Origin of the sequence: Gallibacterium faecale (assembly GCF_027920745.1) — a bacterium.
GTDB classification, from domain to species: Bacteria; Pseudomonadota; Gammaproteobacteria; order Enterobacterales; family Pasteurellaceae; genus Gallibacterium; species Gallibacterium faecale.
Genome location: NZ_JAQIBB010000123.1, coordinates 1 through 57,033, shown reverse-complemented (window position 1 = coordinate 57,033; position 57,033 = coordinate 1). Strand labels below are relative to the sequence as shown.

45 protein-coding genes and 1 riboswitch are annotated in these 57,033 nt (G+C 38.2%); of the genes, 23 read left to right on the top strand and 22 right to left on the bottom strand.

Annotated features, from left to right (window positions below):
• Positions 1 to 189: 189 nt before the first annotated feature.
• The 5 genes from PF272_RS12540 to napF all read left to right on the top strand — a co-directional run bounded on the left by PF272_RS12540 (position 190) and on the right by napF (position 5,292).
• The gene (locus tag PF272_RS12540; protein ID WP_271143021.1) at positions 190 to 2,625 is read left to right on the top strand and encodes a DMSO/selenate family reductase complex A subunit; all 2,436 of its coding nucleotides are present in this window, start codon (positions 190 to 192) and stop codon (positions 2,623 to 2,625) included.
• 10 nt (positions 2,626 to 2,635) lie between these two features.
• Positions 2,636 to 3,253, top strand: coding sequence for a DMSO/selenate family reductase complex B subunit (locus PF272_RS12535; RefSeq protein ID WP_271143020.1), 618 nt, complete (start codon positions 2,636 to 2,638; stop codon positions 3,251 to 3,253).
• 1 nt (position 3,254) lies between these two features.
• Entirely contained in the window at positions 3,255 to 4,076 is an 822-nt protein-coding gene (locus PF272_RS12530; protein ID WP_271143019.1) for a DmsC/YnfH family molybdoenzyme membrane anchor subunit, read from the top strand.
• A gap of 61 nt (positions 4,077 to 4,137) precedes the next feature.
• On the top strand, positions 4,138 to 4,749 hold the full coding sequence (gene dmsD / locus PF272_RS12525; protein WP_271143018.1) for a Tat proofreading chaperone DmsD: 612 nt from the start codon (positions 4,138 to 4,140) through the stop codon (positions 4,747 to 4,749).
• Positions 4,750 to 4,752: 3 nt separating this feature from the next.
• Positions 4,753 to 5,292: a ferredoxin-type protein NapF gene (gene napF, locus PF272_RS12520; RefSeq protein WP_271143017.1), complete on the top strand. Its 540-nt coding sequence runs from the start codon at positions 4,753 to 4,755 to the stop codon at positions 5,290 to 5,292.
• Between the two features lie 65 nt (positions 5,293 to 5,357).
• Here napF and PF272_RS12515 read toward each other — a convergent pair whose 3' ends face one another.
• The 3 genes from PF272_RS12515 to ttrB are packed head-to-tail and all read right to left on the bottom strand — an operon-like array spanning position 5,358 to position 10,202.
• Positions 5,358 to 8,447: a tetrathionate reductase subunit A gene (locus PF272_RS12515; RefSeq protein WP_271143016.1), complete on the bottom strand. Its 3,090-nt coding sequence runs from the start codon at positions 8,445 to 8,447 to the stop codon at positions 5,358 to 5,360.
• Positions 8,440 to 9,477: an NrfD/PsrC family molybdoenzyme membrane anchor subunit gene (gene nrfD / locus PF272_RS12510; RefSeq protein WP_271143015.1), complete on the bottom strand. Its 1,038-nt coding sequence runs from the start codon at positions 9,475 to 9,477 to the stop codon at positions 8,440 to 8,442. The genes PF272_RS12515 and nrfD overlap by 8 nt, the downstream gene beginning before the upstream one ends.
• Positions 9,474 to 10,202, bottom strand: a complete 729-nt coding sequence (gene ttrB / locus PF272_RS12505) for a tetrathionate reductase subunit TtrB (protein WP_065236933.1) — start codon at positions 10,200 to 10,202, stop codon at positions 9,474 to 9,476. Before ttrB ends, nrfD begins: the two co-directional genes overlap by 4 nt.
• Positions 10,203 to 10,334: 132 nt before the next feature.
• Here ttrB and PF272_RS12500 point away from each other — a divergent pair, with 132 nt between their 5' ends.
• Positions 10,335 to 12,041: a sensor histidine kinase gene (locus tag PF272_RS12500; RefSeq protein ID WP_271143014.1), complete on the top strand. Its 1,707-nt coding sequence runs from the start codon at positions 10,335 to 10,337 to the stop codon at positions 12,039 to 12,041.
• Positions 12,041 to 12,622, top strand: a complete 582-nt coding sequence (locus PF272_RS12495; RefSeq protein WP_271143013.1) for a response regulator — start codon at positions 12,041 to 12,043, stop codon at positions 12,620 to 12,622. Before PF272_RS12500 ends, PF272_RS12495 begins: the two co-directional genes overlap by 1 nt.
• Before the next feature lie 144 nt (positions 12,623 to 12,766).
• On the opposite strand, the gene phoR is transcribed toward PF272_RS12495, so the two are convergent.
• The 8 genes from phoR to uvrD all read right to left on the bottom strand — a co-directional run bounded on the left by phoR (position 12,767) and on the right by uvrD (position 21,830).
• Positions 12,767 to 14,068: a phosphate regulon sensor histidine kinase PhoR gene (gene phoR, locus PF272_RS12490; RefSeq protein ID WP_271143012.1), complete on the bottom strand. Its 1,302-nt coding sequence runs from the start codon at positions 14,066 to 14,068 to the stop codon at positions 12,767 to 12,769.
• A 3-nt stretch (positions 14,069 to 14,071) separates the two neighbouring features.
• Entirely contained in the window at positions 14,072 to 14,761 is a 690-nt protein-coding gene (gene phoB, locus PF272_RS12485; RefSeq protein ID WP_065235169.1) for a phosphate regulon transcriptional regulator PhoB, read from the bottom strand.
• A 57-nt stretch (positions 14,762 to 14,818) separates the two neighbouring features.
• Positions 14,819 to 15,595: a phosphate ABC transporter ATP-binding protein PstB gene (pstB, locus tag PF272_RS12480; protein ID WP_271143011.1), complete on the bottom strand. Its 777-nt coding sequence runs from the start codon at positions 15,593 to 15,595 to the stop codon at positions 14,819 to 14,821.
• A 6-nt stretch (positions 15,596 to 15,601) separates the two neighbouring features.
• Positions 15,602 to 16,459: a phosphate ABC transporter permease PstA gene (gene pstA / locus PF272_RS12475; RefSeq protein ID WP_271143010.1), complete on the bottom strand. Its 858-nt coding sequence runs from the start codon at positions 16,457 to 16,459 to the stop codon at positions 15,602 to 15,604.
• Positions 16,459 to 17,409, bottom strand: a complete 951-nt coding sequence (gene pstC, locus PF272_RS12470) for a phosphate ABC transporter permease subunit PstC (protein ID WP_065235172.1) — start codon at positions 17,407 to 17,409, stop codon at positions 16,459 to 16,461. The genes pstA and pstC overlap by 1 nt, the downstream gene beginning before the upstream one ends.
• A 72-nt stretch (positions 17,410 to 17,481) precedes the next feature.
• Positions 17,482 to 18,522, bottom strand: a complete 1,041-nt coding sequence (gene pstS / locus PF272_RS12465; RefSeq protein ID WP_271143009.1) for a phosphate ABC transporter substrate-binding protein PstS — start codon at positions 18,520 to 18,522, stop codon at positions 17,482 to 17,484.
• Between the two features lie 164 nt (positions 18,523 to 18,686).
• A complete protein-coding gene (rpoH, locus tag PF272_RS12460) occupies positions 18,687 to 19,532 on the bottom strand; it encodes an RNA polymerase sigma factor RpoH (protein ID WP_271143008.1) in 846 nt (281 codons plus the stop codon).
• Between the two features lie 129 nt (positions 19,533 to 19,661).
• Complete coding sequence (gene uvrD / locus PF272_RS12455; protein ID WP_271143007.1) at positions 19,662 to 21,830, bottom strand: DNA helicase II; 2,169 nt, start codon at positions 21,828 to 21,830, stop codon at positions 19,662 to 19,664.
• A 180-nt stretch (positions 21,831 to 22,010) separates the two neighbouring features.
• On the opposite strand from uvrD, the gene PF272_RS12450 reads away from it, so the two are divergent.
• On the top strand, positions 22,011 to 22,823 hold the full coding sequence (locus PF272_RS12450) for a shikimate 5-dehydrogenase (protein ID WP_271143006.1): 813 nt from the start codon (positions 22,011 to 22,013) through the stop codon (positions 22,821 to 22,823).
• A 56-nt stretch (positions 22,824 to 22,879) separates the two neighbouring features.
• Here the strand turns inward: PF272_RS12450 and PF272_RS12445 are convergent, their stop codons facing one another.
• Positions 22,880 to 23,881 carry a LacI family DNA-binding transcriptional regulator gene (locus tag PF272_RS12445; RefSeq protein WP_065238976.1) on the bottom strand — a complete coding sequence of 334 codons (1,002 nt, stop codon included), beginning with the start codon at positions 23,879 to 23,881 and terminating at the stop codon, positions 22,880 to 22,882.
• A 165-nt stretch (positions 23,882 to 24,046) separates the two neighbouring features.
• Between PF272_RS12445 and idnD the strand changes: the two genes are divergently transcribed.
• A complete protein-coding gene (gene idnD / locus PF272_RS12440) occupies positions 24,047 to 25,069 on the top strand; it encodes an L-idonate 5-dehydrogenase (RefSeq protein ID WP_271143005.1) in 1,023 nt (340 codons plus the stop codon).
• 2 nt (positions 25,070 to 25,071) lie between these two features.
• Positions 25,072 to 25,836 carry a gluconate 5-dehydrogenase gene (idnO, locus tag PF272_RS12435; RefSeq protein ID WP_271143004.1) on the top strand — a complete coding sequence of 255 codons (765 nt, stop codon included), beginning with the start codon at positions 25,072 to 25,074 and terminating at the stop codon, positions 25,834 to 25,836.
• 54 nt (positions 25,837 to 25,890) lie between these two features.
• Here the strand turns inward: idnO and PF272_RS12430 are convergent, their stop codons facing one another.
• Positions 25,891 to 27,309, bottom strand: a complete 1,419-nt coding sequence (locus PF272_RS12430; RefSeq protein ID WP_271143003.1) for a basic amino acid/polyamine antiporter — start codon at positions 27,307 to 27,309, stop codon at positions 25,891 to 25,893.
• Between the two features lie 10 nt (positions 27,310 to 27,319).
• On the bottom strand, positions 27,320 to 28,213 hold the full coding sequence (locus tag PF272_RS12425) for a homocysteine S-methyltransferase family protein (RefSeq protein WP_271143002.1): 894 nt from the start codon (positions 28,211 to 28,213) through the stop codon (positions 27,320 to 27,322).
• Between the two features lie 150 nt (positions 28,214 to 28,363).
• A riboswitch (TPP riboswitch) is annotated at positions 28,364 to 28,455 on the top strand.
• An 88-nt stretch (positions 28,456 to 28,543) separates the two neighbouring features.
• On the opposite strand from PF272_RS12425, the gene PF272_RS12420 reads away from it, so the two are divergent.
• From PF272_RS12420 to PF272_RS12365, 12 genes are all read left to right on the top strand, one after another.
• On the top strand, positions 28,544 to 29,272 hold the full coding sequence (locus tag PF272_RS12420; protein WP_271143001.1) for an ABC transporter ATP-binding protein: 729 nt from the start codon (positions 28,544 to 28,546) through the stop codon (positions 29,270 to 29,272).
• 3 nt (positions 29,273 to 29,275) lie between these two features.
• On the top strand, positions 29,276 to 30,031 hold the full coding sequence (locus tag PF272_RS12415) for an ABC transporter permease (RefSeq protein WP_271143000.1): 756 nt from the start codon (positions 29,276 to 29,278) through the stop codon (positions 30,029 to 30,031).
• A gap of 16 nt (positions 30,032 to 30,047) precedes the next feature.
• A complete protein-coding gene (gene tenA / locus PF272_RS12410) occupies positions 30,048 to 30,701 on the top strand; it encodes a thiaminase II (RefSeq protein WP_271142999.1) in 654 nt (217 codons plus the stop codon).
• Between the two features lie 20 nt (positions 30,702 to 30,721).
• A complete protein-coding gene (locus PF272_RS12405) occupies positions 30,722 to 31,681 on the top strand; it encodes an ABC transporter substrate-binding protein (RefSeq protein WP_271143022.1) in 960 nt (319 codons plus the stop codon).
• Positions 31,682 to 31,690: 9 nt separating this feature from the next.
• A complete protein-coding gene (gene thiM / locus PF272_RS12400; protein ID WP_271142998.1) occupies positions 31,691 to 32,494 on the top strand; it encodes a hydroxyethylthiazole kinase in 804 nt (267 codons plus the stop codon).
• Between the two features lies 1 nt (position 32,495).
• A complete protein-coding gene (gene thiD / locus PF272_RS12395) occupies positions 32,496 to 33,317 on the top strand; it encodes a bifunctional hydroxymethylpyrimidine kinase/phosphomethylpyrimidine kinase (protein ID WP_271142997.1) in 822 nt (273 codons plus the stop codon).
• Positions 33,310 to 33,972: a thiamine phosphate synthase gene (thiE, locus tag PF272_RS12390; RefSeq protein ID WP_271142996.1), complete on the top strand. Its 663-nt coding sequence runs from the start codon at positions 33,310 to 33,312 to the stop codon at positions 33,970 to 33,972. The genes thiD and thiE overlap by 8 nt, the downstream gene beginning before the upstream one ends.
• Positions 33,973 to 33,974: 2 nt before the next feature.
• Positions 33,975 to 35,195 (top strand): NRAMP family divalent metal transporter, encoded by a 1,221-nt coding sequence (locus tag PF272_RS12385; RefSeq protein ID WP_271142995.1) that lies wholly within the window; start codon positions 33,975 to 33,977, stop codon positions 35,193 to 35,195.
• Positions 35,196 to 35,416: 221 nt separating this feature from the next.
• Positions 35,417 to 36,958, top strand: coding sequence for a type I restriction-modification system subunit M (locus PF272_RS12380; protein WP_271142994.1), 1,542 nt, complete (start codon positions 35,417 to 35,419; stop codon positions 36,956 to 36,958).
• Between the two features lie 30 nt (positions 36,959 to 36,988).
• Complete coding sequence (locus PF272_RS12375) at positions 36,989 to 38,575, top strand: Fic family protein (RefSeq protein ID WP_271142993.1); 1,587 nt, start codon at positions 36,989 to 36,991, stop codon at positions 38,573 to 38,575.
• Positions 38,576 to 38,581: 6 nt separating this feature from the next.
• A complete protein-coding gene (locus tag PF272_RS12370) occupies positions 38,582 to 39,703 on the top strand; it encodes a restriction endonuclease subunit S (RefSeq protein ID WP_271142992.1) in 1,122 nt (373 codons plus the stop codon).
• A gap of 44 nt (positions 39,704 to 39,747) precedes the next feature.
• Complete coding sequence (locus PF272_RS12365) at positions 39,748 to 42,849, top strand: type I restriction endonuclease subunit R (RefSeq protein WP_271142991.1); 3,102 nt, start codon at positions 39,748 to 39,750, stop codon at positions 42,847 to 42,849.
• A 64-nt stretch (positions 42,850 to 42,913) separates the two neighbouring features.
• Here PF272_RS12365 and PF272_RS12360 read toward each other — a convergent pair whose 3' ends face one another.
• The 8 genes from PF272_RS12360 to mltF form a co-directional block, all read right to left on the bottom strand.
• The gene (locus PF272_RS12360) at positions 42,914 to 43,690 is read right to left on the bottom strand and encodes a peptidylprolyl isomerase (protein WP_271142990.1); all 777 of its coding nucleotides are present in this window, start codon (positions 43,688 to 43,690) and stop codon (positions 42,914 to 42,916) included.
• A gap of 188 nt (positions 43,691 to 43,878) precedes the next feature.
• Positions 43,879 to 44,532, bottom strand: coding sequence for a bifunctional tRNA pseudouridine(32) synthase/23S rRNA pseudouridine(746) synthase RluA (rluA, locus tag PF272_RS12355; protein WP_271142989.1), 654 nt, complete (start codon positions 44,530 to 44,532; stop codon positions 43,879 to 43,881).
• A gap of 3 nt (positions 44,533 to 44,535) precedes the next feature.
• A complete protein-coding gene (rapA, locus tag PF272_RS12350) occupies positions 44,536 to 47,454 on the bottom strand; it encodes an RNA polymerase-associated protein RapA (RefSeq protein ID WP_271142988.1) in 2,919 nt (972 codons plus the stop codon).
• 259 nt (positions 47,455 to 47,713) lie between these two features.
• Positions 47,714 to 48,613, bottom strand: a complete 900-nt coding sequence (hslO, locus tag PF272_RS12345) for an Hsp33 family molecular chaperone HslO (RefSeq protein WP_271142987.1) — start codon at positions 48,611 to 48,613, stop codon at positions 47,714 to 47,716.
• Positions 48,614 to 48,693: 80 nt separating this feature from the next.
• The gene (gene nhaA, locus PF272_RS12340) at positions 48,694 to 49,869 is read right to left on the bottom strand and encodes a Na+/H+ antiporter NhaA (protein ID WP_271142986.1); all 1,176 of its coding nucleotides are present in this window, start codon (positions 49,867 to 49,869) and stop codon (positions 48,694 to 48,696) included.
• 167 nt (positions 49,870 to 50,036) lie between these two features.
• The gene (pyrE, locus tag PF272_RS12335; RefSeq protein ID WP_271142985.1) at positions 50,037 to 50,678 is read right to left on the bottom strand and encodes an orotate phosphoribosyltransferase; all 642 of its coding nucleotides are present in this window, start codon (positions 50,676 to 50,678) and stop codon (positions 50,037 to 50,039) included.
• A gap of 11 nt (positions 50,679 to 50,689) precedes the next feature.
• On the bottom strand, positions 50,690 to 51,409 hold the full coding sequence (gene rph, locus PF272_RS12330; protein WP_065234667.1) for a ribonuclease PH: 720 nt from the start codon (positions 51,407 to 51,409) through the stop codon (positions 50,690 to 50,692).
• Positions 51,410 to 51,453: 44 nt separating this feature from the next.
• On the bottom strand, positions 51,454 to 52,893 hold the full coding sequence (mltF, locus tag PF272_RS12325) for a membrane-bound lytic murein transglycosylase MltF (RefSeq protein ID WP_271142984.1): 1,440 nt from the start codon (positions 52,891 to 52,893) through the stop codon (positions 51,454 to 51,456).
• Between the two features lie 155 nt (positions 52,894 to 53,048).
• On the opposite strand from mltF, the gene purL reads away from it, so the two are divergent.
• Positions 53,049 to 56,957, top strand: coding sequence for a phosphoribosylformylglycinamidine synthase (gene purL / locus PF272_RS12320; RefSeq protein WP_271142983.1), 3,909 nt, complete (start codon positions 53,049 to 53,051; stop codon positions 56,955 to 56,957).
• Positions 56,958 to 57,033 lie beyond the last annotated feature (76 nt).

The window sequence follows — 57,033 nt, the reverse complement described above, 5'->3', positions numbered from 1 at the left end:
ATACAAATTGTACAAAAATCTTACCAAAAGAGCTGAAAATAATTCTCATTAATTATAACGTATTGATTTATATCATATTTATTACGCTATTTTCTCTTATATAAAAACTAACTCTATATAATTACCTCGTTGTAAGTATAAAAATAAGTTTAATTTTATTAAGCATATTTTATAAATAATGGAGTTTATATGGAGAAGTCGATTATCAATCCTACTGTTAACAGACGGAGTTTTCTTAAAGCTTCATCTGGGGTTGCAGCAGCATTAGCCGCAACAGAACTCACTTTGCCTTTTAGCGCAGTTGCAGCGGATCAAAAAACAGCTGAAACCAGTAAAAATGAAGAAAAAATCGTTTGGAGTGCATGTACAGTAAACTGTGGTAGCCGTTGTGCGTTAAGAATGCATGTTAAAGACGATAAGATTACATATGTTGAAACAGATAACACAGGAACAGAAACCTATAATCTTGATCATCAAGTAAGGGCTTGTTTGCGTGGGCGCTCAATGCGTCGTCGTGTATATAATCCAGATCGTTTGAAATATCCAATGAAACGTGTTGGTAAACGTGGTGAAGGTAAATTTAAACGAATTAGTTGGGATGAAGCGTTAACTGAAATAGCACAATCATTACAAAAGAATATTCAACAATATGGTAATGAGTCTATTTATCTTAATTACGGTACAGGAACATTAGGTGGAACAGTAACAAAATCTTGGCCACCAGGATCTACTCTTGTTGCACGGTTAATGAATTGTATTGGTGGCTATTTAAACCATTACGGTGATTATAGTACAGCACAAATTACTGTTGGTTTAGATTACACCTATGGTGGTGGTTGGGCTTATGGGAATGGTATTGCAGATGTTGAAAATACCAAACTTATCGTACTATTTGGTAATAACCCAGCTGAAACCAGAATGAGTGGTGGTGGCTTAACTTATAGTATTCAGCAAGCAAAAGAAAAATCGAATGCCAGAATGATCATTATTGATCCTCGTTATAACGATACTGGTGTAGGTCGTGAAGATGAATGGATCCCGATTCGTCCAGGTACAGATGCAGCTTTAGTGTCTGCGTTAGCCTATGTGATGATTACAGAAGATTTAGTTGATCAGGCTTTCTTAGATAAATATTGTGTTGGTTATGATGAGAAAACCTTACCAGCATCAGCACCAAAAAATGGGCATTATAAAGCGTATATCTTAGGTCAAGGCGAAGATGGTTTTGCGAAAACACCTGAATGGGCATCTAAAATTACCGGTATCCCAGCGACTCGTATTATCAAGTTAGCAAGAGAAATTGCACAAATTAAGCCTGCTTTCATCGCACAAGGATGGGGACCGCAACGTCGTAGTAATGGGGAATTAATTTCTCGTGCGATTGCGACGTTACCAATTTTAACAGGAAATGTTGGTATTAATGGAGGTAATACTGGGGCTAGAGAAAGTGCTTATAGTATTCCGTTTGTGCGGATGCCAACCTTAACTAATCCAGTTGAAGCAAGTATTCCAATGTTCTTATGGACAGATGCGATTGTTCGTGGTCCAGAAATGACAGCAACTGCAGATGGGATTCGTGGTGTAGAAAAATTAAAAGCACCGATTAAATTTATTTGGAACTATGCGAGTAACTGTTTGATTAACCAACATGCAGAGATCAATCGTACTCATGATATTTTGCAAGATGAATCGAAATGCGAAATGATCGTAACTATCGATAACCATATGACATCAACAGCAAAATATAGCGATATTTTATTGCCTGACTGCACCACATCAGAACAAATGGATTTCTGTTTAGATGCTTATGTTTCAAATATGGCATATATCATTTTTGCTGACCAAGCGGTTAAACCACCGTTTGAATGTAAAAATATTTATGACATGATGTCAGCATTAGCAGAAAAACTCGGGGTTAAGGAACAATTTACCGAAGGACGTACACAAGAAGAATGGTTACGTCACCTCTATGAACAATCTAGAGCTAATTTACCAGAATTACCAACCTTTGAAGAATTTAGAAAACAAGGTATTTTCAAAAAAGTTGATCCAAAAGGATTCTATGTTGCTTACAAAGAATTCCGTGAAGATCCAGAAAAAAATCCACTACAAACACCATCAGGCAAAATTGAAATCTATTCTGAACGTTTAGCAGAAATTGCGAAAACCTGGGAATTAGACAAAGATGAAGTGATTCATCCATTACCAATCCATGTTGATAGCTTTGAACATTATGGTGATCCATTAATGGAAAAATATCCATTACAACTTAGTGGTTTCCATTACAAAGCACGTACTCACTCAACTTATGGTAATGTGGATGTGATTAAGGAAGCAAATCCGCAAGAAATGTGGATTAATCCAATTGATGCTGAACCACGAGGAATTAAAAATGGTGATCTAATTCGCGTATTTAATGATCGTGGTGAAGTTCAAATCCATGCCAAAGTTACACCAAGAATTATTCCGGGGGTTGTTGCTTTAGGAGAAGGAGCTTGGTACGCACCAGATAGCAATCGTGTTGATCATTCTGGTTGTATCAATGTTTTGACGACTCAAAGACCATCACCATTGGCAAAAGGAAATCCACAACATTCTAATTTAGTACAAGTTGAGAAAGCCTAAGGAGTAATTTATGGAACAATATGGATTTTATTTTGATTCAGAACGTTGTACAGGCTGTAAAACTTGCGAGTTAGCTTGTAAAGATTACAAAGACCTTGGTACAGACGTTAATTTCCGCCGTATTTATGAATATGCTGGAGGAAACTGGAATGTGCAGCCAGATGGCACATTCCAACAAGATGTTTTTGCTTATTATCTCTCTATCTCTTGTAATCATTGCGAAAATCCTGCATGTACAAAAGTTTGTCCAACAGGGGCAATGCACAAAAATGAAGATGGTTTTGTGATTGTAAATGAAGAGATTTGCATTGGTTGCCGTTATTGCCATATGGCGTGTCCATATGATGCACCGCAATATGATGCGAAAAAAGGACATATGACGAAATGTGATGGTTGTTACTCACGGGTAAAAGCGGGGCAAAAACCAATTTGTGTTGAAGCTTGTCCATTAAGAGCTTTAGATTTTGCACCAATCAAAGAGTTACGTGAAAAATATGGTGAAGAAGCTTCGATTGCACCTTTACCACCAGCAGAATTTACGCAGCCAAACTTGGTGGTAAAACCAAATAAAAATGCTCGTCCGAGCGGTGATACAACTGGTTTCCTAGCAAATCCAAGAGAGGTGTAAGATGAATGCAGGATTACATGAATTACCATTAGTCTTTTTTACAGTATTAGCTCAAGCAGCAGTAGGATCGTTGTGGGTTTTTGCTTATGTTTTGTTTCAAAAAGATGCAGAAGCTAAACAAAGCTATATCCATAAATTGATGTTGTTACCATTAGTTTTACTTGGTATTGGTTTTATTGCTTCTATTCTCCATTTAGGATCACCTATGCGCGCATTTAATTCGTTAAATCGTGTTGGTGAATCTATGCTTAGTAATGAAATTGCAAGTGGAGCAATCTTTTTTGCTATTGCAGGTTTGTACTGGTTAATTGCGATTACTGGCAAAATGTCAGTAGGATTAGGACGAATTTGGCTAATTGTGATGGCGTTGTGTGGTGCTGTCTTTATGTACATGATGAATAATGTTTATCATATTAGCACTGTACCAACATGGGATAACGCAATAACATCTTGGCAATTTTATTTAACCGTTGTGTTAATGGGTTGTGCGTTAGGTTATACCTTATTGCATCAAGTCACCTCATTATGTGGCTTACGCTGGCTATTTGGCTTAGCGTTAGTAGCGAGTGTGGCTGTGGTGATTTATCAAGGTTTCTCTTTATCAGGAATCGAAAGTTCTGTTCAACAAGCGGTCGCTTTAGTGCCTGATTATGCTTGGGTAAGTATTATCCGTTTATTTTGTTTAGTGTTAGCAAATATTTTGTTATGTAAAAGTCACTATCAGGCTGGCTTAGTTTTAGCAGTGATGTTAGTATTCGGTGGTGAAGTTTTAGGAAGAATTTTATTCTACGGTTTACACATGACTGTTGGCATGGCAGTTTAATCATAACTCAACACTGTACTTGTAATAACCAAGTACAGTGTATCTTTTAAGGAGAGGGCACATGGAACAAGAACAGGATGCATTTTTGACTTGGGTATCAATGAGTGGTGGTTTTTTAGGATCACTTTTTTATTTTGAACCAACACATCCTAAAGCATCAGGTTTAGTTGATGCAATTAAACAAATTAATTGGCAGCAAGATTGGCGCCCTATCATTAAACCAGATTTCAAAATTAAGAACCTATTAACACAAACCAAAGACATTTCTGAACAATTTCAACGACAATTTATTGGCCCAAATGCGCTACCTGCGCCACCTTGGGGTTCAGTTTATTTAGATAAAGAAGCGGTCATTTTTGGTGATTCTCTGCTGCAATTACGTGATTTTATGCGTAAATATGGGATCAAATCGGAACTCAATGAAAATGTTCCAGAAGATCATATTGGTTTAATGTTGATGTTTTCTGCCTATATTGCAGATACTAGACCAGATATTTTACCGGAATATTTATCTAAACATTTGTTCACTTGGGTATGGCGTTATTTGGAATTATTGTCAGAACAACAAGATTCACCTTTTTATCAAGGTCTTGCGTTAGTGACGAAGCAAACGCTCGAACTATGGGAAGAAGAGTTAGGCATTGTACCTGCGAATGTGCCATTGTATTTTTAATAAATGGAAAAAGACGAACGTTATTACTCTGCGTATTTAGCGCATAATCAGATTTCTCGCCGAGGATTATTACGTAGTCTTTTTACTGCACCGCAACCACAACATATATCTGAGAAAAGACAAGCGAATAGACCGCCTTTTGCTGCAAAAGAGAGTCTATTTCTTGCTGTGTGTACTGGTTGTGGTGAGTGTGTAAAAGCTTGTCCTTATGGCCTGATTGAACTGCAACAACATTATCCTGTGTTGGATTTACAATTTTCCGCATGTGATTTTTGTCAGGCTTGTGTCGAAGCTTGTCCTACCAAAGCCTTACATCCAGCATTTAAAGCTGATACGGAGTTACGACCTCAGTTTTTATCCACTTGTGTTTATCAGCAAGGGCAACGTTGTACAACGTGTATTGATGCTTGCTCAATGCAGGCAATTCAATTTAATCCAGCAGAGCAGCTATTACAGTTAAATGCTGAACGTTGTAATGGATGTGGTGAATGTAAGATCAGTTGTTTTATGCAGGCGATTGAATTGGAGAATCAATTCACATAAGAGAGATTAAGATCTAAAAAATAAGGTGCATCCATGCACCTTATTTATTTTATGTGGGGTAAGAATTAAATTTTGCGTAATTTTGCTGGTAAGCCTTGTCTTACCGCAGAACCACAAACCCAATCCACCCATGGGGAAGCGATTTGTTTAGTATTATCTAATAAACCAAGATCATTAATATTAATGCCTTGTTGAATTTGCTTATTCCCTGCAATCAACTTGCCATCAATCTCATAACTTGCAGCACCAAGCTGTTTATGACTATAACCGTGTTCAATCGCAATCGTACCCGGCATTACGCCATCGAGTACCATTACTTGAACATTTGCTTTACCGCCCGGTGTTGCTAATTCCACTAAATCACCGTGAGTAAAACCAAATTTTGTTGCATCTTGACTATTCATAGCCACAATACCTGTCGGTTTAATACTATGCAATCTAAGTAATGGTGCAGTGATACTGCTCATTAAATTAGATTTAAATGAAATAAGTTCAAACGGCCACTCTTTCTTTGGATAACGACTTTCTACAGTGCTATTGTCAGAAAATTGCGGTGCAAAATATTTTGGACAACCATGATAGTGTTTACCATCGTGATGATGGCGTGCTTTTGCCACGATTGGATTCCAAATTTGTAAGCAGTTTTTCCATTTTGCAGCCATATTGTCACCATCCCAAGCACTGTTATATGGTGCGAAACGACCGCCTTTACAGAAGATAGTAGCTGCTTTTAAGACCTCTTCTTCTTTTAAGGTTTTGCTAAGTAACGGCATAATACGTTCTACCCCAGAAAGCAAACGATCTTCGGTAGAAGCATCATTGACAGGTTGTTTACCATCAAAGGCAATGTTTGCTGCGGCACGTAAGAAATAATCTTCGCTGCAATTTAATGGATAAGTTTGTTGCTGGTTATCTGTAATTGCATTATCTCCAAAGCCCGGTAATCCCATTGCTTTAGCAACATGGATAATAAAACTTTCCATACAGGTTGTTTCACCTTGAGTATTTTTTGCATTGGCAGATTTAATTACTGGCCAACGAGCGGTACTGGTTTTAGTCGGTACACCAGCCCAAGGCGTACTAAAACCCCAGCTTTCAAAATTATGGGTATCTGGAACAATATAATCTGCTAGTGCTGTGGTTTCATTCATAAAAGCATCAATCGCAATAAATAACGGTAATACTTTCGGATCACGTAATTTTTCTTCTGCGATATGATGGATACCGGTCATACCATATAAAGGGTTGGTCATATGGCTAATCCACGCTTTTAATGAATAAGGATAACCTTGTAATGCAGAAGTGATCATTTCTGACATTTGACCACCGACAAATGGATACCAAGCTGCACGTGCTGGATATGGTGAACCTTCAGCGGCACGACGTTTAAACTCACTTGAGTTTTCGTAAGCTTTCTTACTGCGTGCGAGATTGGTACCTTTTGGTTTTACCATATTTGGGAATGTAGCAAGGTTATAACGAGGGCCTGGGGCAAAATCTTTAAATTTACCGCCACTAACACTCATACCACCTTTTTTATTCATATTCCCGATCATAACATTCAACAACAAGATAGCCCATGCAGTATAGAAGCCATTACTTTGCATTGTGCCACCATGGGTGATTGCGGCAGCTTTATGACCATGAGAAGTAAATTTATCAGCAAGTGCAGTAATTGTTTTTACAGGCACGCCAGATAAAGCAGAGTACTCTTCGAGAGTATGTTCTAAGCAAGATTCTTTTAATAAAGTAAGAGAAGATTTCACTGCAACAGTGGAACCATCTTTTAACGTAATGGTTTCATCTACCCACAATAAAGCTTTCGCAGAAGATTTTGCCGCAATAAATTGGTTATCTTCAGCGTTTTTAACAATATTGTAGTTTTCCAACACTTTGTCATCAGGGTTTGGTGCGATATCGAATAGATCTTGCTCAGTAATCGGTTGGCCGAAACGAGGATGTGTTGGATCGCTAACAAATAGATGTGTTGCATTACAATAGCTAGCAGCTCCCGCTTGTTGCATCGCAAATTCACTTGGTAAGGCAAGATAATCTGTGTTGTAGCGTTCATTTTCAATAATCCAGCGCAACATAGCGAGAGCTAATGCGAGGTCGCCGCCCGGTAATACAGGTACCCATCGATTATTTTGTGTCGCATGAGTTGAAGTTAACTCTAAACGTGGGGAAACGACAACATAATCAAAATCCGATTCAGCACGTTTTTTCGTGAGTTGACGTGCTTGTCGTTTAAATGGGTTACCTGATTGGGCAGGCGATGTTCCCATAAACAGGATAAATTCACAATTATCCCAATCTGGTTTTGCGTGAGCGTTGTTATTAAGGTCGTTCATTACCGCGCCTGAACCAGCACGATAAGATAAACCACAATAAGAACCATGAGAGGCAAAATTGATAGTACCAAAACTGCCATTAGCAAAACGCTGTAATAAAGGTTGACGACCTTCTGGGCCAGCAAAGGTTACAAAAAGTTGGTTAGCTTTTGGTCCGAAATCTGGATTTTGTTGATCAACCGGTGTAGTTAAATCACGAATAGCTTTTAAGCCATCAATATGGCCTTCACCAAATAGATCACCGCCGTTTACAACTTCTTCAATGAGCTGTTCAAAACTAATAGTTTTCCATTTTCCTTCACCTCGTTTACCAACACGTTTAAGCGGTTGGGTAATACGATAAGGACTAGAAACACCCTCCATAAACGCTGCACCACGAGCACAAGCTGTTGAGCGATTTTCTAAACCAGATTCACCGGCAACACTAAGTTCCGCTTGTTGTAACGAACTGTTATAGCTGAGATATTCATCAGCAGAAAGAGGATGGTAAGGGTTGCCACTAATACGAATAACTTTATTCTGTTTGAGATCCACCCTTGCACGTAATCCACAAAGTGTCCAACATCCCATACATTGCGTGTTACATACAATTTGATCGGCATTTGGAATAATTTTATCTTGAGTAACTTGATATTCTGGAGCGAGAGAGTTGCCATGTAAATTATGTTGTGTTTTTTCGCCAGAAGTACCATTTAATACGCCATGAGCAATCTCTTTTACTTTTGGTGAATAACCAGCAACAAAGGTTGCTGCACCACCAACAACTAAACCACCTTTTAGTAAATTACGACGTTTATTATCCATGATGGTACTCCTTATTAATTAATGTGAAGATTTGCCATAAGATGACACTAACAGCAACCCATAACCCGAGGACAGACAACATACCTAAAGCACCATCTACACCCCAATTAAAATGATATGGATTCATTAAAGCGTTATATTTCGCCACAGTTTGTACTTCGAGAAGTAATACCCAACGAACCATTGCAGTGAGAATTAAAGAAGCAATTAATAATAGACATTGAATTATTGTGTTACGACCGCTAATTAAAGCTAACACTAAAGTGATAATGCCAACGCCTAAAGTAAAGCTAACTGATGGGCGATGTTGCCAAAGTAGTGCTAAATCGTATTGTGCTTCTGGTGAAGATGCGTTGATAGCAAAGATAGTGACTGCAAGTAGCACTAAACTAACTAACATTAATGGTTTCATTAAGACTGGGCGAGTTTCATTAGTAGCAAAACGAATAGCAAAATGAACTAACATTAAAGCACTTGGTAACGCACTAAAGATAATTAATGGAATTAACCAAGGTTGATGCCATAACGGACGTGCTGCTACGTTATAAACTTCCATTGAAGTATAGAGCAGAATTAAAACACTGCTAACAACAGTCAAGAAGCGGAAGATATGACACCAGAGTACATTGTTAAAATTACCTAGGTATAACCAAGAAAGCCATTTTTGGCTTGGGCGATTTGGTAATTGGCGTAATAAAAATAGAATATAGCCAACTAAACTTAACATAAAAATTGGTAAGAAAATGGAACCCCATGCCATCCAAGACCAAGACGCAAGATAGGCATAAAAATGCCAAACACGACCAGGTTGGTGTAAATCTGCGGTCAAAGCAACCGGTGCAACAATAGCGAAGCTTAAGGCCACAATTAAAGCAATGAGCTCTGCTTGCATTTGATAAGGTTTAACAAAAAAGCGTAAGCAAAGTGCAGTTAAAATGGCACATAGCGCAATACCAATATAAAAGAAATAACTGACTGCCCAAGGAAGCCAAGCAATAGCTTGCGGTTCAACTAATACTTCTCGAATCATAATGTTTCCTCCCCTTGCCAAAGCATAGGTTGACCATTAACGCGACTAACGAACGCTTCATCTAAACCTAAATAGAACACATGCGGTTGTGTTCCAGCTTCAGGTTTTAATACTTTTAATTCATTAACGTGTGCGTCAAAAAGTTTTTTGATTTGGCTATTTGGATCAGCAAGATCACCAATAATACGAGCCCCGCCAACACAGCTTTCGACACAAGCTGGTAATAAGCCTACTTCTAAGCGATGTGAGCAGAAGGTGCATTTATCTGCGGTTTTGGTTTCTTCATTAATAAAACGTGCATCATAAGGACAAGCCTGAACGCAATAAGCGCAACCTACACAACGTTCATTATCGATAACCACAATGCCATCTTTTTGTTGATAAGTCGCTTGTACCGGACAAACAGGTACACACGGCGGATTATCACAATGGTTACACAAGCGAGGTAATAACACATTATTTACCGTTTGTTTGCCATCTGTGATCTCATATTGACGTACAGTAGTACGGAATTCACCGATTGGTGTTTGATTCTCAATATTGCAACTCACTGTACAAGATTGACAACCAATACAACGACGTAAGTCAATAATCATTGCATAGCGATGTTTTTGATCACCACCTCGTCTTGGTGGTTGAAACGCAACACTTTGCAGTGGTACCAAGCTAGCACCAAAAGTCAGCGCAGTGAGCGTTTTTAGTGTTGTGCGTTTACAACTATCCATAATTTTCCCCACAATTAGCATTTTATGTTATTGTTCTAGCGTATTGTTAATTACCCAACTTTTGGTAGCTATTGTGGTTTTCCACATAAATAGTATGGGTATTGATCTGAGTCAAAGAAACAGGAGGAGATTTTGCGAAAGTTAGCAGCAATTTGCCGTTTTAGCTTAGTGCTATTGGCGGTAATTCCTCAATTGGTGATGGCGGAAAATTGGAAAATCGGGGTGTTAGCACAACGTGGCGAAAGTTATGCTTCGCAACAATGGCAACCATGGATTGATTGGTTAAATCAACAATTACCACAACAGCATTTTCAATTAGTCCCTTTGCAACTGGACGAACTATCAAAAGATAAAGCAAAAAATGTCGATTTTGTGTTAACCAATCAATCACAATTCTTTTATCTGAATAATAGTACAGTGCGCTGGTTAGCTACCTTGCAGTCACCAAGACAAAAACATTCGGAAAGTGGCAAAGTAGGTAGTGCTATTTTAGTTAAAGCTGATAGCCCGTATCATCAGCTCACAGATTTAAAAGGGAAAACCTTAAGTGCAGTCGGTGCTAATGCCTTTGGTGGTTTTTTGCTTGGTTATAATGTGTTATATCAAGCAGGACTGGAAGAAAATCAGGACATCTTTTTCCGGTTTAGTGGCTTTCCTGCGGATAACACCGTGCTGTGGTTACAACAGGGCAAGGTTGATGGTGCGATTGCACCTGTTTGTATTTTGGAAGATTTAGCCGCAGAAGGCAAAGTGGATATCCGTGATTTTCGTGTATTAGCATCACGTACTAATGATATTGGATGTTGGTCAAGTACCGATCTATTACCTAACTGGTCATTAGCGGCGATGCCACAAGTGCCAGAATCGTTAGTAAAAAAATTAATGACGATTTTACTGGGGGATATCCCGGTAGATTTACCGCAATGGAATGCTCCTTATTCAGATCAACAAGCAGACAATATTCTGCGTAATCTTTATCGTCACCCTCAACAGCAGAGTTTATGGCAAGATGTTAAATATTGGTTGGTGCAACATAAGTGGCAGTTATTGGCAGGACTGTTATTTATCTTATTGAATTATTTGTGGATTACATATCAAGTTCATCGAAAAAGTAAAGCGTTAACCCAAGCCCATCATGAAATGCGTTTGTATGAACGCCAATTAATGAAAGCAGATCGATTAAGTATTTTAGGTGAAATGAGCGCAGGAATTGCCCACGAAATTAACCAACCATTAACCGCAATAGGAATGTATAGCGAAGGATTGAAACATCAATTAAAACAACGATCTGACGCAAAAAAAGAATTAGAAATCCTTGATAAAATTCAAACACAAGTTGATCGTAGTCGGCAAATTATGCGTAATTTGACAGGATGGGTGAAAGAGAAAGAAGATGAAGAGATTCAGCTATTGGAATTAAAACTACATCTTGAAAAAGCAATCGACTTTGTGAATAAACATTACGGAGCACAAGCGAAGATTAGATTAATTTGTCGGCAAAAATGGCAAGTTAAAATAAAAAAGACAATGTTAGAACAAGTTATCTGTAACTGTTTATTAAATGCCTTACAAGCACAAGCGGATAAAATTGTCGTTAACGTTGCGGAGCGGCAGGCTCAAATACAAATTACACTGATTGATAATGGTATCGGGTTTTCTGATGCTGAATTAGAATTCCCTTTTGTGCCATTTAGAAGCCGAAAAAAAGAGGGACTCGGATTAGGCCTAACCTTATGTCAGCGATTGATGCATTCTATGTCTGGCGATATTCATTTTCATAATCGTCAAGATAAAAAGGGCGCTGTAGTGGTTTTAGAATTACCCTTGGAGAAACAATAATGAAAGTGCATGTTGTTGATGATGATCCAACAATCTTAGATGCGGCAACATTTATGTTAACGCAGGCAGGTTATGATGTCGTAAGTTGGTCAGACAGTAAAACATTTATCGAACAGATTGACCTGTTTGAGCCAGGAGTAGTGTTATTAGATATGCGTATGCCACACTTAGATGGACGACAAGTGCACCGTTTATTGAAACAACAAAATAGTTTGTTGCAAGTTATTATTATGACTGCGTTTGCTGACGTTCAAATGGCGGTAAATGAGTTAAAAGCAGGAGCAGTTGATTTCCTACAGAAACCTGTTGCTTTTGATCAATTAAAAGTTGCACTGGATACAGCGATTGAACGTAGTGAAAAACGCTATCAACAATATTTAATTGAACAATGCTACCAACAGCTAAGCGAAAAAGAAAAAGAGGTTTTAGCCTTAGTGCTGAATGGCAAAATTAATAAACAGATAGCAGAAGAGTTAAATATTGCAGTGCGTACTGTTGAAGTCCATCGCTCGCATATTATGGAGAAGATGAAAGCGAAAAATTTAGCTGAGCTAGTGCGTAAGGTGGATTTATTATCTTAGAAAAAAACTATCAAGGACTGCATCTCCCCTAGCCCCTCTTCAAGCCTGAAGAGGGAAACTGTTTTATGAATATGCTAGATCAGTGATTTTTGGCTAGTCTGTATTAAGCGCTTTGTCGAATCAGTACCTGTTATTTCGGTTGGTTTAATCTTGATTAGTAACCAATAAATCAGATTTAATAATGAATGAAAACTCGCTGCCTTTACCAATTTCACTATTAATTTTTAATACGGTATGGTGCTGTTCTAGAGCGTGTTTAACAATTGCTAATCCTAAACCGCTGCCGCCTGTTTTGTTACTGCGAGATTCATCTACACGATAAAAACGTTCTGTTAAGTGAGCAAGATGTTGGGGTTCAATCCCGATTCCATTATCTTTCACACTAAAGCGAACGCCTTGCTTACAAGGGTGCAAACTAATTTCGATAGTTGCCTGATCGCCAGCGTGACGAAGCGCATTGTAGATCAGGTTAGATACCGCACTTTGTAATTGATGTTCATCTCCCATCATTTTAATGTCAGGCGTAACCGAGAAAATAATGTGCTGTTGAGCATGGTTAATTATGTCGGTATTTTTTTGGAACGATAGCACTAGTTGAGAAAGATCGACTAACTCGTGTTCAGCATTATTAATATTTTCAATTTTAGCCAGTAGGCTTAATTGTTGTAATAAATTCGCCATCCGTTGGCTCTGTTCTTTCATGGCTTGAATGGCTTTTTGTTGTAGTTGAGGATTATCAAGATCGCCATCTAGCATTTCTAAATAGCCTTGTAGCACAGTTAATGGGGTACGTAGTTCGTGATTCATATTAGATAGGAATGTTTGCCGTGAATGCATTAAGCGGATAAATGAGGTTACATCACGAGCGACAATCAGATAAGATTCACTGTCATAACTATTCAGATTAAATTCGATATAGCGTTTATTATGGGTGAGTAATACCAAAGGACGATTACGCTTGCTTAAACGTGGCTGACGGAAATAGTGTTTAAATTCAGGATAGAAAATGACTTTAAAAATATTTTTCTCATTCTTTTTATCCCAGACAAATTCAAACATCTCTTGAGCCATCTGATTGCACCAAGAAATATCACCGTTATGTTCGCAAATAATGATGGCATCAGGCAGATATTGGATATTTTTATTTAATTTGGAGAGTAAGCGTAATGTTTTTACCTTTTCTCGGCGTGAAGTTTGGTTATAGTAAGCTGCTGTACGCGAAATATGTTCTATTGTGGTGAGGGCTTTTAGCTGTTTAGTAGGCTTATTCGGATTTAATAATTCTAATAGACGATATTCATTGTAATGATGCCAGATCAGTAACAGAACGAGGAAAATTAATAACCAAAATAGGAAATTTTCAGAAAAAAGGCTAAATAAAAACGCGGCTAGACTAATTAATATAATTTCAACAATAAGATGTTTAAGCGAAATATTTAGCTTCATAGCTTAATCCTGAAAGTGGTTTGAAAAACGATAACCAAAACCGCGTACCGTTTGTAGGTAACGATCACATTGATAAGGTTCTAAACTACGGCGTAAACGGCGAATATAAGAATCTACGGTACGATCTTCAACGTAAATATCATTTCCCCAAATAAAATCGAGGAGCTGTTCCCGAGAATAGACTTTTTCAGGGTGCGTCATAAAGAAATGTAATAATCGATATTCAGTGGCACTCAGTTCAACTAAGTGATTATCCACAGTTACTCGTTGCGATTGCTCATCCAGTAACAGATTATCCATACTAACTAAATGGCTTGGTGGATCATAACTACGCCGCCACAATGCTTCGATACGTGCTAGCAGGATCTTTGGTGAGAAAGGTTTGGTAATGTAATCATCTGCACCAGCATTTAAACACGTAATACAATCTTCTTCGGCACTACGTGCGGTAAGCATAATAATTGGAATCTTGGCGGTTTCTTCTTGCTTCTTGAGATAATCAATAAACATAATGCCCGGGCGACCGGGCAACATCCAATCTAATAAGATTAATTCTGGTTTTTCTGCCATTTTATTCACGGCACTTTGGTAATCTTCTGCCTCAATTACTTCATATTGTTGTTTGAGTAAATACAGTGCAATCATTTCACGGATTGCACGTTCATCTTCCACAACTAAAATTTTTCCAGCCATATTTTTCTCTTAAGATCAAAAGGTTAGGTGATTATATTCGTCTAAAATGCTGCAAAACTAACCCATTTTACCTTTAATGTAATCTTCTGTCCGTTGATATTTTGGTTTATCGAAGATTTTCTGCGTTTCATCAAACTCAACTAATTCACCCAGATACATATAAGCAGTGTAATCTGAACAACGTGCTGCTTGTTGCATATTATGGGTAACAATCGCAACGGTATAATCGTGTTTTAGCTCGGTAATAAGTTCCTCAATTTTCATTGTAGAAATAGGATCAAGCGCAGAGCAAGGCTCATCAAGTAACAATACTTCTGGTTTTACTGCAATGCCACGTGCAATACAAAGGCGTTGTTGTTGTCCGCCAGATAAGCTATCGCCACTTTGATTTAATTTATCTTTTACTTCATTCCAGAGCGCCGCTTTGGTTAATGCCCATTCAACACGATCATTTAATTCTGATTTTGGTAATTTTTCAAAAAGGCGAATCCCAAAGGCAACGTTATCATAAATCGACATTGGGAAAGGTGTTGGTTTTTGGAAAACCATACCGACTTTAGAACGGATAATCGCAATATCAATATCAGACATGAGGAGATTTTCATTATCGAGATTAATTTCCCCTGTTGCATATTGTTTTGGATATAGCTCAAACATACGGTTAAATGTCCGCAATAATGTTGATTTGCCACAACCAGAAGGGCCGATAAATGCGGTGACTTTATTTTTGGCAATTTGCATATTGATATTTTTTAGTGCGTGGAAATCACCATAGTAAAAATTAAGGTTATTGATAGTGAGCTTTGCTTCAATATGATTTGGTAATCGGTTCATTGGTTATTATCCTTGTTTATTATGTTTCTTTGAGCAGGTACGCGTAATGATATTTAATGACAAGACGAACAATGTAATTAAGGTTGCGCCAGCCCAAGCCAAATTGTTCCAATCTTCAAATGGGCTTGCTGCATATTGGTAAATTACGACAGGTAAGTTTGCCATTGGGGCATTCATATCAAATGAGGTAAATTGATTCGACAATGCGGTAAAGAGTAGCGGTGCAGTTTCACCTGAAATACGTGCAACCGAGAGGAGAACACCAGTTAAAATTCCTGAACGTGCAGCACGATAACACACCATAGTAATTACTCGCCATTGCGGGCAGCCAAGTGCCGCTGCTGCTTCTCGTAAGTTATTCGGCACTAAATTCAGCATACTGTCTGTGGTTCTTACTACCACCGGAATTACTAACATCGCTAAGGCTAATGATCCTGCCCAACCAGAGAAATGTTTTACATGTGATACATAAATGGCATAGATAAATAGACCAATAATGATCGAAGGTGCGGATAATAAAATATCATTTAAAAAGCGTGTAATTTTCGCTAAGCGGGTGTAACGACCATATTCGCTGAGATAGGTCCCCGCGAGGATCCCAACGGGGGTCGCAATAAAAGTAGCAACAGCTACCATTAAAATAGAACCAATTAAGGCATTAATTAAACCGCCTGATTCATTCGGTGCAGGTGTTGGTTTTAGGAACAGTTCTAACGATAAAGCCGGAATCCCTTTTAGAACTAAAGTAGCGAGAATCCAGATCAGCCAAAATAAACCAAACACAACTGCTAAATAAGCTAAACCTAACATAAATTGGTTTTTGGTTTTACGCCAATAGAAACGTTGATTTTGATGCTGTTTCATTATTTTCTGCCCTCATGTTTTGCCATTCGCATTACTAACAAACGAGCGGCAGCTAAAACTAAGGTGGTGATGAGGAATAAAATTAAGCCTAATTCCATTAACGCTGATTTTTGTAATCCCCCAGCTTCATTAAATTCATTAGCGATTGCAGAGGCGATAGAAGTCGAAGGTGCAAAAATAGAGTCTGGAAGTTGGAAAGCGTTACCAATGACAAAGGTAACTGCCATGGTCTCACCTAACGCACGGCCAAGCCCAAGCATAATACTGCCGATTACCCCACTTTTGGTGTAAGGTAAAACCACTTTCCATACCACTTCCCATGTTGTTGAGCCTAGGCCATAAGCGGACTCTTTTAACATGGGTGGCACGACGCTAAATACATCACGCATTACAGAAGCAATAAAAGGAATAATCATAATGCCGAGCACTAAACCAGCAGTGAACAAACCAATACCGAATGGTGCACCTGCAAACAGTAATCCTACTAGTGGAATATCACCTAGACATTCAATTAAGTAAGGTTGAAGGTATTCTTGGAATAACGGTACAAATACGAATAATCCCCACATGCCATAAATAATAGAGGGAATTGCAGCAAGCATTTCGACCGCAGTTCCGATAGGACGTTTTAGCCATTCAGGGGAGAGTTCAGTTAAGAAAGTTGCAATACCGAACGAGATTGGGACGGCAATGAAAAGCGCAATGCCAGCAGAAATTAATGTACCGATAATCGGTACTAACGCACCATATTTTTCTTGTACGGGATCCCAATCGTTAGTCCATAGAAATGCCAGATTGAATTGACTGATAGAGTCCCAGCTTCCCACAATTAATGAAATTAGGATGGCACTTAATACGGCAAATACAAATAAAGCAAAAAAGCGAGTTGTATGTTTAAAAGCCTTTTCCATCCAAGCGTGATTAAGACATTTATTATCTATTTTATGCATCGTATTGATCTCGATGTAGTAAAGACTGTGAGCTATCCTAGTTCACAGTCTTAGATTTAAATCTATACTGAATTAGTAAAGTGATTTTCCTTGTGAATCTTTTACATCTGCACTCCAGCGTGCTTTGATTTGTGTAACAACGCTGTCTGGAAGAGGAACATAATCAAGTTCTAAAGCGGCATCTTTACCGTTTTTAAATGCCCAATCGAAGAACTTAAACACATTTTTGGTATTTTCTGCATTCACTGCATTTTTGTGTAATAAGATGAAGCTAGCAGCAGTAATTGGCCAAGATTGATCGCCTGGTTCATTAGTTAGAACAACACCCATACCTGGTGCACTATCCCAATCTGCATTTGCTGCGGCAGCCATAAAGCTATCACGAGAAGGTTGTACAAATTTGCCTGCGGCATTTTGTAATGATACCCACGCTAATTGGTTTTGTTTTGCATACGCGTATTCCACATAACCGATAGAGTATTTTAATTGTTTCACGTAAGCAGCAACGCCTTCGTTACCTTTACCACCTTGTCCGACAGGCCATTTTACTGATTTACCTTGTCCTACTTTTTCTTTCCATTCTGGTGACACTTTAGATAAGTAATTTGTCCAACCGAATGTTGTACCAGAACCGTCAGAACGGCGCACGACGAGAATATTTTTCTCTGGTAATTTTTTACCTTCGTTTAATGCAGCAATGGCAGGGTCATTCCATTTAGTAATTTTGCCTAGGAAAATATCCGCAATAACCGCACCAGAGAGTTTCAATTCGCCAGCTTTCACTTCAGGAATATTCACCACAGGCACGGTACCACCGATGATGGCTGGGAATTGTAGTAATTGATGTTCGTTTAATGCTTCTGGTTTCATTGGGTCATCTGAAGCACCAAAATCAATGGTTTTTGCAATAATTTGTTGTTGTCCGCCACCTGAACCGATAGATTGATAATTAACTTTGTTACCAGTTTCTTTTTCGTATAAACCAGCCCATTTTGCATAAATTGGATAAGGGAAAGATGCACCTGCACCAGTAATTTCAGCTGCATTGGCTTGAGAGAGGATAGGTAATGAAACTGCTAAAACAGCGAGTTGTTTAAGCACTTTAGATAGCATATTTTTCTCCTGATTGAGTGAATTAACTTTCTACGCTGAGCAGTTTAAACAGCAAATATGACAGAATGATGACAAGAGAAAAATTTTGTAGAAAAAAATAACCTCACATCGTTAAGTAACAAATGCGAGGTTATCAGGGGGGGGGTAGCTTTAGTGGATTTTGCTTAGAAAGTTACTGCATTTCTTAATTTTTTCAATGCGTTATTTTCTAGCTGTCTAATTCGTTCTGCGGAAACACCATAGTGATCAGCTAACTCTTGTAAGGTCGCTTTATTTTCATCTAACCAACGAGTTTGAATAATATGACGACTTCTATCGTCTAGCTGCTCTAATGCTTCACTTAATTGTTCTGTTGCTTGGCTTTCAAAGTTTTCTTCTTCTAGGTCCGCAGCAAAGTTAGAACCTTTATCTTCTAGATAAAGTGCTGGCGCATAAGTTTCTTCAGTATCATCAGTAGGCAAATCATAAGCCATATCAATACCGCTCATACGAGATTCCATCTCTTGTACATCTTCAGCAGAGACACCTAACTCATTTGCGACCATATCTACTTCGTTCGCATTAAACCAACCTAAACGTTGTTTTGTTTTACGTAGATTAAAGAAGAGTTTGCGTTGTGCTTTGGTTGTTGCAACTTTCACAATACGCCAGTTACGTAAAACATATTCATGAATTTCAGCTTTAATCCAATGGACAGCAAATGAAACAAGACGCACACCAACTTCAGGATTAAAACGTTTTACCGCTTTCATTAAACCAATATTACCTTCTTGGATTAAGTCTGCTTGAGGTAAACCGTAACCTGAATAGCCATGTGCGATATGAATTACAAAACGTAAGTGAGATAAAACTAATTTTTTAGCTGCATCAACATCTTGATGGTAATACAAACGTTCTGCAAGCTCCTTTTCTTCTTCTGCGGTCAGCATCGGATATTCGTTTGCTGCGCGGATATAAGCTTCTAAACTACCTTGTGGAACAAGCATCATGCTTTGCATTTCTTTTGTCATTATTACCTTCTTAATTAAAAAATTCGTTACAGTTATAACACAGTTACTATTTAATGTAAAAAACCGTATTTCTGGAACGGGTGCTTGGACATATTATAATGCAAAAAGTTTCATATGGATCGCAAAAGATCACAATTTTTCTAAGTTAGCGAGTTTAGCGATCAACCATTTAACGCCTTGATTTTGGAATGCAATTTGTAGGCGAACATTTTGATCGCTTCCTTCTACATTGATCACCGTACCATAACCAAACTTAGCGTGTTTTACCTTTTGACCTAACTTCCAATCTTGATTTGCTAATAAAGGTTTTGTTGAACCAACAGCTTCGCGATTGATTGCTCTTGTTACTGTACCACGTAAACGGATCTCTTGAATATTTTCTTTAGGTAACTCATTGATAAAACGAGAAACTATACGTTTTTCTTCTTGAGAATAAATACGACGTTGTTCAGCATAACAGAGGGTTAATTTTTTCTTTGCACGGGTGATGCCAACATAAGCTAGACGGCGTTCTTCTTCTAATCCGCCGATTTCATTAGCTGATACACCACTTGGGAACAGCCCTTCTTCCATACCAACAATAAAGACACGATCAAACTCTAAGCCTTTTGATGAATGTAATGTCATTAAATCAATACAGGCTTGATGCGGTGCAGCTTGTCCTTCACCTGCTTCAAGAGAGGCGTGAGTAAGAAATGCCAGTAAATCACTCATCTCTTCTGCTTCATCAGGTTTTTGGAAATCTCTAGTTGCGAACACTAACTCTTCTAAGTTTTCTAAACGAACTTCACCTTTTTCGCCTTTTTCATTCTTATACATCTCATGTAAGCCAGAATGTTTAATCACAAATTCTGTTTGTTCTGCCAATGACATCTGTTCCGTATCAGAGGTTAAGGCATTAATTAATTCAATAAAACGCAACAGGGCGGACGAGGCGCGACCTTGTACTAATTTCTCCTCGATAGCTAAATGGGCTGCCTGCCAAAGAGTAATCGTATTTTGACGTGCGATTTGGCGTAGTATTTCGACGGTACGATCACCAATTCCTCGTGTTGGGGTATTGATAACGCGTTCAAATGCCACATCATCTTGTCGATTGGCAATTAAACGTAGGTATCCTAATGCATCTTTTATTTCTTGGCGTTCAAAAAAGCGTAAACCACCATAAATTCGATAAGGTAAACCTGCTTGTAAGAGGGCTTCTTCTAACACCCGAGATTGACGGTTGCTGCGATATAAAATGGCACATTGATCGTAACTGCCACCCTCATCAACCCATTGTTTAATTTGGGATGTAACAAAACGAGCTTCATCTAATTCATTAAAGGCTTGATAAATGCCAACTGGTTCGCCTTTATTTCCCTCAGTCCATAGATTTTTACCTAAGCGCTCCTCGTTATTTGCAATTAGTACGTTAGCTGATTGCAAAATATTTTCAGTTGAGCGGTAGTTTTGTTCTAAGCGGATAGTTTGGGCCTGATAATCGGCTAGGAAACGGTGAATATTTTCAATTTGTGCACCACGCCAACCATAGATAGATTGATCATCATCGCCGACAATCATTACTTTACCGGTTTTTCCTGCTAATAATTTCACCCACGCATATTGGATATTATTGGTATCTTGGAATTCATCGACCAAAATATGTTGGAAACGTTGTTGATAACGTTGCAAAATCAAAGGTTTTTTCAACCATAATTCATAAGTACGTAGTAATAATTCGGCAAAATCGACCAATCCTGCACGATCACACGCATCTTGGTAAATTTTATAAATTTCTACCCACTTACGGGATTCTGTGTCTTTAGCCTCAATTTGCTCTGGTCGGAGACCTAAGTCTTTTTTGTTATTGATAAACCAACACGCCTGTTTTGGTGGGTATAAACCTTCATCAATACTATAAGATTTAATTAAGCGTTTAATTAAACGTAATTGATCTTCAGAATCAAGGATTTGGAAATCTTGTGGTAAACCCGCGTCGAGGGCATGACGGCGTAATAAACGGTGTGCCAGGCTATGGAATGTGCCTACCCACATACCAAAGGGAGGTTGTAATTGATCCTTTAATAACGATTCAATACGATGTCGCATTTCTGCAGCAGCTTTATTGGTAAAGGTTACCGCCATAATTGAGTTTTGGCTTATGTTTTCTACACCGATTAACCAAGCAATACGATAAGTCAAAACACGTGTTTTCCCGCTTCCTGCACCAGCAAGCACTAAATAATTGCCTAAGGGTGCAGCCACAGCTTCACGCTGACGATCATTTAAACCATCTAATATTTCTGAAAAATCCATGAAAAAATCCTTGTGATTCGCGTATTTATTGGTGTTTTGTCGAATTATAGCATTAATAAGCAGTAAATCTGGTGAAGTGCTGGATAAATAATCATATTAGTGAAGCGAGTAGTGTTAAAATTTTTATCCTAAAATAATAGCGTGCGTATTTAGGTATAAACGAGTAATAAGGATAATCAGATGATTAATAAAGATACAACATTGTGTATTTCTTTGGCAGGACGACCAGGTAATTTTGGTACACGTTTTCATAACTATTTGTACCAAAAATTAGGCTTAAATTTTATTTATAAGGCATTTACCACCCAAGATATAGAACATGCAGTCAAAGGTGTGCGTGCTTTAGGTATTCGTGGTTGTGCGGTATCTATGCCGTTTAAAGAGAGCTGTATGCCATTTTTAGATGAAATTTCGACATCAGCCAAAGCGATTGAATCGGTGAATACGATTGTGAATACAGACGGGTATTTGAAAGCATACAATACAGATTATATTGCTATTGTAAAATTAATTGAGAAATATCAATTAGATAAGAAGAGTTCTGTAATTGTGCATGGCAGTGGCGGAATGGCGAAAGCGGTAGTCGCAGCGTTTAAAAATAGTGGATTTGAGCATGTTGTTGTATATGCGCGTAACAGCGAAACAGGGTGTTATTTAGCAAATTTATACGGTTATACTTATGTTTCAACCTTAGAAAAAGCAGCAGATATTTTAGTGAATGTGACCCCAATTGGGATGAAAGGTGGAAAAGAAGAGTTTAGTTTGCCTTTCGCTGAAAGTTTTATTGAACAAGCACAAGTAGCGTTTGATGTGGTGGCTTTACCTGTAGAAACACCATTTGTTCAGTTAGCACGCCAACAAGGTAAACAAATTATTTCTGGTGCAGAAGTGGCAGTATTGCAAGCAGTAGAACAATTTGAACTTTATACTGGGATTCGTCCTGATGAAGATCTGATTGCAGAAGCTGCGGCATTTGCACGAGAAAATCGCTAATCAAAGTAGGGGTAGAACTGAAATAGGTTCTACCTTAGTTTCTAATAATCAAAAAATTAAGCACTTTGACGACGCATAAATTTAAACGGTAATTCAATCGTTTGATGTTCTGGTGTTTGCCCAGATAAAAATTGGATCAAAGTTTGTGCACCTAATTTACCAATTTCAAAACGAGGTGTGGAAATTGTGGTTAAACTTGGGTTAAGAACTTTTGCAAAATCAAGATCATTAAAACCAACAATATCTAAATCTTTGCCAACTTTAATTCCTCGGCGCGAACATTCCATAATGGCACCTGCCGCAATATCATCATTAACAAAGAAAATTGCATCGGTGTCTGGCCATTGATAAAGAATTTCAATTAATGCTTCAGCACCACTCACAAAAGAGGTTCTCTCTTTTAAGGTGAAGTGGCGATCAAGTGAAAGTTGATAATGGGCTAAAACATCTTCCCACGCCATTTTTCTTAATAACGCCCGACTATCTAACCAAGAAGAACAGAGTGCGATATGTTTACGTTGTTTTTCTTCAATTAAAAATTTAATGAGATATTCTGCTGCGGCATATTGGTTAATACCAATATTGGCTAAAAAATTAGGGTTTTCATAAATATTCATTAACTCCACAGCAGGAATATTAGCCATCTGTAATAGATCTTTGGTTTTTTGCGTATGAAAAGTTTCGGTAAGAATAAACCCATCAACATTTTGTTGTAGATATTTCTCAATAATGCGTTGCTCTTCAAGGGGAGTATAAGAAAAATCACTGATTAATAAGTTGTAATTGTATTGATCACAAATCTCTTTTACGCCATCAATCACTTCTTTAAATACATCATTACTAAAAGAAGGAATTAATAACACAATGGAATTGGTGGAAGAAGAGGCTAAGGATTTGGCAATACTATTAGGAATATAGTTCATTTTCCTGCACATTCTTTCAATTTTTTCTCGCATTTCTGTGGATACGAGGGAAGGGTTATTCATTGCCCTAGAAACAGTAGATTTATTGATACCCAAAGCTTTCGCAATATCATCAATAGTGGTGCGTTTTCTCATATAAAAATAGTGTCATGTAAAAGAGATCATAATCGCTCGTATTCTATCTGAATTTATTCTTTTTTTGAAATTGATCACAGTTTGAACAAATTATGATTGAAAGTTAAATTTAAAAACACTACTTTAATGCAAACGGTTGCATTAAATTATAAAGAGAGGTAAAAAATGACGCAACATCTTCAATCAAAATGTATAAAAGTGTCTGGTGCACATCAAATTCAGGTTACTACAACAGAGATAAAACCTATATATAACAATGATATTATTGTGAAAATTGTACGTGGCGGTATATGTGGTTCAGATATTCATTATTATAATCATGGTGGAATTGGTAATTTCAGTTTACAGCACCCAATGATTCTAGGACATGAAGTTGTTGGTATTTTACCTGAAAATAAACAAACGGTTGCAGTTAATCCAAGTAAGCCATGTTTACAATGTAAGTACTGTTTAAGTGGTAAATCAAATCAATGTCTAAATATGCGTTTTTTTGGTAGTGCAATGCTAAATCCTCATGTGGATGGTGGTTTTTCTGAGTATGTAGTAGTGAGAGATGATCAAGTTATTCCATATAACAATGAAATACCAAGCAAAGTAATGGTTTTTGCAGAACCTTTAGCGGTTGCAATTCATGCTGTTAATCAAGCGGGATCGCTTGTAGGTAAACGAGTATTAGTTTCAGGAGCAGGCCCTATCGGCTCTTTAGTTGTTGCAGCTTGTAAACAAGCTGGAGCGATTGAAATTGTCTCTTCTGATATTCAAGAATCTTGCCGTGAAAGTGCAATAAAAATGGGAGCAACTTCAGCGATTAATCCGTTAGATAATCATGACGAATATTTTGCAGATAAAGGTTATTTTGATGTGAGCTTTGAAGCTTCAGGAGCAATAAGTGCAATTCATTTTGCCATTGATGCAACAAAAGCAACAGGAACGATTGTACAAATTGGTATGGCAAAAGGTGATGCACCAATCCCAGTAACTAAGTTTTTAGCGAAAGAATTGACTTATCGTGGAGCTTTCCGGTTTACCAACGAATTTGAAGTGGCGGTACGTTGGTTAGAGCAAGGTTTAATCAATCCATTACCACTGTTATCTCACGAATTTTCATATAAAGATGCAGAAGAAGCATTACAAACAGCAGGGGATAAAAGTAAAGCGATTAAAGTGCAATTAACATTTGGGGAATAACTATGAAAGATCTTTTTGATTTAAAAGGAAAAAGAACGCTAATCACAGGATCAACAAGAGGGATTGGATTTTTATTGGCGACAGGCTTAGCGGAGTATGGCGCAGAAATTATTATTAATGGAACAAATGCGGAACGGGCAATAACAGCGGCAAATACCTTAAAGGAAAAAGGCTTTAAAGCTCATGCAGTGCCTTTTGATGTGACGAATAAAGCAGAAATTGAAAAGAGCATTGCAATGATAGAGCAGCAAATTGGTCCTATTGATATTTTAATCAACAATGCTGGAATTCAACGCCGCCATCCAATTCTAGAATTCCCTGAACAAGATTGGGATAGTGTGATTAACACTAACCAAAAAGCCGTGTTTTTAATGATTCAAGCGGTAGGGAAATATATGGTTGAGCGTAAAGCTGGGAAGATTATCAATATTGGCTCGATGCAGAGTGAATTAGGTCGAGATACGATTACACCGTATGCCGCCTCTAAAGGTGCAGTAAAAATGATTACACGAGGCGCGTGTGTCGAACTAGCGCGATACAACATCCAAGTAAATGGTATTGCCCCTGGTTATTTTAAGACTGAAATGACAAAAGCATTAGTCGAAAACCAGCAATTCACTCAATGGTTATGCCAAAGAACACCTGCTAATCGTTGGGGGGATCCTGATGAATTAATTGGCGCAGCAGTATTTCTTTCTTCAAAAGCCTCTGATTTTGTCAATGGCCATCTGTTGTTTGTTGATGGTGGTATGTTAGCAGCGGTCTAAGGGTTATTTTATCTATAAAAATGTCACTATCTAAATGAAGTGACATTTTTGTAGTTAGAACGCAATTTGTTGCAAAAATGCTGGGATAGCTAGGATGATTAATAGTAACAATACTATCTTTTCATACCCTCGTAATTGCCATTTACCTGAGAATTTGCGTTGTGAATATAAAAATAGTAATACGCCTGGTAAATAAAGGAGAACAGAGAGTAGTAAGTATTCAATTCCAGCAGCGTAAACAATCCATGTCGCGTAGAGAGTAGCGATACCTCCAACAAGTTTATAGCGCCAATGAAGGTTGTGTTGTAGTGCATATTTTAATAAGAAGCCACCGACCAATAGATAAGGGATTAATATCATTGAGGTGGAAATTAGCAGAAGTGTTTCGTAGCTGTTTCCCGTTTTCCAAACTAAAAATAAACAGAGTTGTACGGTGAGTGTTGTAAATAGTAGGGAAAAGTGAGGCACATTATGTTGATTTAGTTTAGTAAATGAAGGCGGAAAGACACCATTTTTAGCCCCTAAATGTGGGATTTCAGTAGCATATAATGTCCAACTTAAATAAGAGGATAAAACAGAAACAATTAAACAAAAGGTGATTAGCACTTTTCCCCAATTACCCACCATTGAAGTAAGGATGCCTGCCATTGATGGATTCGGCATTTCTGCGATTTCTGCACGAGGTAAGATACCTTGAGAAAGTAACGTAATTGCGACATACATTAATAGGGTAATCACGACACCGATAACTGTTGCTCGACCGATATCACTTCTTCGTTGCGCGTGTTTAGATAAAACGGCTGCACCTTCAATACCTGTAAAAACCCATAAGGTAATTAACATCGTATTCTTAACTTGATCAATTAAGGTAGCAGGTTGTTGGTCATCAGTGATGATGCCTTGTCCTTGCCAATCAGCAAAAAAACGTTGGCTGTCAAAGAAGTAAATGGCTAATCCAATAAAGAGCAGTAATGGAAAAACCTTAACGATAGTTGCAATTAAATTCACACCAGCAGCTTCTTTAATTCCTTTGGCGACTAAAGCATAGACTAACCAAGCGATACAAGAAGCACCAATAAATGACCATAAAGTATTACCTTTACCAAAAATAAGAATGTCAGACTGATCAGTAAATGTACCTAATGCTTCAAAGGCAACCACGAGATAACCAACAATTCCAATCGTGGTACAAAGCCAGTATCCCCAAGCAGAGAGAAAACCCATTAATTCGCCGAATCCTGCTCGAGCATAGCCATAGACACCACCATCTAATTCAGGACGTAAAGACGCTAAACAAGCAAATGAAAGGCCTAAGAAAATAATACCCACACCAGTAATTAGCCAACCAATTAATAAGGCTTGGGAACCTGCAACAGCAGCCATATTTTGCGGTAAGCTGAAAATACCAGAACCGATCATAGAACTAATCACTAATGCAGTTAATGCAGAAAGTCCGATTTTTGCTGTTGTCATACTATCTCCATTAACGTAAGTGTTGGGCAAGTTGTGCAATATGTTCAGGACCAATACCACAACAACCACCAATGACATTAGCGCCAATAGCCCGCCATTTCTTAGCCCAAAATAGATAGTTTTCTGGGGTACTATCTTGACGAATTTCATCAATCGCTTCGTTAGCCGCTTGCATCTCTTCTGGTTGTGGCTCAAAGGCGTTGGCATAAACACCAAGATTAACTGGGTATGGTTGTTGATCGATAACTGTTTTTGCTTGGCGTAATGCAGCTTCCATAACTTCAATTTGGCTACAATTAAACGAAATCGTGGTCGCTTTTAATGCTAAGGCTTGTTTTACTGCATCTACAACTAATTCTCCAGAACGTAATTTAGGTTCGGTTTGCATAGCGGAATCATCTAAAGTAAAAGAGCTCCAGAATGGACGAGGATCATCGCCTAATAATTTGCGCCAAGTCTGCATTTCAATAATGCTGCTTTGTGTTTCGGCTAACCAAATATCAACATAGGGAGATAACCCTTGAATTAATGGCTTCGCAAGCGTTTCTGCCTGTTCTGGATTAAATAGATCGGGATGATAAGAGCCAAATAGAGGTGGTAATGAGCCAGCGATTAATACAGATTTGCCACTTTGTTGTACGGCTTGTTGTGCTATTTTTCCTGCCCGAGCGGCAAGTTGTTCACCTTGTTGATAAAAACGTTCTCCAATATGGAAAGGCACAACCGCATAGCTATTGGTTGTAATCACATTAGCACCAGCGTTGATATAGTCTACATGAACATCACGGACAATATCTGGTGTTTCCATTAACGCTAAGGCAGACCATTCTGGTTGACGAAAAGGTGCATTACGGCGATGCAATTCACGACCCATACCGCCATCAAGAATTATTAAAGATTGCATAAATTGTTCCTAAAAAATCAAAAAGGCTGCTAAATTAGCATAGGTATTAGAGATTACAAGTAAATTAAATTGATTAGATATAATCTAAAGTTATATTCTGTTTTTCCTCTATTTTAAGTTGTATTTTCTAAAGTTTCCTTGTACATTAAACAGCGTTAGTCGGGGTGCTGCTGAGCAGCTGAGATAATACCCGTGAACCTGATACAGTTAACACTGACGTAGGAAACTAATTATGCAAACAGTTCAAATATCTTCATTTATTTCTATTTTTCTTACCCATTCTATTTTCTTTGTGTGTAATCTAGATCGTTGTTAATTGTGGATCTAGCGATGAACGCAGTGCAAATTCGCCACTTAAACCTCGCTTTTGATAAGAAAGCGTTGTTTGTTGATTTTAATTTTTGTTTGAAGCAAGGCGACTGGACAGCAATTTTAGGGCGTTCTGGGGTAGGTAAATCTACCTTATTGCGTGTGATTGCTGGTTTAGAGCAAGATTCAATTCAATCAGGTGAAATTGTTTTTCAACAGACAGACAAACAAACACAACAAGTTGCTTTTATGGCACAAAATGATGGGTTGTTTCCTTGGTTATCGGTGATTGAGAATGTGCAATTAATCCAGCATTTACAGGGACGCAAAAATAAAGCCAGTTATGCACAAGCGGAAACACTGCTGCAAGCAGTCAATATGTTGGAATATCGAGATAAGGCGTGTTATCAGCTTTCTGGAGGGCAACGCCAACGAGTTGCCTTAGCGAGAACATTAATGCAGTCAGCCGAAATTGTATTAATGGATGAGCCTTTTTCAGCGTTAGATGTAGTGACTCGATTACAACTGCAAACCTTATCCCGTCAATTATTAGCAAACAAAACGGTACTATTGATTACCCATGATCCGCAAGAAGCATTAATGCTTTGTGATCAGATTTTTGTGTTGCAAAAGCAGTCAGGACAAGTGGTATTAACGCCGCCAATTACGCCAACAATACGTTCTCCAGAACAAGCAGAATTTTGGCAATTACATCAACACTTATTATGCCAATTACAGCAAGGAGAATGATAAATGCAGCATTTTTCTTCTTTGATTAAATCGCTTTTATTGTCCTGTTCACTTTTGTTGTTATGGCAAGCCACAGTGGTTGTTTTTGATTTACCCCACTATATGTTACCCAAACCAATTGATGTATTGGATCAACTGCAATCAAAAACTGCCTTACTATTGGCACATATTCAAGTGACTTTATTGGAAATTTTATTAGGGCTTTGCTTAGGTTTTTTATTAGGGTTACTTTCCGCTTTATTGCTCTCCTTGTCTAATTGGCTTTCCTCTTTGTTATTACCTTTATTAATTGTTTCTCAAGCGATTCCAGTATTTGCGATTGCCCCTTTATTAGTGCTTTGGTTTGGTTACGGAATGGCTTCAAAAATCGCAATGACGATTTTGATTATTTATTTTCCAGTGACAGCAGCTTGTTATGACGGTTTACGCAATACGCCAACAACCTGGTTAGAACTCAGTAAAACCATGAGTGCCACGCCATTACAAATTTTATGGCGAGTACGTTTGCCGGCGGCATTACCTTCATTAGCATCTGGATTACGAATTGCCGTCACCATAGCACCGATTGGTGCCGTGATTGGCGAATGGGTAGGTTCTAATCAAGGTTTGGGCTATTTAATGTTACACGCCAATGCTCGAATGCAGGTGGATTTAATGTTTGCAGCGTTGTTTGTGTTGATGTTTATCACATTACTGTTCTTTTTCTTAACCGACAAATTGTTGCGTTACTTTCTCCCTTGGGCAAACCAATTACGTTAATTATTGTGAGGAAATTATGTCGATTACCCAGCAACTAATACAAAATGCCGCACCTTATTGGCAAGATTATGTTGAACATCGTTTTGTGCAACAACTGGCAACAGGAACATTAGCTAAACCATGTTTTCAACATTATCTTAAACAAGATTACCATTATTTGTTGCATTACAGCCGTGCTTTAGCGTTGGCTATGTATAAATGCGATAACTTTTCTGCATTAACAGCGATTAGCCATGATTTACAAGCGATTTTAACAGAGGTAAAGACACATATTGCGTATTGTGAAGAATGGCACGTGAGTTTAGAAGAGTTACAACAAACACCAGAGTCAGCTGCGTGTATCGCTTATTCTCGTTATGTACTCGATTGTGGCGCACAAGGAACATTAGCGGAACTATATGCAGCCATTGCACCTTGTATTTTAGGCTATGCTCAAATTGGGCAACATATTGCACAAAATAAAATGAGTCCAGCCAATAATCCCTACCAATCCTGGATTGACACTTATGCTTGTGATGAGTTTCAGAACGTGGCACAAGCAGCCAGTCGTTTTCTGGATCAACTTTGTGAATCAGTTTCAGCAACACAATTACAAAAAATCCAACACATTTTTACTACTGCCACTCGAATGGAAATTGCGTTTTGGCAGATGGGCTTAGATCTTTCATAAACACAATAAAGGACAATATGATGAAAAAATCACTATTCTTAACGGCGCTCGTTGCCTTGGCATTTCACCTAAATGCAGCAGCAGATAAGCTACAAAAATTAACTTTACAACTAGATTGGTTTGTTAATCCTGATCATGCTGCATTGATTGTGGCACAACAAAAAGGCTTTTTTAAAGCAAATGGATTAGAGGTTGAGATTGTTGAACCAGCAGATCCCTCATTACCAGCAAAATTAGTAGCTGCTGGAAAAAGCGATTTAGCAGTAGGGTATCAACCACAATTACTTATGGATATTGATCAAGGGTTACCGCTAGTGCGAGTAGGAACATTAATTGCTACACCGCTCAATAGTTTGGTGGTATTAAAGCAGAGTAGTATCCAATCTTTAGCTGATCTAAAAGGCAAAAAAGTAGGGTATTCAGTGAGTGGGTTTGAGGAAGCCTTACTTGGCACAATGTTGAAATCGGTTGGTTTAAGCTTAAAAGATGTCGAACCGATTAATGTGAATTGGTCATTATCGCCTTCTTTGATTAGTGGACAAGTAGATGCGGTGATTGGCGCTTTCCGAAACTTTGAGTTGAATCAACTTGCCCTTGAACATCAGCAAGGTGTTGCCTTTTATCCAGAAGAACACGGTGTACCAATTTATGATGAATTGATTTTGTTAGCGAATAAAAAACAGTTAGCTGATCCTCAATATCGCAGCAAAATTTCAGCATTTATCAGTGCATTAGAACAAGCCACCGTTTATCTCATCAACCATAACCAAGACGCTTGGCAAGCGTTTGTGAGTTATAAAGCGAATGAATTAGATAATGAATTAAATCGTCGCGCATGGCAGGAAACTATGCCTCGTCTAAGTTTAAGTCCTCGAGCTTTGGATCAACATCGTTATCAACAGATGGCGAAATTTATGCAGCAACAAGGGTTAATCAAACAGATACCAACATTAAATGATATGGCGCAACAAGTTGAGTAAGGATAGTTTATGCAACACACTTATTTAGAAAAGATTCGTCAAACAAATCCACTGATTCACAATATTACTAATATTGTGGTTGCCAATTATGTTGCTAATGGTTTATTGGCGTTAGGGGCTTCTCCGATTATGGCGGACGCAGAACAGGAGATGGAAGAGTTAGCACAGTTTACGTCAGCATTGGTATTAAATATTGGTACCCTAGATGCAATGAAAGTGAAGTCGATGTTATTGGCTGGCAAAGCAGCAAATCATCAAGGTATTCCTGTAATCCTTGATCCTGTTGGTGTGGGTGCAACCGGTTATCGTAAGCAGGTAGTTGCTGAGTTATTACAACATATTCAGTTTACCACGATCCGTGGTAATGCGGGTGAAATTGCACAACTGGCAGGAATTGCTTGGCAAGCAAAAGGCGTTGATGCAGGGAGTGGTGAGGGTGATCTTGCTTTAATTGCAACGACTGCGGCTCAACGTTATCAATGTGTGGTGGCAGTAAGTGGTGAAGTTGACTATATCAGTGATGGGGTGCAGCTTGCCAAAATTGCAAATGGTACTGCAATGTTTCCCAAAATTACCGGTTCTGGCTGTTTACTTGGTGCCGTATTAGGGGCATTTTTGGCGGTCGATCAACAAAATCCATTTCAAGCAGTAACTCAAGCGTGTACTGCCTATGCGATTGCGGGTGAGATTGCGGCTAAGACCTTACAACCTAATCAATATGGGCAGTTTTATTTAGGATTACTTGATAGCCTAGCCCAGATAGATGATCAGCAGGTTACTAAATATGCAAAAGTTGAAGTGATTGGAGGATAAAATGAGCCAAATAGCACAAGCATTAACCATTGCTGGATCTGATAGTGGCGGTGGTGCCGGTATTCAAGCCGATTTAAAAACATTTCAAATGCGAGAGGTGTTTGGAATGAGTGTTGTTACTGCGGTGACTGCCCAAAATACATTAGAGGTGAGTGATATTCATTTAATTCCAACTTCGACCATTAAGTCACAACTTGCTGCGATTTATCAGGATTTTTCACCTAATGCGGTCAAAATTGGTATGTTGGGTACGGCGGAGATTATTGAGTGTGTAGCGGAACAATTACGGCATTATGCAGTAAAAAATTTAGTAGTAGATCCTGTAATGATTGCAAAAGGTGGCGCAAGCTTATTAGAACAGAGTGCAGTTACTGCGATGCGTCAGTTATTACTGCCGTTGGCAGATGTAATTACACCAAACTTACCTGAAGCAGAAACTCTAACGGGTGTACAGATTACAGATGAGCAAAGTGTGGCTCAGGCAGCAAAGATCTTACAAGAGTTGGGAGCCAAGACAGTTGTGATTAAAGGTGGACATCGAGATAACTCTCGTAGTGATGTGTGTCGTGATTGGATTTTCAGTGCAGAAGGTAATTTTGTGCTAGAAAGTCCTCGTTTTGCTACACAACAAACACATGGGACAGGTTGTACCTTTTCAGCTTGTTTAGCTGCGGAATTAGCGAAAGGAAAATCCGTATCAGCGGCGTGTCAAATTGCTAAAGACTTTGTTACTGCCGCAATTTCTCATCCTTTAAATATTGGGCATGGTCATGGTCCAACCAATCATTGGGCTTATACTCAATTAGGAGCAAATAATGAATAGTGAAATTTTGCGTTGTTATTTAGTGGCTGGAACCCAAGATTGTCGGCATTTACCTGAATATAAACAAAGCCCACAATCTGCCTTATTAACTCGGTTAGAAGCCGCTTTACAACAAGGAATAACTTGTTATCAATTCCGAGAAAAAGGGGATTTTTCGTTACAAGATCCAGAACAAATTGAGCGGCTTGCTCGTGACTGCCAAATCTTATGTCAGCAATATAATGTGCCTTTTATTATCAATAATGATGTGGTGTTAGCCAAAAAACTGAATGCAGATGGTATTCATGTGGGGCAGAAAGATTTCCCAGTAGTGCAGCTAGCGCAACAACTCTCTTCTAAAATGTTGATTGGATTGTCTGTTAATACGTTGGAACAGGCACAACAGCATAATCAGTCAGCATTTGTGGATTATTATGGTTGTGGACCTATTTTTCCTACTATTTCTAAAGCGGATGCGGCGCCAGCTGTGGGGATTGAATTTATCCAAAGATTGCGTGAGTATGGGATTACTAAACCATTAGTGGCGATTGGCGGAATTAAAGCAGAACATGCTCATCCTTTACGTGAAGCAGGGGCTGATGGGGTAGCTGTGATTTCTACCATTATGCAAGCAACCGATCTCACCACAACAATCCAGACGATTTTGCGAGGTTAGTTATGCAGCTGTCAGCCTTTGGTCAGAAATATGGACCAGGGATTATTATGGCTTGTTCTTGTGTGGGTGGTTCGCACATTATCGCTTCAACCCAAGCTGGAGCATATTATGGGTATCAGTTGGCAGGGCTTATTGTATTAGTGAATCTACTGAAATATCCGTTTTTCCGTTTTGCTTTTGATTACAGTGCAGAGAAAAAACAGAGTGTATTACAAGGATATGCCAGTAAAGGGAAATCTTATCTGTGGCTATTTTTAGTGTTTAACCTCTTTGCAACGGTAGTCAATGTTGCGGGTGGTACATTACTTTCTGCCGTCTTATTAGCACTATTGTTGCCAGTCGAAGTAAATCTCAATGTTTTAAATATTGTGGTATTACTAAGTTTTTTACTGATTCTGTTTTATCGTCAATATCAACGTTTAGATCAGGTGTCTAAAGCCATTATGTTGGTATTGTCAGTGATTACCGTTATTGCCTTATTTTTGGCACAAGGAAAATCATCACCATTACCGACAGATTTTATTGCACCTAATGCTTGGAGTATCAGTGCAATTCCATTTTTAATTGCATTAATGGGATGGATGCCTGCTCCTATGGAATTAAGTGTTGCGAGTTCTTTATGGGTTGTGCAAAAAAGTCGATTAGCGCCTGATTATCAACAATCTCATCATCGAGATTTTAATGTGGGCTATGTGGTAACGATTATCTTGGCATTAATGTTTATGGCATTAGGGGCATTAGTTCAATATGGCAAGCCGTTAGAACCTTTAAGTGGTGGAAAGTTTATCCATCAATTTGTTGAGATATATGCAATCAGTATTGGTGAGTGGACACGCTGGTTTATGGCGTTAGTGGCTTTCATCTGTATTTACGGCACGACAATAGTCGCTGTTGATGGTTATTCTCGTTGTAATCAACAAACTATCCAATTACTGCGTTTTGGTAAACAAGCAGACGTAAATAGCGAACAAGGATTACGTTATTTTATGATTGTCGCTGCGTTAGCGAGTTTTATCTTGATCCAATTTTTCAGCGGCGCGATTGGTAAGATGATTCCATTTGCGATGACCGTGTCTTTTGTCTCTGCACCAGTTTTTGCGTGGTTAAATCTTAGTCTTGCAAAACAGTTAAATACTCAACAACGTTGGTTACTTGTTTTAGCTTGGCTCGGATTGGGGTATTTGGTGGGGATGGTGATTCTTTATACTATTTATCGTGGGTAGATAAAAAATATAAATATTCTTTGATCCTATTTATTAATTTGTACTTGTATTCGTTGATTATAATCAGTGGGCTTGTGATTTGTGTTGTAAGCAAAAATTGTTATAGATACAGAAGAAAACTGGGTAAAAAGCAGTACTATTTGCAAGCTTTCTGATACAGTATGACAATTATCGCCATAGTTTCTAAGATAAGTGCAAAAATTATTAAATAGGAGAAATTAATGACTGCCAGCCAACAAAGAGCAGAACTACAACGCCGTATTTGGCAGATTGCTAACGATGTTCGTGGTTCAGTGGACGGATGGGATTTTAAACAATATGTTCTGGGTACGTTGTTTTATCGTTTTATTAGTGAAAATTTTGCCCACTATATGGGTGGAGGTGATGCTAGTATTTATGCAAGTCTATCGGACGATGATGAGCGACTAATTGAGATCAAAGACGATACAATCAGAACAAAAGGTTATTTTATTTATCCTAGTCAATTATTTGAAAATGTTGCCAAAAATGCCAATAACAATAAAGATTTAAATACCGATTTAAAAAATATTTTCAACGAGATTGAAGATTCGGCGGTTGGTTATCCATCAGAATCAGATATTAAAGGTTTGTTTGCCGACTTTGATACCACCAGTAATCGCTTAGGAAATACCGTTGCCGATAAAAACAAACGCTTGGCAGCAGTGTTAAATGGCGTAGCGGAGTTGGATTTTGGACATTTTGAAGATAATCAGATTGATTTATTCGGTGATGCTTACGAGTTTCTAATTTCTAATTATGCTGCCAACGCCGGTAAGTCGGGCGGTGAGTTTTTTACTCCGCAAAATGTATCTAAGCTGATTGCACAATTGGCGTTACACGGACAAACCACCGTTAATAAAATCTACGATCCGGCTTGCGGTTCAGGTTCATTGTTGTTGCAAGCCAAAAAGCAATTTGATGCGCATCTGATTGAAGAGGGGTTCTTTGGACAAGAGATTAACCATACCACCTACAACCTTGCGCGTATGAATATGTTTTTGCATAACATCAATTACGACAAGTTCAATATTCAACTTGGTGATACTTTATTAAATCCGCTACATAATGGCGATAAGCCTTTTGATGCCATTGTTTCCAATCCTCCGTATTCGGTGAAATGGATTGGCAGCGATGATCCGACCTTAATCAATGATGATCGTTTTGCACCTGCCGGAGTATTGGCACCCAAATCCAAAGCCGATTTTGCCTTTATTTTACACGCCTTGAGTTATTTATCTGCCAAAGGTCGGGCGGCTATTGTTACCTTTCCGGGTATTTTTTACCGTGGTGGTGCCGAACAAAAAATCCGTAAGTATTTGGTAGATAATAATTTTGTAGAAACGGTAATTTCATTAGCCCCTAATCTATTTTACGGCACATCTATTGCGGTGAATATTCTGGTTTTGTCGAAACATAAAACCGATATGATGACGCAGTTTATTGATGCCGGCGAATTATTTAAAAAAGAAACTAATAACAATGTACTGACCGATGAGCATATTGCCAAAATTCTCCAATTATTTAGTGAAAAAGCAGACGTGCCACATCTGGCGAAATTGGTAGATTATCAGGCAATCGTCGATAACGATTATAACCTGTCCGTCAGCAGTTATGTGGAAGCGAAAGACACTCGGGAAGTGATTGATATTGTGGCACTTAATCAGGAAATTGAACAAACTGTTGCCAATATTGATCGTTTGCGTGCGGAAATTAGCAAGATTGTGGCGGAAATTGAAGGTTAATTGATAAAAACGAAAACATTCGGAGCATAGATGGACGATAAACTGCCGATTAATATTCAAGATTTACTGAATAGAAAAACTATCGAAGATGAACGGATTGAGTTTAAGGAAAATTGGAATCCGGAGGCTGTGCTACATACTTTATGCGCATTTGCCAACGATTTTCATAATTTGGGTGGCGGTTATCTGATTATTGGTGTAACCGAAAATAACGGAATGCCTCAATTACCACCAACGGGGTTAGCCTATGAACAGGTGGATAAAATCCGTAAAGAGTTATTACAACTAGAAAAAAGTGCGATTGTACCTACTTTCCATACCCTTACGGCAACTTACGAAATTCAAGGAAAATTAATTTTGGTCTTATGGGCAGTCGGTGGTGAGATGCGTCCCTATCGTGCCAAAAAATCGTTATCCGATAAGCATAGTGAAAATTGGGCATACTATATTCGCCAACATTCCAATACTATTGAGGCTAAAGGTGAAATTGAACAAGAGCTGTTATCGTTAGCTAATAAAGTGCCTTTTGATGATCGATTATGTCTTAGTGCGACGTTAGATGACTTAGAACCGCATTTAATCCGAGAGTTTTTGGCAGAAATTAAAAGCGAACTGGCAACCACAGCTAAACACCTTAGTATTGAAGAACTGGCAAAACGGATGAATATTGCGGGCGGAACATCGGAAGCTTTATTCCCTAAAAATGTTGGATTGTTATTTTTTAATAGCCAACCCGATAGATTTTTTCCTTATGCCCAAATTGATGTGGTTTATTTTCCTGAGGGGACAGGGGCTAATCGGTTGGAAGAAAAAATATTTAAAGGGCCGTTAGCACGTATTACTCAAGAAGCTTTGCAGTATATTCAACATCTGTATTTAAAAGAGATTGTGCTTAAAATGCCTCATCAAGCCAAAGCGAAGCGTTTCTGGAACTATCCTTTTGCAGCGATTGAAGAAGCGGTAGTCAATGCCGTCTATCATCGTTCATATGAAATAAGAGAGCCGATAGAAATCCGTATCAATCGGGAGAGTATTGAAGTGATTAGCTTCCCTGGTCCTGATCGTTCCATCAAATTGGACGATTTGCAAAACGGCAGAGCCGTAAGCCGTCGTTATCGTAATCGCCGTGTTGGTGAGTTTTTAAAAGATTTGGATTTGACGGAGGGGCGTTCTACAGGAATACCCAAGATTATTCGTGTGATGCAAGAAAACGGCTCGCCCGATGCTGTATTTGAAACCGATGAAGAACGCACGTTCTTTTTAATTCGTTTACCGATTCATAGCAAAGCAAAAATATCAGATTTGGAAACATTGCCGGATACCGACCTAGATACCGACCTAGATACCGACCTAGATAAATTGGGCGAAATAAATCTTGTATTACGTCTGTTAGCTGTTTTAGAACAAGGGGAACAAGGTATTAACCAACTTATGCAGCAGTTGAATATTCAACATAAACCACATTTCAGAAAAAGTTACCTTACCCCTGCATTGACAACGGGTTTGATAGCAATGACCATACCTGAAAAGCCAACAAGTCGTCATCAGCAGTATCGTTTAACGGCAAAAGGTCAGCAGTATTTAACAGCAATTAAAGCTAAGGATATAAAGGATTAAAGATAGATGAATAACAACGCATTTTTAGAAAAACTGTTACAGGGAACCAAGGTGGAATGGAAAACGTTGGGGGAAGTGTGTGAAATTGCTGATAATGCAAGAAAACCTGTAAAAGCGTCATTGAGAATATCTGGAAATATTCCTTATTATGGAGCAAATAACATTCAAGATTATGTGGAGGGATATACACATAATGGTGAATATGTATTAATTGCTGAAGATGGATCTGCTAGTTTAGAAAACTATTCTATTCAATGGGCTTCTGGTAAATTTTGGGCAAATAATCATGTTCATGTAATAAGAGGATATGAGGAAATAAATAATCGTTTTTTATATCATTATTTAAGACAAATGAATTTTATTCCTTATTTAACTGGAGGAGATAGAGCAAAATTAACAAAAGCAAAAATGCTACAAATTTTACTCCCCATCCCACCACTATCGGTACAACAAGAAATTGTAAAAATTCTGGATACACTGACCGCCCTGACCAGCGAGCTGACCAGCGAGCTTAACCTACGGCAAAAACAATATGAATACTATCGTGATATGTTATTGAATTTTAAAGAATTAAATGGGGGGGGGTATGAAGTAAAATGGAAAACTCTGGGGGAAGTGTGTGATTTACAAGCAGGTAAACATATTCCTGCTAGCAAGATATCACCAAGTGTAGATGGTGAGCATATTTATCCTTGTTATGGGGGTAATGGCGTTAGAGGTTATGTGCAGGATTTTAGTCATAATGGAAATTATATTTTCATTGGAAGGCAAGGAGCGTTATGCGGAAATGTCCAACGATATACAGGAAAGCTATATGCGACAGAACATGCTGTTGTTGTTAGCTGTTCAAATGTGATTCATCCTGATTATATGTTTCATCTTTTAACTGTTATGGATTTAAATCAATATGCTTCAAAATCTGCACAACCAGGTTTGGTTGTTGGTAAACTAAAAGATTTAAAAATTCCTATTCCCTCAATAGAAGAGCAGTATCGTATTGTGGAAATCTTAGATAAATTCGACACACTAACCAACTCCATCAGCGAGGGCTTGCCCAAAGAAATTGAGCTTAGAAATAAGCAATATGAATACTATCGGGAAATGTTGTTGGGGTTTGAGCGAGTATAAAATCAACCTGTTAAAATATAAATCAATGTTTAAAGAGTAAAGTCATGCAACACACCACCCCCATCACCGAAACCAACAATTTTATTATTTTGGATAAATACACCAAAATTGAACAGTCAGGCAGTTATCAAAGCGAAGCCGATTTGGAACGTGAATTGATTGCCGATTTGCAACAACAAGGCTATGAATACCGCAGAGATTTAAATACGCCGGAAAAATTACTTGCCAATGTGCGTGAGCAGTTGCAAAAGCTGAATAATATGCAGTTTAGTGATGCGGAGTGGGCGCGTTTTCTGGTGGAGTATTTGGACAAACCGGCAGAAAGTCTGATTGATAAAACCCGCAAAATTCATCATAACCATATTTATGACTTTGTATTTGATGATGGGCATATCCAAAATATTTATTTGCTAGATAAAAAGCATATTCACCGCAATATGTTGCAAGTGATCAATCAGTTTGAGCAAACCGGCACACACAGCAACCGCTACGATGTAACGATTTTGGTCAATGGTTTACCGCTGGTACAGATAGAGCTAAAAAAACGTGGTGTAGCCATTCAAGAGGCATTCAATCAGGTACACCGTTATAGCAAAGAGAGCTTTAACAGCGAGGCATCTTTATATAAATACCTGCAAATTTTTGTGATTTCTAACGGTACCGATACCCGCTATTTTGCCAATACCACTAAACGTAATAAAAACAGCTTTGACTTTACCATGAATTGGGCAAAGTCGGATAACAGCCTGATTAAAGACTTAAAAGACTTTACCGCTACTTTCTTAAGTAAAAACAGCCTGCTTAGCGTGTTGCTTCATTATTCGGTTTTTGATGTCAGTGACACCTTGCTAATTATGCGACCTTATCAAATTGCTGCCACCGAGCGGATTTTATGGAAAATTAAAAGCACTTACGAAAATAAAAATTGGAGCAAACCCGAAAGCGGCGGTTTTATTTGGCATACCACAGGTTCGGGAAAAACGCTCACCAGTTTTAAGGCTGCCCGTTTAGCAACGGAATTACCGTTTATTGATAAAGTGTTTTTTGTGGTCGATCGCAAAGATTTGGACTATCAAACCATGAAAGAATATCAGCGGTTTTCACCCGATAGCGTCAACGGTTCAGAAAGCACGGCAGGACTAAAACGCAATATTGAAACCGATGATAATAAAATCATTGTAACCACCATTCAAAAACTCAATAACTTAATGAAATCAGAAGAGAGTTTGGCGATTTATCAAAAACAGGTGGTGTTTATTTTTGATGAATGTCATCGCTCGCAATTTGGTGAGGCACAAAAAAATCTCAAAAAGAAATTTAAAAAATTCTGTCAGTTTGGCTTTACCGGTACGCCGATTTTTGGCGATGAAATTGAAAATGGTCAAGTTATTCGTAAAGGTAATGCTATAGGTTCTGAAACTACTGCTAGCGTTTTTGGGCGAGAACTACACTCTTATGTGATTACCGATGCTATCCGTGATGAAAAAGTATTGAAATTTAAAGTGGATTACAACGATGTACGTCCACAATTTAAATCATTGGAACAAGAGCAGAATTTGGAAAAATTATCTGCACTGGAAAATAAACAAGCCTTATTGCACCCGCAACGTTTGCGAGAAATTGCTCAATATATTTTGCAAAATTTTAAGCAGAAAACCCACCGTTTGAATGCTTCTGGAAAGGGCTTTAATGCGATGTTTGCGGTGAGTAGTGTCGATGCTGCCAAACTGTATTATGAAATTTTTAAGGACTTACAAAAAGATAGTCCAAATCCACTAAGAATTGCCACTATTTTCTCTTTTGCCGCTAACGAGGAACAAAATGCCAAGGGTGAGATTGCTGATGAAAATTTTGAACCCACCGCAATGGATAGTTCGGCAAAGGAATTTTTACAGGCAGCCATCAACGATTATAACGCTTATTTTCAAACCAACTATGGTGTAGAAAGCAATGGGTTTCAAAACTATTATCGTGATTTAGCCAAGCGGGTAAAAAATCAGGAAATTGATTTATTGATTGTAGTCGGTATGTTTTTAACTGGCTTTGATGCACCTTGTCTAAATACTTTATTTGTTGATAAAAATTTGCGTTATCACGGTCTAATCCAAGCCTACTCTCGCACCAATCGTATTTTTGATAAAACCAAACCGTTTGGGAATATCGTGACTTTCCGTGATTTGGAACAAGCCACCATAGATGCGATTAAACTGTTCGGAAATGCTAATACCCGCAAAGTTGTTTTAGAAAAAAGCTATGAAGCGTATATGAATGGCTATACTGATGAGATAACAGGGGACGTATGTCGAGGGTATTTGACAGTAGTGAAAGAATTAACATTACGTTTTCCTGATCCAGCCAATATTGAAACCGAAGCTGACAAAAAAGAATTTATTAAATTGTTTGGTGAATACCTACGGATTGATAATATTCTGCAAAATTATGATGAGTATGTAGATTTGCGTAAAGCGAGTGAGATACAACTTGTTGATGATAAGTTAAATGAAGAGAATGGGCATTATTCATCTGTATCAGTTCCCACTTTGTCAGAGCATCTGATTCAGGATTATCGTTCAACTTATAATGATATTCGAGATTGGTTACGTCGCCAGAAAACAGAAAGTGATAAGGGGCAATCTACTATTGATTGGAGTGATGTTGTTTTTGAGGTGGATTTATTAAAATCTCAAGAAATTAATTTGGACTACATTCTAACGTTAATTTTTGAACAGAATCAGAAAACGCAAAATAAATCAGCATTAATTTCATATATTCGTAAAATGATTCGTGCTAGTGTTGGCAATCGAGCTAAAGAAGGATTAATTGTTGACTTTATTCATCAGACTAATTTGGATCAAATTAAAGATAAAGCAAGCATTATTGATGAATTCTTTAAATTTGCACAAATAGAACAGCAAAAAGAAGCAAGAGAATTAATTACAGGTGAGCAGTTACGTGAGGAGGCTGCAAAACGCTATTTAACCGTTTCTCTCAAGCGAGAATATGCAAGTGAAAATGGGACAGAGTTGAATGAAGTATTACCAAAATTGAGTCCGTTAGATCCAGAATATCGAACAAAGAAGCAAACTGTTTTCCAAAAAATAGTCGCCTTTGTTGAGAAGTTTAAAGGGATTGGTGGAAAATTATAGAAATATTAATAAATAAGAAAAGCCTGATTGAATCAGGCTTTTTATTCTTTAGAGTAATCTAATCTTATTTCTCATTCACTTGTACTTTTGCTTTTTGACGTAGAGATTCTACGTATTGTGCAATTTTTTGTTGAGTAAGATTGTTAACTAATGTGCCTCTAAGTTGTTCAAATGTTGGGATACTTACAGGACGTTCATCTTGAACTTGGAGAATATGATAACCAGCTTGTGTTTTGATTGGACCAGTAAGTACATTTTTCTTCGCATCTTTTACTGCTTCAGCAAAACCTGGGATAAAGTCATTACCATTACGCCAGTTTAATTCACCGCCATCAGTAGCTGCGTTAGTATCAATAGAGAATTTTTTTGCGGCATCAGTAAAGCTAATTTTATTTGCTTTTAAGTCAGCAAGAATTTCTTTTGCTTTAGCTTCATCTTTTACCACAATGTGGCGAACACGATATTCACGGCTGTCAGATAAGGTTTTAACGATATTATCGTAAGCTCGAGTAAGTTCTTCTTCAGACACTTGGTTTTTGTTTGCCCATTGTTGCAAGAGAGTGTTAATTAATACATTTTCGCTAGCTCCTTGCATATTAGCTTTGATATCTGCTTTTTTATCTAAGCCTTGTTTTGCTGCTTCTTGTAATAAAACATCACGATTAACTAATACATTAATTGCTTGTTTTCTTTGATCTGCGGTTGGTTTATCGATACCGAGTGTTGCGAAAATATTGGTCACATCATTATCTGAAATTGCTTTACCATTTACAGTAGCAACATCTTTTGCCATTGCAGGTAGAGCTAAGCCAAGCACGATAACTAATAATAAACGTTTCATCTGTTGTCATCCTTTTTTGTAAAAAATTGAAATTGCTTAGTCTGAATTGACGATGCTTTGCAGAACATAGCAGCTTATGATACCAGTAATTGAGAGAAAAGATCACACTTAATAACAAAAATTAGGAAGGTAAGTTGAAAATTTTTAAAAAATTTACAGGTTTATTGATAATTTTATAGCCCAGCGGATTAAAATTCCGCTGGACAAGAGAATGTCATTGATTCTTTAGTGATTGGGTGAGTAATGGTTAAGCTTTCTGCGTGTAAGCATAAACGGGATGACATTGCTCGGACAGCTGGTGGTGAATAAAATTTATCGCCCAAAATAGGATGGCCTAATGCAAGCATATGTACCCGCAGTTGGTGTGAGCGTCCTGTAATTGGGGTAAGTTTTACGCGAGTGGTATTATTCGGGTAACGAGCAATCACTTCATATAAGGTAGTCGCTTTTTTCCCGACCAGAAAATCAATTCGCTGGCGAGGTCGATTTTCCCAATCACAAATTAATGGGAGATCAATTTTACCGCAATCTTGTTCTAGATGCCCCCAAACTAATGCTTGATAAAACTTTTTCGGTTCTCGTTCTCGAAATTGACGCTTAAGTTCTTTTTCTGCTGCTTTAGATAAAGCAAACAACAAGATACCACTGGTTGCCATATCTAAACGATGTGCAGGTTCAGTAAAGCCAAACTTCGCAACAACGCGGGTCATTGCACTATCTTGATATTGTGGCTGATTCCCTGGAACGGAAAGTAATCCACTCTGTTTATTAATTACTGCAATATGGTTATCTTGATAAAGAATATTTAAACCAAGTGGTGGTTGATAGTCGATTAATGCCATAGATTACTCTTTATTACTAATAATTACACGTAAGCTATCCAAACGCCAACTTGCTGCTTTTAATTGGTGTAATGATTGTTGGATAAGCTGTTCTAGCTGTGTAATTTCATCTGGACGAATATTTTTATTAACATCTTGTAATGCGGTGAGTCGATTCAACTCAGCATATAAAGTTTTATCTGCATTTTCTGTTGCTTGTTGAATAATCTCTGCTGCTTTTGGTTCAATCATAGTTTGTGACAATTTGATTAAACGCTCTACATCAGGCTTGGTCATTTTGACCATCTTATTCGCAACGTTTTTATTAATTGGTTTAAGTTGTTTCTCTAACCCTTTAAATGATACCTGCGGTGCAAGATCATTACCTTTAATATCCAACAATAAACGTACTGGTGTTGGCGGTAAGAAACGAGTGAGCTGCAACTCTTTTGGCGCTTGAGCTTCAACAACATAGATTAGCTCAAGCAATAAGGTACCCGCTGGCAACCCTTTATGTGGTAATAGGCTTACTGCTGTTTTACCAATATCGCCAGAGGTAATTAAATCAATTCCGTTGCGGACCATTGGGTGATCCCAAGTGAGGAATTCAAGATCTTCACGGGCAAGCGCTAATTGACGATTAAAGGTTACGGTAGAACCATCTTCTTTTAATCCTGGAAAATCAGGGACTAACATATGGCCGGTGGGTTGAATAACGATAGAATCTTCGCCTAAATCCTCTTGTTCTAACCCAATGACATCAAATAGATTTAAACAGAAATTGATAAGCTCAATTTGACCATCTTGCTGTTCAATATCCGCAGCAAGTTGTTGTGCGTGTTCGCCACCATTGGAGTTAAGTTCTAATAGACGATCTCGCCCTTGTTCTAATTCTTGTTGTAATTCGGCTTTTTCTGTAGCCACTTTTTCAATAAATTGATTAAATTGTTCACTATCTAATTCTGATGCGGTTAAGAAATCTTGTAATTGTGAACCATATTTAGCGAATAGTGTCGCTCCCATTGGACAAGTTTGTTCAAATGCACCAAGACCTTGTTGATACCAATCCATTAATACCATTTGTGGTGTTTGGTTAAAGTATGGCACATAAATTTGAATATCTTTATTTTGTCCAATACGATCCAGACGGCCAATAGATTGTTCCAACACATCAGGATTGAGTGGTAGGTTAAATAACACTAAACGGCTTGCGAATTGGAAATTACGACCTTCAGATCCAATACTGGAGCTTAATAAAACTTTTGCACCATCTTCTTGCTGAGCAAAGTAAGCTGCGGCACGATCACGTTCTACAATCGACATTTTTTCATGGAAAACGGCGGAGCGGATACCTTCTTTTTCGCGTAAAATCTTTTCGAGCTGTAATACGGTACTGGTTTGTTGGCAGATAATTAAGACTTTTTCTTGGTTATGATTTTTTAAGAAAGTCAGTAACCATTCAATACGTGGATCAAATTCCCACCAAGCAGCATCTTGATTTAATTGTTGGAAGATCATCTCTGGATAGAGTGAATCGTGCTTACTTTGTTGATTGAGTAAGTTCACAACTTTTTGAGCATTCGCATATTGTTTAGGAAGTTCAAGTTTAATTTGATGCAAAATCCGTTTTGGGAAACCTTTCACCGCTTGACGCGTATTTCTAAACAGTAAACGGCTAGTACCATGGCGATCAACTAAATTGGCCATTAATTCATTTTTTGCTTCACGAATTTGTTCCGCATGACTGTTAGCGCCATTAATTACGCGTAATAGCGGCTCAATGTCTTGTTCAGCTAATAATTCAGTTAATGTGTTTTGTTCTTCATTGCTCAATTTATGCTCAGACAATAAGCTATTTACTGCATCGGCAACGGGACGATAGCTTTTTTGTTCCGCGATAAACGCGTTGTAATCATAGAAACGATTTGGATCGAGTAAGCGTAATCGTGCAAAATGGCTCTCTTGGCCAAGTTGTTCCGGTGTAGCGGTTAAGAGTAATACAGAAGGTGTTTTTTCGGCTAATTTTTCTACAAAACGGTAAGCCTCACTGGGTGCATCAACGTGCCATTGTAAGTGGTGGGCTTCATCAACAATTAACATATCCCACTGAGCATCAATCGCTTCTTGCATACGATTAGGTTGTGTCACTAACCAATCTAAAGAACAAATAACTAAAGATTCGCTTTCAAATGGATTCACTTTAATACTGCGTCCATCTTCATCTTTACGATCAAAATCTTGGCAGCGTTCTTCATCAAATAATGAAAAGTTAAGGTTGAAACGACGCAACATTTCCACTAGCCATTGATGTTGTAGTGTTTCTGGTACAAGAATAAATACACGTTGTACACGGCCAGAAAATAATTGTTGCTGTAAAATCATACCAGCTTCTAAAGTTTTCCCTAGTCCCACTTCATCTGCTAATAACACGCGCGGAGATAAACGACTACCAACTTCTTGTGCGATATGAAGTTGATGTGGAATTAAACTGGCTCTTGTACCCCGTAAACCACGTAAAGGTGATTGAAATTGCTGTTGTTGATGTTGCAACGCTTGATAGCGAAGCGAAAATCGGTCGTTACGATCAATTTGCGCAGAAAAAAGACGATCTTGCGGTTTACTAAAGGTAATTTGATGAGCAAGTTCGATCTCTTTAATTACCACTTCTTGTTGTGTGGTTAAATTTTTAGCGAGATATAACGCAATACCATGATTCTCCATCACATCAATCACTTCAGCTTGCCAACCTTCATGATGACTAATGGTATCTCCGATTTGAAATAGGACGCGGGTCATTGGCGCTGCAGCAACAGAATATACTCTTGTTTCATCTGCGGCAGGAAATAAAAAGGTTACAGTACGGTTATCCACCGCAGTTACTAGGCCTAAACCAAGGTTATTTTCACTTTCACTAATCCAACGTTGTCCAATCGTAAATGACATAGTTTTTGTTCTTCTCTCGTTTGTACTAATCAATCATAAAAAATAAGGGCGGATTGTACTCTGAATAGCGTTGAAAGCCAAAGGATTTGCGTTTAATAACAGTGAATTTTTTCGATAAGAAATAAGTGTGTTATGTAGCATAGATGTTTTATTTAATTAAAAGATGCTACTTCTGTTAAGACAATAATAGATTTTAACCTTACTTTCTTACAAAGAATAATTTTAAAGCTACATTTTTTTGCTATATTTTCTATTTTTATTATAAAAATGGCGCATATTTATTACAATGTAAGCTTTGTTGTTTAATCTCTCTTACCATTTGTTCAGTAAACACATAATGCTTACCACAACATTCACATTGCATATCTAATGTTGGCGTTTCAGCAAAGATTTCTGTTATTTCTTGATCAGAGAGTAAACTAATTGCACCGCTAGAACGTTCTAATGAACAGCCACAGAAAAATTGCGTGTCGTGTGGTGGATAGATCTCTACGGTTTCTTCATGATAAAGACGATAAAGCATTTCTTCAGCGGTTAAACCAAACAGCTCCTCATCTTTTACTGTTGCAGTTAATGTTGCTAAGTGTTCAAAATCGTCTGGGGAACCTTGTCCATCAGGCATGATTTGCAACAACATTCCTGCAGCCACAGCTTCGCCTTGATATTCACCAAAATGTATAAAGAGTTGAGTTTGTAATTGTTCAGAACGAATAAAATAATCTTCTAAACATTCGGTGATTGTTGGCTTATCTAGAGCAATAACGCCTTGGTAACGTTCACCTTCATCTGGAATAATTGAGATAACCAAAACTGCTTTACCCACCATATCGGCAAGTGTCATTTCGTCAGTAATTTCTCCTTGCAGGCGAGCTAAAGCACGTAGTTGTTGTTGGTCATTTCCATTAACTAAGGCAAGCTTTAAAGGTCCATCGCCTTGGATTTGTACCGTAATATTGCCCTTAAATTTTAAAGTTGCAGTTAATAGACTGGTTGCAACCAGAAGTTCACCCAATAAATTTTGTACTTTACGTGGATAATGGTGAGTATTTAATGTTTCAGTAAAGGTTTTATTTAAACGAACCCATTCACCGCGTACAGCACGGTTTTTAAATAAAAAGCGATAAAGTTTATCGTTATCCTGTGTATAAGTTATTGTCATAAAAATGTCCTTCAAAAAAATCCCACCCTATATAAGGCTAGGTTATAGATTTACAAGTAATGGTCCGCAAAGAATTGTAGTTATTTTTTTGTCGTTACAGATTTTAATGTGATGAAACCTAAAATCGCAGATAAGGTAGAAGCGGTTAAAATACCTATTCTAGCTAAAATATTTAAATCATGGGCTTCTTCTTCAAATGCTAAACCTGATAAGAACATCGACATCGTAAATCCAATTCCACATAACAGAGAAACAGCGAAAATATGGCGGAAATGAACTCCTTCAGGTAATTTAGTTAATTTTAGTTTGATTGAAAGATAACTTAAACCAAAGACCCCAACGGGTTTACCAATAAATAAGCCAAGTAACACAGCAAATGGTAATGGTGAGGCGAGAGTTTGCCAATTTACCCCATCGAATGAAATTCCTGCATTGGCGAAAGCAAATAGTGGCAAAATCATAAATGTAACCCAAGGAGATAGACTGTGTTCTAATCTATGGACGAGATTTTCTCCACTTTTGGCTTTTAATGGGATCGCAAAACCAATAATCACCCCTGCCAACGTGGCATGCACACCTGATTTTAATACACATACCCAAAGGATCAGACCCACAACACCATAAGGGGTAAGGGAGCTGATTTTATAGCGATTTAAGAGAAATAACACAATAATTGATAAAGCTGCACCAACTAGAGCAACTGTACCTAAATCACTTGAGTAAAAGATAGCAATAACAATGATGGCACCAAGGTCATCAATAATAGCTAAGGCAAGTAAGAATATTTTTAATGCAGGTGGGACATTTTTACCAACTAACGCCATAATCCCTAGAGCAAAAGCAATATCTGTTGCCATAGGAATAGCCCAACCTTTGGTTAATTCTGGGGTAGCAATGGTCGCAAAATAAAAGAATAAGGCAGGAACGATCATCCCGCCTAATGCAGCAATCGCAGGAAATAGTGCAGTTTTATAATTGGACAATGAACCAGTAAATAACTCTTTTTTAACCTCTAAACCAATTAGTAAAAAGAAAATTGCCATCAAGCCATCATTAATCCACAGTAATAGTGGTTTTTGTAAACGAAACTCTCCAAATTGGAACGCCATAGTGGTATGGAGTAATTGTTGGTAGAAATCGGCGGTAATGGAAAAGTTAGCTAAAGTAATGGCTAAGAATGTAGCGATGAGAAGCAAGATCCCACCAGCGGGCTCACTACTAAAAAATTGTTGCAGACGTTGAGATAATTTTTGCATTGATACTCCCTAGCTAGATAAAAATAATAAAAACAGATGTTTAGTAAAAACACTAAACCAAAAGAAAATTTATAAAAATAATAGAGTGGGGATTCTTTATACTACATTATGGTGAGTCATTTGTGAAATTTGCAGACCACCTAGCAAGAGGCTAGGTGGAACGAAAATTAAATCCCGTATTGCTGGCTATATGCAAGCATTTTTGGTAGGAACTCAGCGTATTGGCTAGATTGTTGTAAGTAAGCTAATAAATCTTCAAAAGTAATAATTGAATTCACTTTGCAATGATAATCACGTTCTACTTCTTGGATCGCGGAGAGATCGCCTTTGCCTCGCTCTTGACGATCAAGCGCAATCATTACGCCAGTTAATGTTGCTTGATGAGCTGCAATTAACTGCATTGATTCACGAATCGCTGTACCAGCGGTGATCACATCATCAATAAGGAGCACTTTCCCTTGTAATGGGCTACCAATTAAATTGCCCCCTTCACCATGATCCTTGGCTTCTTTGCGGTTGAAACAAACGGGTTTATTAATAGCAAATTGATGATAAAGTGCGACAGATGTTGCGGTTGCAATCGGAATTCCTTTGTAAGCAGGTCCAAAAATTAGGTCATAATCTAATTGTTGAGCTTGGATCGCTTCGGCATAAAAACGACCAAGTTTGGCTAAATCTTCCCCAGTGTTAAATAATCCGGCATTAAAAAAGTAAGGACTCACTCGACCAGATTTTAAGGTAAATTCTCCAAATTTTAGAACTTGGCGACTTAAAGCAAATTCAATAAATTGTTGTTGATAAGCTTGCATATTTTTTCCTATTAAGCCTGTTGTAATGCTGCTTTTTGTGCTTGATTGATTTGTTCAATACCTTGTTTTGCCAATGCTAATAACTCTAGAAGTTCATCATGACTAAATGGTTCGCCTTCAGCAGTGCCTTGAATTTCAATCATTTTACCTTCATCAGTCATTACAACATTCATATCAGTTTCGGCATTGGAATCTTCAATATATTCTAAATCACAGACTTTTTGATTCTCTACAATTCCTACGGAAACGGCAGCAACTAAACCTTTAATTGGGTTTTTAGTTAATGTGCCATTATCTAATAAGGTTTGAATCGCATCATGCAGTGCTACTGCAGCACCACTAATCGCTGCGGTACGTGTACCACCATCAGCTTGAATTACATCACAATCTAAAGTGATAGTGCGTTCACCGAGTAATTCCAGATCAATCATTGCTCGTAATGAACGACCAATAAGGCGTTGAATCTCCATAGTACGACCGCTCTGTTTTCCTTTGGCTGCTTCTCGTTGGGTACGAACGTTAGTTGCACGAGGTAACATACCGTATTCAGCTGTAATCCAACCTTGATTTTGACCTTTTAGGAAGCGAGGGACGGAATCTTCAATAGAAGCATTACAAAGCACTTTCGTATCACCAAATTCGATTAAGACAGAACCTTCTGCGTGTTTTGTATAGTGGCGAGTAATTTTTATTGGACGCATGGCGTGATTAGCACGATTGTTCGGGCGCATAGAAAATCTCCAATTTTATAAAAATGGGCGTAATTTTAGCACAATTACAGTGGTGTTTGGTTAATTTCAGGCAGATTTGTTGGATCTGGCAATTCATCATGGGATTGGCTTTGTTCCTGAATTCGATAGTAATTCACAATACTATTATGATAGCGGCGAATATTTTCGACATATTGATAAGCTTCATAACCACGGGCATATCCAAATTTTAATTTGCTGTAATATTTTTTATCAGCCAGTAATGGTAGGTTTGCCTTAACATCAAGCCAATTATTCGGATTACCGCCTAGACTTTCGGTTAAGCGGCGTACATCGAGTAAATGACCTAAGCCTAAGTTATAAGCAACTAATGCAAACCAAATACGATCTTCCTGAGCGATAGTTTCAGGCATCTTACCTAATAGCATATGTAAATATTCTGAGCCAGCTTTGATACTTTGCTCAGGATCATTACGATCATCAATTTTCATGCGCTCAGCTGTTTCTTTGGTCAGCATCATAATGCCTCGTACCCCTGTAGGCGAAGTAGCATTTTCATCCCAATGTGATTCTTGATAAGAAATGGCTGCAAGCAGTTTCCAATCTAGTTGATTTGCATATTGTTGAAATAGCGGTAAATAGGTAGGAAGTGTATTCTCAATTGCTGCAATATAGGTTCGTGCATCAACATAATCAAAACGTGAAAGATGACTAAAATATTTTTCCTCAATACGAGAGATTAGCCCCGACTCTTTCGCATTATTCATAAAATCGAGGAGTGCAGCCTGTAATTCATTGTAAGGGTTATGAGGTAGATACCAATTCACGGAAGTTTCTTCTGTTAAATCAAAACCGACAGCTAATACAGGTTTGACTTGCTGAATAGAAGCGACATCAATTGAGCTTGCAATCGTGTAATCTGCTTTACCATCAGCGACAGCAAGTAATGCCTCTTCTGGTGAGAGCGTTGTATCGACCTGCCATTGCAGATCAGGATATTGTTGTTTTAACTGTGATAATTTTTTTTGTAGATCAATGTTATTCGTAATTAATAACTTGCCTTTTAGTTGCCCTAAATCGTATGGGCGAGCAGTATTCTTACGATAGACTAGTTGCCATGATGAAGAGTAGTAACTTGGGCCAAGTTGAAAATGTTCGGCTTTTTCTGGTTGATACATTAAATTTGCCGCAGCAAGATCAATTTGATTCTCTTCTAATGCCTGTAATAGCGTTTCGGAATTTTCAAATGTCTGTATTGTAAGTTGTACACCGAGGTAATCTGCAAAAGCTTTGGTTAATTCATATTCGAGGCCAGCCGCCCCATTCGCATTTACAAAATAAGAGAATGCGTTATTGATGGTACCAACAACTAACTCATCACGTTTTTTTATTGAGGAATAGAGATTGTCATCAGAACGCATAATTTTTTGCCATGGAAATACCATATCAATAGCCCATAACAATAGGGCAAAAGCTAAGATGATACGAATTGATAACCCTTTCAAATAGACCTCAACAGATGCTGTTCAAAAGTGCGCATTGTATAAGATCTAATCGGTAAGTACAAATCAAGTGTTACGCAAACGTTTCCGTTTTGAGTTCAACTTAGGTATAATATGCCCCGATTTTTTTCTTTAATTTACAGTTAGGTAATAATGCTATGATGCTGATTTTCCGTGGTGCGACCGCGCTTTCTGATTTTCGACTCTCCCGCCTTTCATCACAACTTGCAGAACAACAAATTTCACTGCAACGCTGCACGACAAATTATCTCTATTTTGTGGAAGTAAAAAATCCACTGAATCAACAACAAATTGATCATTTAGTTCAGCTATTTGAGGCAAATGCTGTAATGAGTTTCCCTGCAGTACAAGGAGCAGATAATTTCTTACAAGGTCAAATTGTGATCCCGCGCATTGGAACTATCTCACCATGGTCATCAAAAGCAACAGATATTATTCATAGTTGTGGATTAAGAGATGTGGTGCGTGCAGAACGAGGAATTTTATATCATTGTGAATTTGCCACAGCACTTGATGCCACACAACAAGCACAATTTGTGAAGTTAATTCATGACCGAATGATGGAAGAGGTTGTAGAAGATTATCAACGTCTAACCGAAATTTTCGCACAACAAGATCCAAAACCACTAAAAACTGTAGATTTATTAACTGGTGGTCGAGCGGCATTAGAAAAAGCGAATGTAGAACTTGGTTTAGCTTTGGCAGCAGACGAAATTGATTATTTACTTGAACAATTTACCCAATTAGGTCGTAATCCAACGGATGTTGAATTATATATGTTTGCTCAAGCTAACTCAGAGCACTGTCGTCATAAGATTTTTAATGCAGATTGGACAATTGATGGTGAAGCACAACCAAAATCATTATTCAAAATGATTAAAAATACTTATGAAAAAACACCAGATTATGTACTTTCTGCATATAAAGATAATGCGGCTGTGATGGAAGGTTCGCCAGCAGGTCGATTCTTCCCAGATCAAGATGGAACATATCGTTATCACACAGAGCAAATGCCAATTTTAATGAAAGTAGAAACCCATAATCACCCAACAGCGATTTCACCATTCCCAGGTGCGGCAACAGGGTCTGGTGGAGAAATTCGTGATGAGGGCGCGACTGGTCGAGGCTCAAAACCAAAAGCAGGGTTGGTCGGTTTCTCTGTTTCTAACTTGTGTATTCCAGGCTATAACCAACCGTGGGAAGGTCCTTTATCCAAACCTAATCGAATTGCATCAGCGCTAGAAATTATGTTAGAAGCGCCGCTTGGTGGGGCTGCGTTTAATAATGAGTTTGGTCGCCCATCATTGTTAGGTTATTTCCGTACTTATGAAGAGAAAGTGAATAGCTTTAATGGTGAGGAAGTTCGTGGTTACCATAAACCAATTATGCTCGCTGGTGGAATGGGGAATATTCGTGAAGAACATATCCAAAAAGGTGAAATTCCAGTAGGTGCAAAATTGGTTGTTCTGGGTGGACCTGCGATGAATATCGGGCTTGGTGGGGGCGCAGCGTCCTCTATGGCTTCGGGAAAATCAGCAGAAAATCTTGATTTTGCTTCCGTGCAGCGTGATAACCCAGAAATGGAACGCCGTTGCCAAGAGGTTATTGATCGTTGTTGGCAAATGGGCATGGATAATCCAATTTTATTTATTCATGATGTGGGTGCAGGTGGTTTATCTAATGCGATGCCAGAGTTAGTACATGATGGTGGTCGTGGTGGTCGCTTTGAATTACGTAAAATTTTAAGTGATGAACGTAATATGAGCCCATTAGAAATTTGGTGTAATGAATCGCAAGAGCGTTATGTATTAGCGGTTGATGAAGAAAAATTACCTTTATTTGAAGCATTGTGTGCACGTGAAAAAGTGCCTTATGCAGTAATTGGTGAAGCAACGGAAGAACAACATCTCACCTTACATGATGACCATTTTGCTAATAAACCAATTGATTTACCAATGAATGTGTTGCTTGGTAAAACACCAAAAATGCAACGTAATGAGGTTTCAAAACAAGTACATTCACCAGCATTAGCAACTCAACAGATTGATTTAACGGAAGCATTACACCGTGTATTACGCTTACCGGTTGTTGCTGAAAAAACTTTCTTGATTACGATTGGCGACCGCTCTATTACGGGGATGGTGGCACGTGACCAAATGGTTGGTCCATGGCAAATTCCAGTCGCGGATTATGGTATGACAACTGCAAGTTTTGATACTTATCATGGCGAAGCGATGTCAATCGGAGAACGTGCACCAGTTGCATTATTGGATTTTGCCGCATCTGCACGTTTAGCTGTTGCTGAGGCAATTACTAATTTAGCACCAGTAAATATTGGTGAATTAAAACGAGTCAAACTTTCTGCCAACTGGATGTCAGCTGCAGATCATCCAGGAGAGGGAGTAGGGTTATACCAAGCTGTTAAAGCCATTGGCGAAGAACTTTGTCCGGCTTTGGGATTAACGATTCCAGTGGGTAAAGATTCGATGTCAATGAAAACCACATGGCAAGAAGATGGGCAACAAAAAACAGTAACTGCTCCGTTATCATTAGTAATTAGTGCGTTCTCACGCGTAGAAGATGTGAGAAAAGCGGTAACTCCACAATTACGTACAGATAAAGGGGCGAGTGAACTTATCTTATTAGATCTTGGCGAAGGAAAGAATCGTTTAGGAGCAACAGCATTAGCACAAGTTTATAAACAATTAGGTGATAAGCCAGCGGATGTAGAAAATCCACAACGTTTAAAAGCTTTCTTTGATGCAATACAGCAGTTAGTACAAGAACAAAAATTATTGGCATACCATGACCGTTCTGATGGTGGTTTAATTGTGACCTTAGCGGAAATGGCTTTTGCGGGTAATTGTGGTGTAACCATTGATATTGAGAAATTGGGCGCTGATGATTTAGCCGTACTCTTCAATGAAGAATTAGGTGCTGTATTACAAATTCGCCAACAAGATCACCAAGCGGTTTGGGAACTCTTAAAGTCATATCAACTAGATCAGATTGCGACAGTATTGGGCCATGTTACGACTGATAATCAGATCATTGTAAGACGTGGTGAGAATGTTGTGTTGCAACAGAAACGTTCAGAATTACGTCAAATTTGGGGTGAGCTCACCTGGCAAATGCAACGTTTACGTGATAATCCGGCTTGCGTAGATCAAGAATATGAAGCAAAACAACAGGCGGATAACCCAGGATTATCGGCAAAATTGAGTTATAACCCAAGTGAAGATGTGGCAGCGCCATATATCGCGGTGGGTGTCAGACCAAAAATTGCGATTTTGCGTGAGCAAGGTGTAAATAGTCATGTAGAAATGGCAGCAGCGTTTGATCGCGCAGGCTTCCAAGCATTTGATGTGCATATGAGTGATTTAAGTTCTGGTCGCCATAATTTAGTGAAATTTGATGCATTAGTTGCTTGTGGAGGATTCTCTTATGGCGATGTATTAGGTGCTGGTGGTGGTTGGGCGAAATCTATTCTGTTCCATCATGATTTACGTGAACAATTTAGCCGCTTCTTTGAAGATCAAAATAAAATTGCATTAGGCGTATGTAATGGTTGTCAGATGATTTCTCATCTAAAAGAAATTATTCCTGGCGCTGACTTATGGCCTAAATTTGTACGCAACCGCTCAGAACGGTTTGAAGCCCGCGTGGGATTAGTGAAGATTAACGAAAATAATTCACTTTGGTTTGCGGGAATGGCAGGTTCACATATGCCAATTGCGGTATCACATGGTGAAGGTCGTACAGAATTCGCATCACCACAACAAATTGCGGAATTACAACAAAATCAACAGATCATAGCTCAATATGTAGATAATTACATTAATGTGACAGAACAATATCCAGCTAATCCAAATGGTTCTCCATTAGGGATTACTGCAATAAGTAATAAGGATGGGCGTATTGCAATTATGATGCCTCATCCAGAACGTGTCTTCCGTAGTGTGACTAACTCGTGGTATCCAGATGACTGGAGTGAAGATGGGGCGTGGATGCGTTTATTCCGTAATGCACGTGTTGCATTAAAGTAAAAGTTAAGCAAAAAGTATGGAAATTAGACGTTTCGTTGAAAAAAACAGCGAACAGTTAAAAAAATAAAAAATGGGG

What these genes read in the sequence shown, in the direction of transcription:
- rapA (WP_271142988.1), bottom strand. Translation starts at nt 47,454, where the DNA reads ATGTCATTTACGATTGGACAACGTTGGATTAGTGAAAGTGAAAATAAC.
- phoR (WP_271143012.1), bottom strand. Translation starts at nt 14,068, where the DNA reads ATGAAGCTAAATATTTCGCTTAAACATCTTATTGTTGAAATTATATTA.
- PF272_RS12535 (WP_271143020.1), top strand. Translation starts at nt 2,636, where the DNA reads ATGGAACAATATGGATTTTATTTTGATTCAGAACGTTGTACAGGCTGT.
- rpoH (WP_271143008.1), bottom strand. Translation starts at nt 19,532, where the DNA reads ATGACAAAAGAAATGCAAAGCATGATGCTTGTTCCACAAGGTAGTTTA.
- PF272_RS12380 (WP_271142994.1), top strand. Translation starts at nt 35,417, where the DNA reads ATGACTGCCAGCCAACAAAGAGCAGAACTACAACGCCGTATTTGGCAG.
- pstS (WP_271143009.1), bottom strand. Translation starts at nt 18,522, where the DNA reads ATGCTATCTAAAGTGCTTAAACAACTCGCTGTTTTAGCAGTTTCATTA.
- PF272_RS12530 (WP_271143019.1), top strand. Translation starts at nt 3,255, where the DNA reads ATGAATGCAGGATTACATGAATTACCATTAGTCTTTTTTACAGTATTA.
- nrfD (WP_271143015.1), bottom strand. Translation starts at nt 9,477, where the DNA reads ATGATTCGAGAAGTATTAGTTGAACCGCAAGCTATTGCTTGGCTTCCT.
- idnD (WP_271143005.1), top strand. Translation starts at nt 24,047, where the DNA reads ATGACGCAACATCTTCAATCAAAATGTATAAAAGTGTCTGGTGCACAT.
- rph (WP_065234667.1), bottom strand. Translation starts at nt 51,409, where the DNA reads ATGCGCCCGAACAATCGTGCTAATCACGCCATGCGTCCAATAAAAATT.
- thiD (WP_271142997.1), top strand. Translation starts at nt 32,496, where the DNA reads ATGAGCCAAATAGCACAAGCATTAACCATTGCTGGATCTGATAGTGGC.
- thiE (WP_271142996.1), top strand. Translation starts at nt 33,310, where the DNA reads ATGAATAGTGAAATTTTGCGTTGTTATTTAGTGGCTGGAACCCAAGAT.
- PF272_RS12495 (WP_271143013.1), top strand. Translation starts at nt 12,041, where the DNA reads ATGAAAGTGCATGTTGTTGATGATGATCCAACAATCTTAGATGCGGCA.
- phoB (WP_065235169.1), bottom strand. Translation starts at nt 14,761, where the DNA reads ATGGCTGGAAAAATTTTAGTTGTGGAAGATGAACGTGCAATCCGTGAA.
- PF272_RS12540 (WP_271143021.1), top strand. Translation starts at nt 190, where the DNA reads ATGGAGAAGTCGATTATCAATCCTACTGTTAACAGACGGAGTTTTCTT.
- hslO (WP_271142987.1), bottom strand. Translation starts at nt 48,613, where the DNA reads ATGACAATAACTTATACACAGGATAACGATAAACTTTATCGCTTTTTA.
- pyrE (WP_271142985.1), bottom strand. Translation starts at nt 50,678, where the DNA reads ATGCAAGCTTATCAACAACAATTTATTGAATTTGCTTTAAGTCGCCAA.
- uvrD (WP_271143007.1), bottom strand. Translation starts at nt 21,830, where the DNA reads ATGGATTTTTCAGAAATATTAGATGGTTTAAATGATCGTCAGCGTGAA.
- nhaA (WP_271142986.1), bottom strand. Translation starts at nt 49,869, where the DNA reads ATGCAAAAATTATCTCAACGTCTGCAACAATTTTTTAGTAGTGAGCCC.
- PF272_RS12370 (WP_271142992.1), top strand. Translation starts at nt 38,582, where the DNA reads ATGAATAACAACGCATTTTTAGAAAAACTGTTACAGGGAACCAAGGTG.
- idnO (WP_271143004.1), top strand. Translation starts at nt 25,072, where the DNA reads ATGAAAGATCTTTTTGATTTAAAAGGAAAAAGAACGCTAATCACAGGA.
- PF272_RS12360 (WP_271142990.1), bottom strand. Translation starts at nt 43,690, where the DNA reads ATGAAACGTTTATTATTAGTTATCGTGCTTGGCTTAGCTCTACCTGCA.
- PF272_RS12385 (WP_271142995.1), top strand. Translation starts at nt 33,975, where the DNA reads ATGCAGCTGTCAGCCTTTGGTCAGAAATATGGACCAGGGATTATTATG.
- ttrB (WP_065236933.1), bottom strand. Translation starts at nt 10,202, where the DNA reads ATGGATAGTTGTAAACGCACAACACTAAAAACGCTCACTGCGCTGACT.
- pstC (WP_065235172.1), bottom strand. Translation starts at nt 17,409, where the DNA reads ATGCATAAAATAGATAATAAATGTCTTAATCACGCTTGGATGGAAAAG.
- pstB (WP_271143011.1), bottom strand. Translation starts at nt 15,595, where the DNA reads ATGAACCGATTACCAAATCATATTGAAGCAAAGCTCACTATCAATAAC.
- napF (WP_271143017.1), top strand. Translation starts at nt 4,753, where the DNA reads ATGGAAAAAGACGAACGTTATTACTCTGCGTATTTAGCGCATAATCAG.
- purL (WP_271142983.1), top strand. Translation starts at nt 53,049, where the DNA reads ATGATGCTGATTTTCCGTGGTGCGACCGCGCTTTCTGATTTTCGACTC.
- PF272_RS12450 (WP_271143006.1), top strand. Translation starts at nt 22,011, where the DNA reads ATGATTAATAAAGATACAACATTGTGTATTTCTTTGGCAGGACGACCA.
- PF272_RS12425 (WP_271143002.1), bottom strand. Translation starts at nt 28,213, where the DNA reads ATGCAATCTTTAATAATTCTTGATGGCGGTATGGGTCGTGAATTGCAT.
- PF272_RS12365 (WP_271142991.1), top strand. Translation starts at nt 39,748, where the DNA reads ATGCAACACACCACCCCCATCACCGAAACCAACAATTTTATTATTTTG.
- PF272_RS12415 (WP_271143000.1), top strand. Translation starts at nt 29,276, where the DNA reads ATGCAGCATTTTTCTTCTTTGATTAAATCGCTTTTATTGTCCTGTTCA.
- thiM (WP_271142998.1), top strand. Translation starts at nt 31,691, where the DNA reads ATGCAACACACTTATTTAGAAAAGATTCGTCAAACAAATCCACTGATT.
- rluA (WP_271142989.1), bottom strand. Translation starts at nt 44,532, where the DNA reads ATGGCATTAATCGACTATCAACCACCACTTGGTTTAAATATTCTTTAT.
- PF272_RS12430 (WP_271143003.1), bottom strand. Translation starts at nt 27,309, where the DNA reads ATGACAACAGCAAAAATCGGACTTTCTGCATTAACTGCATTAGTGATT.
- PF272_RS12445 (WP_065238976.1), bottom strand. Translation starts at nt 23,881, where the DNA reads ATGAGAAAACGCACCACTATTGATGATATTGCGAAAGCTTTGGGTATC.
- PF272_RS12420 (WP_271143001.1), top strand. Translation starts at nt 28,544, where the DNA reads ATGAACGCAGTGCAAATTCGCCACTTAAACCTCGCTTTTGATAAGAAA.
- dmsD (WP_271143018.1), top strand. Translation starts at nt 4,138, where the DNA reads ATGGAACAAGAACAGGATGCATTTTTGACTTGGGTATCAATGAGTGGT.
- tenA (WP_271142999.1), top strand. Translation starts at nt 30,048, where the DNA reads ATGTCGATTACCCAGCAACTAATACAAAATGCCGCACCTTATTGGCAA.
- PF272_RS12405 (WP_271143022.1), top strand. Translation starts at nt 30,722, where the DNA reads ATGAAAAAATCACTATTCTTAACGGCGCTCGTTGCCTTGGCATTTCAC.
- PF272_RS12515 (WP_271143016.1), bottom strand. Translation starts at nt 8,447, where the DNA reads ATGGATAATAAACGTCGTAATTTACTAAAAGGTGGTTTAGTTGTTGGT.
- PF272_RS12375 (WP_271142993.1), top strand. Translation starts at nt 36,989, where the DNA reads ATGGACGATAAACTGCCGATTAATATTCAAGATTTACTGAATAGAAAA.
- pstA (WP_271143010.1), bottom strand. Translation starts at nt 16,459, where the DNA reads ATGAAACAGCATCAAAATCAACGTTTCTATTGGCGTAAAACCAAAAAC.